Origin of the sequence: Pseudomonas sp. BF-B-30, from assembly GCF_019956305.1 — a bacterium.
GTDB lineage: Bacteria > Pseudomonadota > Gammaproteobacteria > Pseudomonadales > Pseudomonadaceae > Aquipseudomonas > Aquipseudomonas jessenii.
On sequence record NZ_JAHBDG010000008.1, the window covers coordinates 1 to 57,042 of the forward strand.

General features: G+C 60.4%; 54 protein-coding genes and 4 tRNA genes (1 of these 58 only partly in view). 25 read left to right on the top strand and 33 right to left on the bottom strand.

What is annotated here, in order from left to right; genetic code table 11:
* Positions 1-1,022, bottom strand: a 1,022-nt coding sequence (locus tag KGB29_RS04835; RefSeq protein WP_223616254.1) for a patatin-like phospholipase family protein, incomplete at its 3' end; no start/stop codon positions are given.
* A gap of 149 nt (positions 1,023-1,171) precedes the next feature.
* Positions 1,172-2,104 carry a lipid A biosynthesis lauroyl acyltransferase gene (locus KGB29_RS04840; RefSeq protein ID WP_154860709.1) on the bottom strand — a complete coding sequence of 311 codons (933 nt, stop codon included), beginning with the start codon at positions 2,102-2,104 and terminating at the stop codon, positions 1,172-1,174.
* 118 nt (positions 2,105-2,222) lie between these two features.
* Here KGB29_RS04840 and minC point away from each other — a divergent pair, with 118 nt between their 5' ends.
* The 7 genes from minC to KGB29_RS04875 all read left to right on the top strand — a co-directional run bounded on the left by minC (position 2,223) and on the right by KGB29_RS04875 (position 9,125).
* Complete coding sequence (gene minC, locus KGB29_RS04845; protein WP_090457784.1) at positions 2,223-2,960, top strand: septum site-determining protein MinC; 738 nt, start codon at positions 2,223-2,225, stop codon at positions 2,958-2,960.
* A gap of 202 nt (positions 2,961-3,162) precedes the next feature.
* Positions 3,163-3,975, top strand: coding sequence for a septum site-determining protein MinD (gene minD, locus KGB29_RS04850; protein ID WP_090453967.1), 813 nt, complete (start codon positions 3,163-3,165; stop codon positions 3,973-3,975).
* A 3-nt stretch (positions 3,976-3,978) separates the two neighbouring features.
* Complete coding sequence (minE, locus tag KGB29_RS04855) at positions 3,979-4,233, top strand: cell division topological specificity factor MinE (protein ID WP_007974947.1); 255 nt, start codon at positions 3,979-3,981, stop codon at positions 4,231-4,233.
* 181 nt (positions 4,234-4,414) lie between these two features.
* The gene (locus tag KGB29_RS04860; RefSeq protein WP_046037585.1) at positions 4,415-5,050 is read left to right on the top strand and encodes an RluA family pseudouridine synthase; all 636 of its coding nucleotides are present in this window, start codon (positions 4,415-4,417) and stop codon (positions 5,048-5,050) included.
* 199 nt (positions 5,051-5,249) lie between these two features.
* Positions 5,250-6,539, top strand: a complete 1,290-nt coding sequence (locus KGB29_RS04865) for a M18 family aminopeptidase (RefSeq protein ID WP_154860710.1) — start codon at positions 5,250-5,252, stop codon at positions 6,537-6,539.
* 36 nt (positions 6,540-6,575) lie between these two features.
* Positions 6,576-6,890: a hypothetical protein gene (locus tag KGB29_RS04870; protein WP_150814116.1), complete on the top strand. Its 315-nt coding sequence runs from the start codon at positions 6,576-6,578 to the stop codon at positions 6,888-6,890.
* A gap of 126 nt (positions 6,891-7,016) precedes the next feature.
* Positions 7,017-9,125, top strand: coding sequence for a mechanosensitive ion channel family protein (locus KGB29_RS04875; RefSeq protein WP_263294424.1), 2,109 nt, complete (start codon positions 7,017-7,019; stop codon positions 9,123-9,125).
* A 104-nt stretch (positions 9,126-9,229) separates the two neighbouring features.
* On the opposite strand, the gene KGB29_RS04880 is transcribed toward KGB29_RS04875, so the two are convergent.
* Entirely contained in the window at positions 9,230-9,775 is a 546-nt protein-coding gene (locus KGB29_RS04880; protein ID WP_154860712.1) for a hypothetical protein, read from the bottom strand.
* Between the two features lie 163 nt (positions 9,776-9,938).
* Positions 9,939-10,652 carry a UTRA domain-containing protein gene (locus KGB29_RS04885; protein WP_057715771.1) on the bottom strand — a complete coding sequence of 238 codons (714 nt, stop codon included), beginning with the start codon at positions 10,650-10,652 and terminating at the stop codon, positions 9,939-9,941.
* 361 nt (positions 10,653-11,013) lie between these two features.
* Between KGB29_RS04885 and KGB29_RS04890 the strand changes: the two genes are divergently transcribed.
* From KGB29_RS04890 to KGB29_RS04915, 6 genes are all read left to right on the top strand, one after another.
* On the top strand, positions 11,014-12,078 hold the full coding sequence (locus KGB29_RS04890; RefSeq protein WP_150814118.1) for an ABC transporter substrate-binding protein: 1,065 nt from the start codon (positions 11,014-11,016) through the stop codon (positions 12,076-12,078).
* A 153-nt stretch (positions 12,079-12,231) separates the two neighbouring features.
* On the top strand, positions 12,232-13,038 hold the full coding sequence (locus KGB29_RS04895; RefSeq protein WP_154860713.1) for an alkaline phosphatase family protein: 807 nt from the start codon (positions 12,232-12,234) through the stop codon (positions 13,036-13,038).
* A gap of 5 nt (positions 13,039-13,043) precedes the next feature.
* A complete protein-coding gene (locus KGB29_RS04900) occupies positions 13,044-13,880 on the top strand; it encodes an ABC transporter permease (protein ID WP_191625434.1) in 837 nt (278 codons plus the stop codon).
* Positions 13,867-14,667 carry an ABC transporter permease gene (locus KGB29_RS04905; RefSeq protein WP_090453956.1) on the top strand — a complete coding sequence of 267 codons (801 nt, stop codon included), beginning with the start codon at positions 13,867-13,869 and terminating at the stop codon, positions 14,665-14,667. The genes KGB29_RS04900 and KGB29_RS04905 overlap by 14 nt, the downstream gene beginning before the upstream one ends.
* Positions 14,664-15,653 (top strand): ABC transporter ATP-binding protein, encoded by a 990-nt coding sequence (locus KGB29_RS04910; RefSeq protein ID WP_057715776.1) that lies wholly within the window; start codon positions 14,664-14,666, stop codon positions 15,651-15,653. Before KGB29_RS04905 ends, KGB29_RS04910 begins: the two co-directional genes overlap by 4 nt.
* A gap of 34 nt (positions 15,654-15,687) precedes the next feature.
* Positions 15,688-16,341: an HAD family hydrolase gene (locus tag KGB29_RS04915; protein ID WP_150814121.1), complete on the top strand. Its 654-nt coding sequence runs from the start codon at positions 15,688-15,690 to the stop codon at positions 16,339-16,341.
* 114 nt (positions 16,342-16,455) lie between these two features.
* Here the strand turns inward: KGB29_RS04915 and KGB29_RS04920 are convergent, their stop codons facing one another.
* A complete protein-coding gene (locus KGB29_RS04920; protein WP_150814122.1) occupies positions 16,456-17,418 on the bottom strand; it encodes a zinc-binding dehydrogenase in 963 nt (320 codons plus the stop codon).
* Positions 17,419-17,556: 138 nt separating this feature from the next.
* Here KGB29_RS04920 and KGB29_RS04925 point away from each other — a divergent pair, with 138 nt between their 5' ends.
* Together KGB29_RS04925 and KGB29_RS04930 are read left to right on the top strand one after the other, a co-directional pair.
* Positions 17,557-19,638 (top strand): carboxy terminal-processing peptidase, encoded by a 2,082-nt coding sequence (locus KGB29_RS04925; protein ID WP_191626119.1) that lies wholly within the window; start codon positions 17,557-17,559, stop codon positions 19,636-19,638.
* Positions 19,639-19,783: 145 nt separating this feature from the next.
* On the top strand, positions 19,784-21,574 hold the full coding sequence (locus KGB29_RS04930) for a bifunctional diguanylate cyclase/phosphodiesterase (RefSeq protein WP_154909991.1): 1,791 nt from the start codon (positions 19,784-19,786) through the stop codon (positions 21,572-21,574).
* Between the two features lie 24 nt (positions 21,575-21,598).
* Here the strand turns inward: KGB29_RS04930 and KGB29_RS04935 are convergent, their stop codons facing one another.
* The 5 genes from KGB29_RS04935 to KGB29_RS04955 form a co-directional block, all read right to left on the bottom strand.
* Positions 21,599-22,006: a sel1 repeat family protein gene (locus KGB29_RS04935; protein ID WP_154909990.1), complete on the bottom strand. Its 408-nt coding sequence runs from the start codon at positions 22,004-22,006 to the stop codon at positions 21,599-21,601.
* Positions 22,007-22,378, bottom strand: a complete 372-nt coding sequence (locus tag KGB29_RS04940) for a hypothetical protein (protein WP_007898892.1) — start codon at positions 22,376-22,378, stop codon at positions 22,007-22,009.
* On the bottom strand, positions 22,375-22,716 hold the full coding sequence (locus KGB29_RS04945; RefSeq protein WP_007974980.1) for a helix-turn-helix transcriptional regulator: 342 nt from the start codon (positions 22,714-22,716) through the stop codon (positions 22,375-22,377). The genes KGB29_RS04940 and KGB29_RS04945 overlap by 4 nt, the downstream gene beginning before the upstream one ends.
* 114 nt (positions 22,717-22,830) lie before the next feature.
* Positions 22,831-23,286 carry a YkvA family protein gene (locus KGB29_RS04950; RefSeq protein WP_057715782.1) on the bottom strand — a complete coding sequence of 152 codons (456 nt, stop codon included), beginning with the start codon at positions 23,284-23,286 and terminating at the stop codon, positions 22,831-22,833.
* Positions 23,287-23,578: 292 nt separating this feature from the next.
* On the bottom strand, positions 23,579-24,295 hold the full coding sequence (locus tag KGB29_RS04955) for an FKBP-type peptidyl-prolyl cis-trans isomerase (RefSeq protein WP_057715783.1): 717 nt from the start codon (positions 24,293-24,295) through the stop codon (positions 23,579-23,581).
* A gap of 270 nt (positions 24,296-24,565) precedes the next feature.
* Here KGB29_RS04955 and KGB29_RS04960 point away from each other — a divergent pair, with 270 nt between their 5' ends.
* Together KGB29_RS04960 and KGB29_RS04965 are read left to right on the top strand one after the other, a co-directional pair.
* Positions 24,566-26,368: a di-heme-cytochrome C peroxidase gene (locus tag KGB29_RS04960; protein ID WP_154909989.1), complete on the top strand. Its 1,803-nt coding sequence runs from the start codon at positions 24,566-24,568 to the stop codon at positions 26,366-26,368.
* A 28-nt stretch (positions 26,369-26,396) separates the two neighbouring features.
* Positions 26,397-27,533 carry a catalase family protein gene (locus KGB29_RS04965; protein ID WP_154909988.1) on the top strand — a complete coding sequence of 379 codons (1,137 nt, stop codon included), beginning with the start codon at positions 26,397-26,399 and terminating at the stop codon, positions 27,531-27,533.
* Between the two features lie 190 nt (positions 27,534-27,723).
* Here KGB29_RS04965 and KGB29_RS04970 read toward each other — a convergent pair.
* From KGB29_RS04970 to KGB29_RS04985, 4 genes are all read right to left on the bottom strand, one after another.
* Positions 27,724-27,800: transfer RNA gene (locus KGB29_RS04970), tRNA-Asp, on the bottom strand.
* Positions 27,801-27,815: 15 nt separating this feature from the next.
* Positions 27,816-27,891: transfer RNA gene (locus KGB29_RS04975), tRNA-Val, on the bottom strand.
* 198 nt (positions 27,892-28,089) lie between these two features.
* Positions 28,090-28,166, bottom strand: a tRNA-Asp gene (locus tag KGB29_RS04980).
* Positions 28,167-28,185: 19 nt separating this feature from the next.
* Positions 28,186-28,261: transfer RNA gene (locus KGB29_RS04985), tRNA-Val, on the bottom strand.
* 159 nt (positions 28,262-28,420) lie between these two features.
* Between KGB29_RS04985 and rdgC the strand changes: the two genes are divergently transcribed.
* The 3 genes from rdgC to sugE all read left to right on the top strand — a co-directional run bounded on the left by rdgC (position 28,421) and on the right by sugE (position 30,887).
* Positions 28,421-29,341, top strand: coding sequence for a recombination-associated protein RdgC (rdgC, locus tag KGB29_RS04990; protein WP_007969735.1), 921 nt, complete (start codon positions 28,421-28,423; stop codon positions 29,339-29,341).
* A gap of 147 nt (positions 29,342-29,488) precedes the next feature.
* Complete coding sequence (locus KGB29_RS04995) at positions 29,489-30,454, top strand: bile acid:sodium symporter family protein (RefSeq protein ID WP_150814129.1); 966 nt, start codon at positions 29,489-29,491, stop codon at positions 30,452-30,454.
* Positions 30,455-30,572: 118 nt separating this feature from the next.
* Positions 30,573-30,887: a quaternary ammonium compound efflux SMR transporter SugE gene (gene sugE, locus KGB29_RS05000; RefSeq protein ID WP_007977599.1), complete on the top strand. Its 315-nt coding sequence runs from the start codon at positions 30,573-30,575 to the stop codon at positions 30,885-30,887.
* Between the two features lie 125 nt (positions 30,888-31,012).
* Here sugE and KGB29_RS05005 read toward each other — a convergent pair whose 3' ends face one another.
* The 3 genes from KGB29_RS05005 to KGB29_RS05015 form a co-directional block, all read right to left on the bottom strand.
* Positions 31,013-32,887 carry an MFS transporter gene (locus KGB29_RS05005; protein ID WP_150814130.1) on the bottom strand — a complete coding sequence of 625 codons (1,875 nt, stop codon included), beginning with the start codon at positions 32,885-32,887 and terminating at the stop codon, positions 31,013-31,015.
* A 110-nt stretch (positions 32,888-32,997) separates the two neighbouring features.
* On the bottom strand, positions 32,998-34,149 hold the full coding sequence (locus KGB29_RS05010) for a TDT family transporter (protein ID WP_223616255.1): 1,152 nt from the start codon (positions 34,147-34,149) through the stop codon (positions 32,998-33,000).
* 149 nt (positions 34,150-34,298) lie between these two features.
* Positions 34,299-35,489 carry an MFS transporter gene (locus KGB29_RS05015; RefSeq protein WP_154909986.1) on the bottom strand — a complete coding sequence of 397 codons (1,191 nt, stop codon included), beginning with the start codon at positions 35,487-35,489 and terminating at the stop codon, positions 34,299-34,301.
* 148 nt (positions 35,490-35,637) lie between these two features.
* Between KGB29_RS05015 and KGB29_RS05020 the strand changes: the two genes are divergently transcribed.
* A complete protein-coding gene (locus tag KGB29_RS05020) occupies positions 35,638-36,174 on the top strand; it encodes a TetR/AcrR family transcriptional regulator (RefSeq protein ID WP_150814133.1) in 537 nt (178 codons plus the stop codon).
* Positions 36,175-36,403: 229 nt separating this feature from the next.
* Positions 36,404-39,874 (top strand): PAS domain-containing hybrid sensor histidine kinase/response regulator, encoded by a 3,471-nt coding sequence (locus KGB29_RS05025; protein ID WP_150814134.1) that lies wholly within the window; start codon positions 36,404-36,406, stop codon positions 39,872-39,874.
* A 171-nt stretch (positions 39,875-40,045) separates the two neighbouring features.
* On the opposite strand, the gene rmuC is transcribed toward KGB29_RS05025, so the two are convergent.
* Both rmuC and KGB29_RS05035 read right to left on the bottom strand, forming a co-directional pair.
* Positions 40,046-41,410, bottom strand: coding sequence for a DNA recombination protein RmuC (rmuC, locus tag KGB29_RS05030; RefSeq protein WP_162252406.1), 1,365 nt, complete (start codon positions 41,408-41,410; stop codon positions 40,046-40,048).
* A gap of 175 nt (positions 41,411-41,585) precedes the next feature.
* Positions 41,586-41,909: a hypothetical protein gene (locus KGB29_RS05035; protein WP_090453933.1), complete on the bottom strand. Its 324-nt coding sequence runs from the start codon at positions 41,907-41,909 to the stop codon at positions 41,586-41,588.
* Positions 41,910-42,916: 1,007 nt separating this feature from the next.
* Between KGB29_RS05035 and KGB29_RS05040 the strand changes: the two genes are divergently transcribed.
* From KGB29_RS05040 to KGB29_RS05050, 3 genes are all read left to right on the top strand, one after another.
* Positions 42,917-43,141, top strand: coding sequence for a hypothetical protein (locus KGB29_RS05040; protein WP_008051046.1), 225 nt, complete (start codon positions 42,917-42,919; stop codon positions 43,139-43,141).
* Positions 43,142-43,419: 278 nt separating this feature from the next.
* Positions 43,420-43,902, top strand: coding sequence for a hypothetical protein (locus tag KGB29_RS05045; RefSeq protein WP_007984504.1), 483 nt, complete (start codon positions 43,420-43,422; stop codon positions 43,900-43,902).
* Positions 43,903-44,048: 146 nt separating this feature from the next.
* Positions 44,049-45,329, top strand: a complete 1,281-nt coding sequence (locus KGB29_RS05050; protein ID WP_154909984.1) for an OmpP1/FadL family transporter — start codon at positions 44,049-44,051, stop codon at positions 45,327-45,329.
* A gap of 180 nt (positions 45,330-45,509) precedes the next feature.
* On the opposite strand, the gene KGB29_RS05055 is transcribed toward KGB29_RS05050, so the two are convergent.
* The 14 genes from KGB29_RS05055 to cobO all read right to left on the bottom strand — a co-directional run.
* Positions 45,510-46,076, bottom strand: a complete 567-nt coding sequence (locus KGB29_RS05055; RefSeq protein ID WP_090453930.1) for a glutathione peroxidase — start codon at positions 46,074-46,076, stop codon at positions 45,510-45,512.
* Positions 46,077-46,131: 55 nt separating this feature from the next.
* Entirely contained in the window at positions 46,132-46,254 is a 123-nt protein-coding gene (locus tag KGB29_RS28630) for a hypothetical protein (protein ID WP_008051054.1), read from the bottom strand.
* Positions 46,251-47,459 (bottom strand): MFS transporter, encoded by a 1,209-nt coding sequence (locus KGB29_RS05060; RefSeq protein ID WP_154909983.1) that lies wholly within the window; start codon positions 47,457-47,459, stop codon positions 46,251-46,253. The genes KGB29_RS28630 and KGB29_RS05060 overlap by 4 nt, the downstream gene beginning before the upstream one ends.
* A gap of 52 nt (positions 47,460-47,511) precedes the next feature.
* The gene (locus tag KGB29_RS05065) at positions 47,512-47,916 is read right to left on the bottom strand and encodes a MarR family winged helix-turn-helix transcriptional regulator (RefSeq protein WP_154910072.1); all 405 of its coding nucleotides are present in this window, start codon (positions 47,914-47,916) and stop codon (positions 47,512-47,514) included.
* 173 nt (positions 47,917-48,089) lie between these two features.
* Positions 48,090-48,821 (bottom strand): adenosylcobinamide-GDP ribazoletransferase, encoded by a 732-nt coding sequence (locus KGB29_RS05070; RefSeq protein WP_057715799.1) that lies wholly within the window; start codon positions 48,819-48,821, stop codon positions 48,090-48,092.
* 2 nt (positions 48,822-48,823) lie between these two features.
* Positions 48,824-49,399 (bottom strand): alpha-ribazole phosphatase family protein, encoded by a 576-nt coding sequence (cobC, locus tag KGB29_RS05075; protein WP_154909982.1) that lies wholly within the window; start codon positions 49,397-49,399, stop codon positions 48,824-48,826.
* Positions 49,396-50,451, bottom strand: coding sequence for a nicotinate-nucleotide--dimethylbenzimidazole phosphoribosyltransferase (gene cobT / locus KGB29_RS05080; RefSeq protein ID WP_154909981.1), 1,056 nt, complete (start codon positions 50,449-50,451; stop codon positions 49,396-49,398). Before cobT ends, cobC begins: the two co-directional genes overlap by 4 nt.
* A complete protein-coding gene (gene cobU / locus KGB29_RS05085; RefSeq protein ID WP_154909980.1) occupies positions 50,448-50,969 on the bottom strand; it encodes a bifunctional adenosylcobinamide kinase/adenosylcobinamide-phosphate guanylyltransferase in 522 nt (173 codons plus the stop codon). Before cobU ends, cobT begins: the two co-directional genes overlap by 4 nt.
* 122 nt (positions 50,970-51,091) lie before the next feature.
* On the bottom strand, positions 51,092-52,543 hold the full coding sequence (locus tag KGB29_RS05090; protein WP_154909979.1) for a cobyric acid synthase: 1,452 nt from the start codon (positions 52,541-52,543) through the stop codon (positions 51,092-51,094).
* A complete protein-coding gene (gene cobD / locus KGB29_RS05095) occupies positions 52,543-53,532 on the bottom strand; it encodes a threonine-phosphate decarboxylase CobD (RefSeq protein WP_154909978.1) in 990 nt (329 codons plus the stop codon). The genes KGB29_RS05090 and cobD overlap by 1 nt, the downstream gene beginning before the upstream one ends.
* Positions 53,525-54,433 (bottom strand): adenosylcobinamide-phosphate synthase CbiB, encoded by a 909-nt coding sequence (gene cbiB, locus KGB29_RS05100; RefSeq protein ID WP_154909977.1) that lies wholly within the window; start codon positions 54,431-54,433, stop codon positions 53,525-53,527. The genes cobD and cbiB overlap by 8 nt, the downstream gene beginning before the upstream one ends.
* The gene (gene bluB, locus KGB29_RS05105; protein WP_090453914.1) at positions 54,430-55,080 is read right to left on the bottom strand and encodes a 5,6-dimethylbenzimidazole synthase; all 651 of its coding nucleotides are present in this window, start codon (positions 55,078-55,080) and stop codon (positions 54,430-54,432) included. The genes cbiB and bluB overlap by 4 nt, the downstream gene beginning before the upstream one ends.
* A complete protein-coding gene (locus KGB29_RS05110) occupies positions 55,077-56,459 on the bottom strand; it encodes a cobyrinate a,c-diamide synthase (RefSeq protein WP_154860736.1) in 1,383 nt (460 codons plus the stop codon). The genes bluB and KGB29_RS05110 overlap by 4 nt, the downstream gene beginning before the upstream one ends.
* Positions 56,456-57,042 carry the 3' portion of a cob(I)yrinic acid a,c-diamide adenosyltransferase gene (cobO, locus tag KGB29_RS05115; RefSeq protein WP_057715808.1) on the bottom strand. Its footprint extends 25 nt past the window's final position, so 587 of the gene's 612 nt are visible here — the last part of the coding sequence; the start codon falls outside the window, past its right edge; its stop codon occupies positions 56,456-56,458. The genes KGB29_RS05110 and cobO overlap by 4 nt, the downstream gene beginning before the upstream one ends.

Consider the following 57,042-nt stretch of genomic DNA (forward strand, 5'->3'; position numbering starts at 1 on the left):
AGAGGTGTATAAGAGACAGGAAACAGGCGCAATGCCGCCGGCAATTCCTGGCGATGACGCGCGGCAATCTCATCGATCGGCTGGCTCGGTGAAATCACCAACACGTCCACCGGCGCCACGCCCAAAGCGCGGGTGGGTGTACCGTCGGGCATCAGGTGACTGAACTGGTTCAGGCGCTGCAACAGCTCGATGTCGCTTTCCAGGCTGTCAATGAACGTACTGTTGAGCATGTGCCCGCCGATCTGCGCCAGTGACGGCTGCTGACCGGTGTAGCTACGCAACAAGGGTTGTCGCGGGTCAATCCCGCGGGGGTTGCCACTGACGCCCACCACCAGCACCCGACTGGCACCCAGATGCAACGCCGGACTGATCGGCGCCGACTGACGCACCGCGCCATCCCCGAAATACTCTTCGCCGATTTTCACCGGGGCGAACAGCAGCGGAATGGCCGAACTGGCGAGCAGGTGTTCAACGGATAAACGGGTGGGAACACCGATACGCCGATGGCGCAACCAGGCATCGATCTTGCCGCCGCCCTCATAGAAGGTGACGGCCTGGCCGGACTCATAGCCGAACGCGGTGACCGCCACCGCATGCAATTGCTTCTGTGCGATCGCTTCGGCGATGCCACCCATATGCAGCTTGTCGTTGAGCAAATCCCGCAGCGGAGAACTGTTGAGCAGCGCCACCGGAACCTGGGCACCGATGCCGAGCAAACTGTGGCTGACAAAGCGGCTGGCCTGGCGGATCACCCCGGGCCAGTCGCTGCGCAACACCAGATGACTGCGAAAGCCCTGCCAGAATGCCGTCAGGCGCTCGATGGCGTTACGAAAGTCCATCGCCCCGCTGGCGAGGCTGACGGCGTTGATCGCGCCCGCCGAGGTGCCGACGATCACCGGGAACGGATTGCGGGCCCCCGGCGGCAGCAATTCGGCAATCGCCGCCAGCACCCCGACCTGATAGGCCGCCCGAGCCCCGCCACCGGAAAGAATCAACCCTGTAACCGGTTCGCCTGGACTCATGCACAACTCTCCATGGTGCTTGATGGGATTTCGTTGTTTCAACCTGTTCCCTTGCTCGCGATGGTTGTGAAAACGCCGCGGGGGTCAGGTGTCCCGCGTTATCGTTGGCCACCATCGCGAGCGAGCTCGCTTCTACAGGGAATCGGGATTCAACCGCGTTTCGCGTACAGCTTGGGCTCGCCCGGTGGACGGCTCTTGAAGCGGCGATGGGCCCACAGGTATTGCTCGGGATGCTCGCGCAGAACGCTTTCGATCCATTGGTTGATGCGCAGGCAGTCGGCCTCCTCGGTTTCGCCGGGGAAGCCTTCGAGCGGCGCATGGATCACCAGGCGATATCCGCTGCCGTCCGCCAGACGTTCCTGGGTGAACGGCACCACCAGCGCCTTGCCCAGCCGCGCAAACTTGCTCGTGGCGGTGACGGTCGCGGCCTGAATGCCGAACAGCGGCACGAAAATGCTTTGCTTGGCGCCGTAGTCCTGATCCGGTGCGTACCAGATCGCCCGGCCCGAGCGCAGCAGTTTGAGCATGCCGCGCACGTCTTCGCGTTCCACCGCCAACGAATCGAGGTTGTGCCGCTCGCGGCCCTGGCGCTGGATGTAGTCGAACAGCGGATTCTTGTGCTCGCGGTACATGCCGTCGATGGTGTGCTGTTGACCGAGCAACGCTGCGCCGATTTCCAGCGTCGTGAAGTGCAGGGCCATCAGGATCACGCCCTTGCCCTCACGCTGAGCCTGCTGCAAATGCTCCAGCCCTTCGATATGAGCAAGATTTGCCAGGCGCTTGCGCGACCACCACCAGCTCATCGCCATCTCAAAGAACGCGATTCCGGTGGAGGCGAAGTTTTCCTTGAGCAGGCGTTTGCGTTCGGCGGCGGTTTTTTCAGGAAAACACAGTTCCAGATTGCGCTTGGCAATGCGCCGTCTGTCGCCGGCCACGCGATACATCAATGCGCCCAGTGCGCGACCGATCCACAGCAGTGCCGGGTACGGCAGCTGGACGATCAGCCACAACAGCCCCAGGCCACACCACAGTGGCCAGAAACGTGGAGATAGAAATGCTTTTCGAAAACGCGGGCGGTCCATTAATGCTTCCGGAATGACAATGGCCGCGCATTCTACATCGTTCGACCCGGCTTGCGGCCCGCGGGCGTTCTCGTTATAAGTCTCGGCACTTTTAGTGACAAGTCGTTGTATGCCGACCATGAGCCAAACCGAACCGCTAGACCAAGATCCCGTGTTCCAGTTGAAGGGCAGTATGCTGGCCATTACGGTGCTGGAACTGGCCCGTAACGACCTCGAAAGCCTTGATCGGCAACTGGCCGCCAAGGTCGCCCAGGCGCCCAACTTCTTCAGCAACGCGCCACTGGTACTGGCCCTGGACAAACTCCCGGCCAACGGAGGCGCGGTCGATCTGCCAGGGCTGATGCGCGTCTGCCGCCAGCATGGCCTGCGTACCCTGGCGATCCGCGCCAGCCGCATCGAAGACATTGCCGCCGCCATCGCGGTCGACCTGCCGGTGCTGCCACCGTCCGGTGCCCGGGAGCGTCCACTGGACCTGACCGAAGGCGAACCGAAGAAAAAACCGGAAAAACCGCCCGAGCCGACCATCAAGCCGACGAAAATCATCACCTCGCCGGTACGCGGTGGCCAGCAGATTTATGCCCAGGGCAGCGATCTGGTGGTGATCTCCTCGGTCAGCCCGGGAGCGGAACTTCTCGCCGATGGCAACATCCATGTATACGGCCCGATGCGTGGTCGCGTGTTGGCCGGCGTCAAGGGCGACACCAAGGCGCGGATTTTCTGTCAGCAAATGAGTGCTGAACTGATTTCCATCGCCGGGCATTACAAGGTTTCCGAAGATCTGCGCCGCGACCCGCTATGGGGTTCGGGTGTGCAGGTCAGCCTGTCCGGCGACGTGTTGAACATCATTCGGCTTTAACGGATACTGCCGCATTTTCCAAGCATCTCTAAAACGTAGCGAAAACGGCTCAAACGAAGTAGGAAAAAGGCCGAAAGCAGTGTTTACCGGGGGTAAACGCCGCTCAAAACCGGATTCCAGCCAAGGCTGTCCGACTGCAGTAGTTTTTCAGGAGATGTTTTTCAGGGACTGAAAAGTCCTTTTTCCTTAGGGGTGAAACACCTTGGCCAAGATTCTCGTGGTTACATCCGGCAAGGGTGGTGTGGGTAAGACCACCACCAGCGCCGCTATCGGTACCGGTCTCGCTCTGCGCGGCCACAAAACAGTGATCGTCGACTTCGACGTGGGCTTGCGCAACCTCGACCTGATCATGGGATGCGAGCGCCGCGTGGTGTATGACTTCGTCAACGTGGTCAACGGCGAAGCCAACCTGCAACAGGCCCTGATCAAAGACAAGCGCCTGGAAAACCTCTACGTGCTGGCCGCCAGCCAGACCCGCGACAAAGACGCGCTGACCGTCGAAGGCGTGGAAAAAGTCCTGATGCAACTCAAGGAAGACTTTGAGTTCGTGGTCTGCGACTCCCCGGCAGGCATCGAGAAAGGCGCCCACCTGGCCATGTACTTCGCCGATGAAGCGATCGTCGTGACCAACCCGGAAGTCTCCTCGGTACGTGACTCCGACCGCATGCTCGGCCTGCTGGCCAGCAAGTCCCGTCGCGCCGAACGCGGCGAAGACCCGATCAAGGAACACCTGCTGATTACCCGTTATCACCCGGAACGTGTGAGCAAAGGCGAAATGCTCGGCGTAGAAGACGTCAAGGACATCCTTTCGGTGACCCTGCTCGGCGTGATCCCTGAATCCCAGGCGGTGCTCAAGGCATCCAACCAGGGTGTTCCGGTGATTCTCGACGACCAGAGCGATGCCGGCCAGGCCTACAGCGATACCGTGGACCGCCTGCTGGGCAAGACCGTGGATCATCGATTCCTTGATGTACAGAAGAAGGGATTCTTCGAGCGCCTGTTTGGAGGCAACTAAGCAATGAACCTTTTTGACTTCTTTCGTGCCAACAAAAAGCAAAGCACCGCGTCGGTAGCGAAAGAGCGTCTACAGATCATCGTGGCGCACGAACGCGGCCAACGCAGTACCCCGGACTACCTGCCAGCCTTGCAGAAGGAACTGGTCGAGGTGATCCGCAAGTACGTCAATATCGGGTCCGATGACGTGCACGTCGCACTGGAAAGCCAGGGCAGCTGCTCGATTCTGGAACTCAATATCACCCTGCCAGATCGCTGAGTCGATCCGGCTGGAGCCACGGCGGCTCAGGCTTTCACGGCCCTTTGTGTAGGAGCGAGCCTGCTCGCGATGTAGTGTCAGTCGACTTCGATGTAGCTGACACACCATCGCGAGCAGGCTCGCTCCTACAAGGACAGCGAAAGCCTGGGCCGCCGTTGGCGTTTGTTACGAGGCTGTTTTAATGCCGCTGTCCAACATCCACATCATCCATCAGGATGCCGCCGTACTGGTGGTGAACAAACCGACCCTGTTGCTCTCTGTCCCTGGCCGGGCCGACGACAACAAGGACTGCCTGATTACCCGCCTGCAGGAAAACGGCTACCCGGAAGCGCGAATTGTCCATCGCCTTGACTGGGAGACTTCCGGCATCATCCTGCTGGCCCGCGACCCGGACACCCATCGCGAACTGTCCCGGCAATTTCACGACCGCGAAACCGAAAAGGCCTACACCGCCCTGTGCTGGGGTCAGCCGGAACTGGACAGTGGCAGCATCGACCTGCCCTTGCGCTACGACCCGCCGACCAAGCCGCGCCACGTGGTCGACCATGAGTTCGGCAAACACGCGCTGACCTTCTGGCGAGTGCTGGAGCGTTGCGGCGACTGGTGCCGCGTTGAGCTGACACCGATCACCGGCCGCTCCCACCAGTTGCGCGTGCACATGCTCTCGATTGGTCATCCGCTGCTGGGTGACGGGCTCTATGCCCATGAGCAGGCGCTGGCGGCCTGGCCGCGCCTGTGTCTGCACGCGAGCATGCTCAGCTTCACCCATCCGCAAAGTGGCGAACGCCTGCGCTTCGAGTGCCCGGCACCGTTCTGAAACTGTGGGAGCGGGCTTGCTCGCGAATACGGTGTGTCATTCAACGATGTATTGACTGACTCGACGCCTTCGCGAGCAAGCCCGCTCCCACAAGGGATCTCCTCCAGATTCAATTTCGATGGTCAGCCCCACAATCAGTGCGACGCCATTTACCAGGCCAATACGTTAAACTGGCGCCACTGCTGTCTGGAGCTACTTTATGCGCGAAGAGTTGAACCAAGGCCTGATCGATTTCCTCAAGGCCTCCCCTACCCCGTTCCATGCCACCGCCAGCCTTGCTCAGCGTCTGGAAGCGGCGGGCTACCAACGCCTCGACGAGCGCGAGCCGTGGAATACCGAAGCCAACGGTCGCTACTACGTCACCCGCAACGACTCTTCGATTGTCGCGATCAAGATGGGCCGCCATTCACCGCTGCACGGCGGCATTCGCCTGGTCGGCGCCCACACCGACAGCCCGTGCCTGCGCGTCAAGCCGCAACCGGAACTGCAACGCCAGGGCTTCTGGCAACTGGGCGTTGAAGTCTATGGCGGCGCGCTGCTGGCGCCGTGGTTCGACCGCGACCTGTCCCTGGCGGGCCGCGTAACCTTCCGTCGTGATGGCAAGGTCGAGAGCCAGTTGATCGACTTCAAGGCACCGGTCGCGATCATTCCGAACCTGGCGATTCACCTCAACCGCGAAGCCAACATGGGTTGGGCAATCAACGCCCAGACCGAACTGCCGCCGATCCTCGCGCAATTTGCCGGTGACGAGCGCGTGGACTTCCGCGCGGTGCTCACCGACCAGCTCGCCCGCGAACACGGCCTGAATGCCGACGTGGTGCTCGATTACGAGTTGAGTTTCTACGACACCCAAAGCGCTGCGGTCATTGGCCTGCATGGCGACTTCATCGCCGGCGCGCGCCTGGACAACCTGCTGTCGTGCTACGCCGGCCTGCAAGCGCTGTTGACGGCCGACACCGACGAAACCTGCGTGCTGGTCTGCAACGACCACGAAGAAGTCGGTTCCTGCTCGGCCTGCGGTGCCGACGGCCCGATGCTTGAGCAGACCTTGCGTCGCTTGCTGCCTGAAGGTGATGAATTCGTACGCACCATTCAGAAATCCCTGCTGGTTTCGGCTGACAACGCCCACGGCGTGCATCCGAACTACGCCGACAAGCACGATGCCAACCACGGTCCGAAACTCAACGCCGGCCCGGTGATCAAGGTCAACAGCAACCAGCGCTACGCCACCAACAGCGAAACCGCCGGGTTCTTCCGTCACCTGTGCATGGCTGAAGAAGTGCCGGTGCAAAGCTTCGTAGTGCGCAGCGACATGGGCTGTGGTTCGACCATCGGCCCGATCACCGCCAGCCACCTGGGCGTGCGCACCGTGGATATCGGCTTGCCGACGTTCGCCATGCACTCGATCCGCGAACTGTGCGGCAGCCAGGACCTGGCGCATCTGGTCAAGGTGCTGAACGCGTTCTACGCCTGCCGCGAATTGCCGTAAACCCCGCAATACCCTGTAGGAGCGAGCCTGCTCGCGATGGACGTGAACGATTACGCGTGTTTTCTGGATAAACGCGGCGCCCTGAAGTTCATCGCGAGCAAGCTCGCTCCTACAGACAACACGGTGCAAAAAAGCCGCCTAGACTTCCAGTATCCCTTCGACAAGGCCGTCTCCATGATTTCGATGTCTACCTTTCACGCCATGCTGATTCCGATTCTTGCCGGGATGCTCCTGCTGGCCGTCGGCTTCAACTTTCGCGATAAGAATGCCGGTGTGTTTGCCATGTGGATCGGCATGCTGACCATTCTCGCGACCGTTGTTCTCAAGATCCTCGCCAAACTCAACGAATAATTCCTCGCCCTTGGCTCGCATTGATTTTGACGGGCTCGTACACTCGGTCGATCCGCTCCCTGCGAGGTTGACCGCCTAGTGTTCGCTCGTCTTTTTTCCCTCCCGCGTATTGTCCTTGTCTGCCTGATGACGCTGCTGTCAGTGGCACCTGCCCAGGCGGCCGGCCTGCCGGGCCTGCTCAACAACCAGGCCAAGGCGCAGCCCGAAGCACAGGAACCGCTGGGGCAATCTCTGGACGAAGTGATCAAGTCACTGGAGAACGACCAGCAACGCTCCAAGCTGCTGGCCGACCTGAAAAAGCTCCGCGACACCACCAAACAGGCCCAGCCGATTACCGAAGAGGGCGTACTGGGCCTGATTGGCGGAACCCTGGCCAATTTCGAGAAGAAATTTTCCGGCGTCGACAGTCCGCTCACGCTCTGGTCCAGTGAATTCGATCAGGCCAGGGAAGAACTGGTGGCGCTGGCGCTGCCGGCCAATGAATGGCTGCCCATGCTGTTCGCCTTTGCCATGATCCTGATGGTCTGGAGCCTGCTGGCCGCCGCCCTGATCTGGATCAGCCACCGCGTACGGATGCGTTTCGGCCTGACCGAAGAACTGCCGCAGCATCCCAGGGCCCTGGACATGTTGCGTTTTGCGCTGCGCAAACTCGGGCCATGGCTGATCGCCCTGGTGATCACGGTCTACATGAGCTACGCCCTGCCCTCGTCCCTGGGCAAAAGCCTGGCGATGGTGCTGGCCTATGCACTGGTGGTCGGTACCTGCTTCTCGGCCATCTGCGTGATTGCCTTTTCCCTGCTCGACGGCCCACACCGCCACCGCGCCTTGTACATCCTGCGGCACCAGGCGTTTCGGCCGCTATGGCTGATCGGCAGCTTCGCCGCGTTTGGCGAAGCGCTGAGCGATCCGCAACTGGTCAACAGCCTCGGCAGCCATCTGGCCCATACCGCCGCGACTGCCGCCAACGTCCTGGCCGCGCTCTCCACGGGGCGCTTCATCCTGCGTTTCCGCCGGCCGATCGCCCACCTGATCCGCAACCAGCCGCTGTCCCGGCGCCTGACCCGCCGCGCCCTCAACGACACCCTGTCGATTCTCGGCACCTTCTGGTACGTGCCGGCGCTGGTGCTGGTGGCCATTTCCCTGTTCGCGACGTTCATTTCCGCCGGCGACACCAGCACCGCCCTGCGCCAGTCGCTGATCTGTACCGTTTTGCTGGTGTTGTGCATGGTCATCAACGGCCTGGTACGCCGTCACGCCCTCAAACCGCAGCGCGGCATCCGGCGCTACGCGGTGTATTCGGAACGGCTGAAAAACTTCTTCTACACCATCGTCCACCTGTTGGTGTGGCTGGCCTTTATCGAACTCGGCCTGCGGGTCTGGGGCATGTCGTTGATCCGCTTTACCGAAGGCGACGGCCACGAAGTCAGCGTCAAACTGTTCAGCCTCACCGGCACGCTGCTGTTTGCCTGGCTGATCTGGATTCTCAGCGATACCGCCGTGCACCACGCACTCACCCGCTCGCGCAAAGGCCTGGCCAATGCCCGCGCACAGACGATGATGCCGCTGATCCGCAATGTGTTGTTCATAGCGATTTTCATCATCGCGCTGATCGTTGCCCTGGCGAACATGGGCATGAACGTCACGCCCCTGCTGGCCGGTGCCGGTGTGATCGGTCTGGCCATCGGTTTTGGTGCGCAGTCGCTGGTAGCCGACCTGATTACCGGGTTGTTCATCATCATCGAAGACTCCCTGGCCATTGACGACTACGTGGATGTCGGAGGCCACCTCGGCACGGTCGAAGGCCTGACCATCCGTACCGTGCGCCTGCGGGACATCGACGGCATCGTCCACACCATTCCGTTCAGCGAAATCAAAAGCATCAAGAACTACTCCCGGGAATTCGGCTACGCGATCTTCCGGGTAGCGGTGCCGGCCAACATGGACATCGACAACGCAATCAAACTGATGCGCGAAGTCGGCCAGAAAATGCGCACCGACCCGCTGCAGCGGCGCAATATCTGGTCGCCGCTGGAGTTCCAGGGGGTGGAAAGTTTCGAGTCGGGCAACGCGATCCTTCGCGCCCGGTTCAAGACGGCGCCGATCAAGCAGTGGGAGGTTTCGCGGGCGTTCAACCTGTCGCTGAAACGGCATATGGATGAGGCTGGACTGGACTTGGCGATGCCGCGAATGAGTGTGCAAGTGATGACAGCGGGCGGCGGGCAGGAAAAGGAATAACGAACACGATGCAGCTCGAGCAGGAACCCGAGCTGCGTTCACTTAAAAACTCTTCAGCGGAGTGCAACTAATGTCGCTATAAACTTTACCGCTTGTGATTACGATTATTGGATATACAACACGATGGGGAGAGGCAAAGGCATAAAATCCTTATTGGCGGGGTATTGCACCCACGTATCTCGTCCCGACGGCACCAAATAAAAAACATCGCGATTTACATCTAACTCCCTGACTTTCCGACCTACCATCAAGAAATTATAAAGCTTTTCCGGATCATCAAAAGAACCTTCCCTATCGAACATCATAGCCCGCTCACTCTTGGCTGAGTACATATTAACAACCACTTCGCCCTGAGAATAATGACTATTAACCAGAAAATCATTTTCAAGATCCAAGATATGAAATTTTTCGCCATCACTCTTAATGCAAAAGAATCCTTCAGCATCCAAACCAATATATCGCCCCTCTGCTTTATCACCCACCGTGACAACATATTGATTCCCCGTAGCGTAAAAATAAAACAGGGTTGGCTCAACAAGCTCCGCCTGGATGCCGATTCTGTCTGGAGTAAGAACTGAAACGCCCAGACCAAAGATACTCATTGTCGCACGAAATGATTCAACCAGATTTTTTTGACCATCACTAAACATACTAATATCCTTATATATAAATAATTCAAAGCTGCAATTTGATAGCAACTTAAAACAACCTTATACAACGAAATACAAAGCACGCAAGATAAATGATAAACCTATGTTTTCAATATGTTTAGCCAACACAAAACCATTTCAACCATAACCATTGCAATCAAACTTAGACAACATCAACTCCAACATGAATCGCATCATGCCGCCAAAACTCCAGGTCGCAGTCGATCAAGCGTTCATGCTGGTCATAGTTGACCCGGGCAATCTGCAAGCCCGGGCTACCCACCGACACCTTCAACGCCGCTGCCGCATCCACCGACAACGCCGTAGGTACAATCTCGAAGCGCACCCGCCCGTAGTGCAAGTCGTAATGCCGCGCATACAACTCGGTGATCGACTGATTCAGATCGAACTCAAGAATCCCCGGAAAATACTGTGGGTTCAGATAGTGCTCCACATACAACACCAGTCGCCCGTCAATCCGCCGTGAACGGCAGATCTGAATCACGCTAGACAGCGCCGGCAATTGCAGCCAGGCACACACCGCCGCCGACGCCGGCTGCAATCGCGCTGAAATCACCTCGGTCGACGGCACCCGCCCCTGGGCGCTGACCATCGCGTGAAAGTGGCTACGCTGCATGAGGTTGTAGGCCAGGCGTGGCGGCGAGACGAACCAGCCGCGACGCTCCTCGCGATAAATCTGCCCCTGCGACTCCAACTGCAACAACGCTTCACGCAAAGTGATCCGTGTGGTGCCAAACAATTCGCTGAGCTTGCGTTCGGCCGGCAATTTGCTGCCGGGGGTCAACAGTCCATGGTCGATCTGCTCCTGAAGCACCTGGCCGATGGCTGTTACCGCTTTTGTTGCCTCTTCACGCATCAACGTTTCCTTTCTGGACTAGACCAGCACCATTTCAGGGCAGAACCGCAGTGTAAACCGGCTCATTCAATAGTCTGCAAGCGTAGGCAGCGCAGATGAACCAGATGTGACAAAGCCGCCCAACGGTCGCCATTCCCTGCCTTCAACAACTTGCAATTCATCGGCCAAGTCCCTTGTCTTCCGGGGCCTTGACCATGGTCTACGCTTAGCAGGCCAGTCGCGATACCGATGAACAAAAAGTCATTCCGGGCGACGAACGACATCAAAGTGTCATCCAGCCTCCTTAAATTGGCTCAGGTATTGCTGACCTAGACCAACAAACCGTAATCGCAGCGTTGAACACGACCCAAGGAGCTTCGGAATGAAAAAGCTTTTCCTGGCATCACTGTTAGGCTCGACCATCGCAATGTGCACCGCCGCCATGGCGGCCGATGATCTGAAAACCCTGGAAGCCGCTGCGAAAGCGGAAGGCGCCGTCAACAGCGTTGGCATGCCCAATGACTGGGCCAACTGGGCCGGCACCTGGAAAGACCTGAGCGACAAGTACGGCCTCAAGCACATAGACACCGACATGAGCTCGGCCCAGGAGATCGCCAAGTTCGCCGCGGAAAAAGACAACGCCAGCGCCGACATCGGCGACGTCGGTGCGGCGTTCGGACCGATCGCGGTCAAGCAAGGCGTGGTCCAGCCTTACAAGCCTTCGACCTGGGATCAGATTCCGGCCTGGGCCAAGGACAAAGACGGCAACTGGGCACTGGCCTACACCGGCACCATCGCTTTCATCGTCAACAAGAAGTTGCTGCATGGCTCCGAGGCGCCAACCAAGTGGGCTGACCTCAAGGACGGCAAATACAAGGTCTCCATCGGCGACGTGAGCACCGCGGCCCAGGCAGCCAACGGCGTATTGGCCGCGGCACTGGCCAACGGTGGCGACGAGAAAAACCTCAAGCCTGCCCTGGATCTGTTCGCCGACATCGCCAAGCAAGGTCGCCTTTCGATGTCCAACCCGACGATTGCCACCATGGAAAAAGGCGAAATCGAAGTCGGCGTGGTCTGGGACTTCAACGGCCTGAGCTACAAGGCCAAGATGGCCAACCCGGATGACTACGTGGTGCTGATCCCGTCCGACGGCTCGGTGATCTCCGGCTACACCACCATCATCAACAAGTACGCGAAAAACCCGAATGCAGCCAAGCTGACCCGCGAATACATCTTCAGTGACGCCGGCCAGATCAACCTGGCCAAGGGCAACGCCCGTCCGATCCGTGCCGAACACCTGACCCTGCCAGCCGAGGTGCAGGCCAAGCTGCTGCCTAACGAGCAGTACAAGAAGGTCACGCCGATCAAGGACGCGGACGCCTGGGAGAAGACTTCCAAGGCCCTGCCTCAGAAGTGGAATGAAGAAGTCATCGTTGAAATGAAATGATGCGGTAGATCCCTGTGGGAGCGAGCTTGCTCGCGATAGCGACCTGACATTCAGCATTGATGTTGAATGGAAGTCCCTCATCGCGAGCAAGCTCGCTCCCACAAGGGATTGGTTGCGTACTTGAATCATCTGTTTTGCGGAGTTTTTGCCCCTATGAAGCACAACGTCATCCTTGTCGTGCTCGACGGCCTCAACTACGAGGTTGCCCGCCACGCCATGGGGCACCTGCAGGCCTACGTCAGCGCAGGACGCGCGGCACTCTACAAACTGCAGTGCGAGTTGCCGGCCCTGTCCCGCCCCCTGTACGAATGCATCCTGACCGGCGTCGCGCCGATCGACAGCGGCATCGTCCACAACAACGTCTCGCGCCTGTCCAACCAGCGCAGCATCTATCACTACGCCACTGACGCAGGTCTTGTCACCGCGGCGGCGGCCTATCACTGGGTCAGCGAGCTGTACAACCGTTCGCCCTTCGTCGCAGCCCGGGATCGTCACACCGATGACCCGCAACTGCCGATCCAGCATGGGCATTTTTACTGGAACGATCACTACCCGGATTCGCACCTGTTCGCCGACGCCGAAAACCTGCGCCTGCGCCATGCACCGAATTTTCTGCTGATCCACCCGATGAACATCGACGACGCCGGGCACAAGCACGGCCTCGACACCCCGCAGTACCGCAACAGTGCCCGCTCGGCCGACATCATCCTGGCCGACTACCTGCAAGGCTGGCTCGATGCCGGTTACCAAGTGCTGGTCACCGCCGACCACGGCATGAACAACGACCGCTCCCACAACGGGCTGCTTGCCGAAGAGCGCGAAGTACCGCTGTTCGTCCTCGGCGACGCTTTCAGTTTCGATTCGGGCGCTGTGCCCGAACAGACTGACATTTGCGGCACCGTCTGCGAACTGCTGGGCGTGCCTCACGACAAGCCGGTGTGCCGGGAGCTTCTGAAGTGAATTCCATGACTCGCGGTAAATGGCTCGCAGCCCTGTGCCTGGTGCCATTTGCGCTGTTCTTCATCGTGTTCGAAATCGCACCGCTGACCTGGGTGATGATCAACAGCCTGCAATCGGAAGAGTTCGGCTGGGGCCTGGCCAACTTCACCAAGATCTTCAATTCGAAGTTCTACTTGCAGGCGATCCAGTACAGTCTCGAGATCAGTTTCTGGTCCAGCGTGTTCGGGATCGTCATCGCGGTACTCGGCGCCTATTCCCTGCGCCGGGTGGACTCGAAACTGCGCAATTTCGTCAACGCCTTCGCCAACATGACCAGTAACTTCGCCGGCGTGCCCCTGGCCTTCGCGTTCATCATTCTGCTCGGCTTCAACGGCAGCTTCACCATCATGCTCAAGCAGGCCGGAATAATTCAGGACTTCAACCTGTACTCGAAAACCGGGCTGATCATTCTCTACACCTACTTCCAGATTCCCCTCGGCGTGCTGCTGCTGTATCCGGCCTTCGATGCACTGCGCGAAGACTGGCGTGAGTCCGCTGCGCTGCTCGGCGCCGACGGTTGGCAGTACTGGCGGCACATCGGCTTGCCTGTTTTGACGCCGGCACTGCTGGGCACCTTCGTGATCCTGCTGGCAAACGCCCTCGGTGCCTACGCCACGGTGTACGCCCTGACCACCGGCAACTTCAACGTGCTGCCGATCCGCATCGCGGCGATGGTGTCCGGTGACATTTCCCTGGACCCGAACCTGGCCAGCGCCCTGGCCGTGGTGCTTGTGGCCTTGATGACCCTGGTGACCATCGTGCATCAGTTGCTGTTGAAGAGGAGCTACCATGTCTCGCGCTGAACTGGGGCCCGCCGGTGTCTACCACCGAGTCGTGGTGTATCTGCTGTTTGCCATCCTGCTGTTGCCGCTGCTCGGCACGCTGATCTATTCGATCTCCAGCAGTTGGTCGGCGACCATTCTGCCCAGTGGCTTCACCCTCAAGTGGTACATCCAGCTGTGGAGCGATCCGCGCTTCCTGAATGCGTTCGGGCAGTCGCTGCTGGTCTGCGTCGGTTCGCTGATTCTTTCGGTAGTGCTGATTCTGCCGTTGCTGTTCGTGGTGCATTACCACTTCCCGAAACTCGACGCACTGATGAACATCCTGATCCTGCTGCCCTTCGCCGTGCCGCCGGTGGTGTCGTCGGTGGGGCTGTTGCAGCTTTATGGTTCCGGACCATTCGCCATGGTCGGCACGCCGTGGATCCTGATCGGTTGCTACTTCACCGTGGCGCTGCCGTTCATGTACCGGGCGATCACCAACAACCTGCAAGCGATCAACCTGCGCGACCTGATGGATGCCGCCCAGTTGCTCGGCGCCAGCACCTTTCAAGCCGCCTTCCTGGTGGTGCTGCCGAACTTGCGCAAGGGCCTGATGGTGGCGTTGCTGCTGTCGTTCTCGTTCCTGTTCGGTGAGTTCGTGTTTGCCAACATCCTTGTCGGTACCCGCTACGAAACCCTGCAGGTCTACCTCAACAACATGCGCAACAGCAGCGGTCATTTCACCAGTGCGCTGGTGATTTCCTACTTCTTCTTTGTGCTGGTTCTGACCTGGATTGCCAATATCTTGAACAGGGACAAAAGCGAATGAGCTATGTCAGCGTCCAACATCTTCAGAAAAGCTTCGCCGGCACCACGGTGTTCAGCGACATCAATTGCGAAATCCAGAAAGGTGAATTCGTCACCCTGCTCGGTCCGTCCGGTTGCGGCAAATCCACCCTGCTGCGCTGCATCGCCGGCCTGACTTCGGTGGATGGCGGCAAAATCCTGCTCGATGGTGCCGATATCGTGCCGGTGAGCCCGCAGAAACGCGGGATCGGCATGGTGTTCCAAAGCTATGCGCTGTTCCCCAACATGACCGTGGAGCAAAACGTCGCCTTCGGCCTGCGCATGCAAAAGGTCAATGCCGATGACAGCCGCAAACGCGTCGCAGAAGTGCTCAAACTGGTGGAGCTCAATGACTTTGCCGCGCGTTACCCGCACCAACTGTCGGGCGGTCAGTGCCAGCGCGTGGCCCTAGCCCGCTCCCTGGTGACCCGGCCACGCCTGTTGTTGCTGGATGAACCGTTGTCGGCCCTGGACGCGCGGATTCGCAAACACCTGCGCGAACAGATCCGTCAGATCCAGCGCGAACTGGGCTTGACCACGATTTTCGTCACACACGATCAGGAAGAAGCCCTGACCATGTCTGACCGGATTTTCCTGATGAATCAGGGAAAGATCGTACAAAGTGGCGACGCCGAAACCCTCTACACTGCGCCAGTCGATGTGTTCGCCGCCGGGTTCATCGGCAACTACAACCTGCTGGACGCCGACAGCGCCTCGAAGCTGTTGCAGCGACCGATCAACAAGCGCATTGCCATTCGCCCGGAAGCCATCGAACTGAGCCTTGACGGTGAACTGGACGCGCAAGTGCGCAGCCACAGCCTGCTGGGCAACGTGATTCGCTACCGGGTCGAAGCCCGGGGCGTAGAATTGGTGGTGGATGTGCTGAACCGCTCGGCGGCCGACCTGCATCCCGATGGTCAGCGCCTGGCGCTTTCCATCGATCCGACGGCCCTGTGTGAGGTAGCCTGATGCCTTTGCTGACGCTGAAGAGAGAACTGCACTGATGGCCCTGGCAATTTTTGATCTGGACGAAACCCTGATCCACGGCGACTGCGCCTCACTGTGGAGCGAGCAAATGGTCCGCCTCGGCTGGGTCGATGGCGAGTCGTTCCTGCGTCGCGACAAGGAATTGATGGATGCCTACGGCAGGGGCCATCTGGCCATGGAGGACTACATGGCCTTCAGCCTGGAACCGTTGATTGGTCGTACGCCTGAAGAAGTCGCGCACCTGGTTGGTCCGTGGGTAGAGGACTTCATCGAGCCGATCATTTTCAGCGATGCCACCAAAGCCATCGCCGCGCACCGCAAGGCCGGCGACCGGATCCTGGTGATCTCGGCCTCGGGCACCCACCTGGTCGGTCCCATCGCCGAGCGCCTGGGCATCGACGAGATTCTGGGCATCGAACTGGAAGTGGCCCATGGCGTCTACACCGGCCACACCGTTGGCACCCTGACCTACCGCGAAGGCAAGATCACCCGCTTGCTGGAGTGGCTGGATGCAGAGGAGGAAAACCTCGAAGGCGCGAGCTTCTATTCCGACTCCCGCAATGACCTGCCGCTGTTGCTGAAGGTGGATTTCCCTCACGTGGTCAACCCGGATCCGGTGTTGCGCGAGCAGGCTGAAAAAGCCGGCTGGCCGATCCATATCTGGAAGTAACCCGGATCCCCTGTGGGAGCGAGCTTGCTCGCGATAGCAGTGTGTCAGTCAACGTTAATGCCGACAGACAGAGCGCCATCGCGAGCAAGCTCGCTCCCACAGTTTTTTGTGTTGTCAGGTGAGGCTTTCGTCAATCACCAGCACCACTTTCCCCGCCACGGTATTACTCGCCAACTCGGCAAACGCCGCCTCGGCATCCTTGATCGGGAATGTCCCGGCCAGTTGCGGGCTCAAGCGCCCCTCGGCAAACAACGGCCACACATGCTGGCCCAAATCACTGAACAGATCGGCCTTGAACTGATCGTCGCGACTGCGCAAAGTCGAACCCAGCAACTGCACACGCTTGGCCAGCACCTGGGCCAGATCCAGCTTGGCCTCGCGGCCGCCCATCAGACCGATCAACACCCAGCGGCCATCCTGCGTCAGCAGCTTGAGGTTCAAGGCCGCGTAATTGCCGCCCACCGGATCGAGAATCACATCGAACGGCCCCAGATCCCGCAGGCTCTCCAGATCGCCATTACGCACCACGCCGCCCTGGGCGCCCAGCGCTTCGCAATACGCCAATCGCTCTGCGGAGCCGACACTGACCCAACACGGATTGCCGAACGCCTTGCACAGCTGAATGGCAGCTGAACCGATTCCACTTGCCCCGGCATGCAGAAGAACTTTCTGACCCGGTTTGAGCGCAGCCAGTTGAAACAAATTCAGCCAGACTGTTGCATAAACTTCGGGCAATGCAGCCGCTTCGAACAGTGACATTCCATCGGGAACCGGCAGCACATGCCGCCCGTCGACAACCACCTCTTCGGCCATCCCGCCCCCGGCCAGCAAGGCGCAAACCCGATCGCCAACCTGCCAGGAGGACCCGGCGCCCACCTCGCTGATGACCCCCGAGCACTCTAGACCGAGCACTTGACTGGCCCCTGGCGGGGGCGGGTAAAGGCCGGCCTTCTGCAACAAATCGGCACGATTGAGGCCCGCTGCCGCCACTCGTATACGAACTTGTCCTACATCGCATGCAGGACTCGGCTCATCAACCCATACCACTTGACCGTCAACGCCTTGCAATGCTTTCACAGTGCCTCCATAGTGAGTCTGGACTGAGCCCGAAGCTATAGCGTCGGGTTTTTTGCATTATGCGACCGGCTCCCAAAGAACCGGCGACTTCAAAGACGGCCTAATATGCGTTATCAATTGTCCCCGCGTCGAATCAGCATGAAGCATCTGTTCCCCAGCACTGCCCTCGCTTTATTCATCGGTATCGGCTTGCTGCCGATGTCGAGCAATACATTCGCAGCCAATAGCTGGGACAAGCTTCAACCCGATCGTGACGAAGTGATCGCCAGTCTGAACGTCGTGGAGTTGCTCAAGCGCCACCACTACAGCAAGCCGCCGCTCGATGACGCACGCTCGGTAATCATCTACGACAGCTACCTCAAGCTGCTGGATCCGTCGCGCAGCTACTTCATGGCCAGCGACATTGCCGAATTCGACAAGTGGAAGACGCAGTTCGACGATTTCCTCAAGAGCGGCGACCTGAACGCCGGGTTCACCATCTACAAGCGCTACCTGGACCGCGTCAAAGCGCGTCTGGACTTCGCTATTGCCGAGCTGAACAAAGGCGTCGACAAGATCGACTTCACCACCAGGGAAACCTTGCTGATCGACCGCAAGGACGCCCCTTGGCTCAAATCCACCGCAGAACTCGACGACCTGTGGCGCAAACGCGTCAAGGACGAAGTCCTGCGTCAGAAGATCGCCGGCAAGGATTCCAAGCAGATCCAGGAAACCCTGACCAAGCGCTACAAGAACCAGTTGGCGCGCCTGGACCAGACCCGCGCGGAAGACATCTTCCAGGCGTACATCAACACCTTCGCCATGTCCTACGACCCGCACACCAACTATCTGTCGCCGGATAACGCGGAGAACTTCGACATCAACATGAGCCTGTCCCTCGAGGGCATCGGTGCCGTGTTGCAAAGCGATAACGACCAGGTGAAAGTCGTGCGCCTGGTGCCGGCAGGTCCGGCGGACAAGACCAAACAGGTTGCACCGGCCGACAAGATCATCGGCGTTGCCCAGGGCAACAAGGAAATGGTCGACGTCGTGGGCTGGCGCCTGGACGAAGTGGTCAAGCTGATCCGTGGTCCGAAGGGCACCGTGGTGCGCCTGGAAGTTATCCCGGCCAGCAATGCTCCGAACGACCAGACCACCAAGATCGTGCCGATCACCCGTGAAGCGGTGAAACTCGAAGATCAGGCCGTGAAGAAGTCGGTCTTGAATCTGAAGCAGGACGGCAAGGACTACAAGCTCGGTGTCATCGAGATCCCGGCGTTCTATCTGGACTTCAAGGCCTTCCGTGCCGGCGATCCGGATTACAAGAGCACCACCCGCGACGTCAAGAAACTGCTGACCGAATTGCAGAAAGAGAAAGTCGACGGCGTGGTCATCGACCTGCGCAACAACGGCGGCGGCTCCTTGCAAGAGGCCACCGAGCTGACCAGCCTGTTCATCGACAAAGGCCCGACCGTGCTCGTGCGTAACGCCGATGGCCGGGTCGATGTCCTGGAGGATGAAAATCCGGGCGCGTTCTACAAAGGCCCGATGGCGTTGCTCGTCAACCGCCTGTCCGCCTCGGCTTCGGAGATTTTTGCCGGCGCCATGCAGGACTACCACCGCGCGCTGATCATCGGCGGCCAGACCTTCGGCAAAGGCACCGTGCAGACCATTCAGCCGCTCAACCATGGCGAACTGAAACTGACCCTGGCCAAGTTCTACCGGGTTTCCGGGCAGAGCACCCAGCATCAGGGCGTCTTGCCGGACATCGATTACCCGTCGATCATCGACACCAAGGAAATCGGTGAAAGCGCCCTGCCGGAAGCCATGCCGTGGGACACCATCAAGGCGGCGATCAAGCCTGCGGTCGACCCGTTCAAGCCGTACATTTCGCAGCTCCAGTCCGAGCATGACGTGCGTACGGCCAAAGATGCGGAGTTCGTGTTCATCCGCGACAAGCTGGCCCTGGCGCAGAAACTGATGGCCGAGAAAACCGTCAGCCTCAATGAAGTCGAGCGTCGTGCCCAGCACGCCGACATCGAAGCCAAACAGCTGGCCATGGAAAACATCCGTCGCAAGGCCAAGGGCGAAGAGCCGCTCAAAGAGCTGAAGAAAGAAGACGAGGACGCCATCGCGGCCGAGGATGACAAGACCAAACCGGAAGACGACGCCTACCTCAGCGAAACAGGGCGGATTCTGCTGGACTACCTGAAACTCAACACGGCAGTGGCCAAGCACTGAGTTTGTACAAACAACTGATGGCAATTTAATGCTGACGCCCCGGTAGCGTCATCAAACAGTCATCATTCTGTCGTGAAATAAAGGACCGGGCGTGCTCTTTTTACCAAGGGCACGCCCGGTCCTTTTTTTATTGCCAGAGATCGCCATGACCACAACCGAACAGCTGAGTGCCTTGAGCTCGATCCTGAGTCAAAGCGGTTTACACAGCCTGTTCCAACCGATCATCAGCCTCTCTGAACGACGCATCCTCGGTTACGAAGCCCTCAGTCGTGGCCCCTCCAACAGCCCTCTGCACTCCCCTGTCGCCCTGTTCGCCGTCGCCCGTCAGGCCGGACGCCTGAGCGAACTGGAAATTGCCTGCCGCAAAAGCGCTTGCCGACGCTTCAATGAGCAACAACTGCCTGGCCTGCTGTTCCTTAACGTGTCCCCGGAGTCCCTGCTCGAAGCGGCCCATCAACCGGGGCGCACCCTGCAATTGCTGCAGGATTTCGGCATTGCGCCAAGCCAGGTGGTCATCGAGCTCACGGAACAGACGCCGACGGATGATTTCCAGCTGCTGCAAACCGCCCTGCATCACTATCGGGCGATGGGGTTTTCGATTGCGCTGGATGATCTGGGTGCGGGCTATTCGAGTTTGCGCTTGTGGTCCGAGCTACGGCCAGATTACGTGAAAATCGACCGGCATTTCATTGATGGCATTCATCAGGATGCGCTCAAGCGCGAGTTCGTCGGCTCGATCCTGCAAATCGCCAAGGCCTCGCGGGCGCAAGTCATCGCCGAAGGTATCGAGCTCCCCGAAGAACTCATGGTGCTGACCGAAATGGGCGTGGACCTGGTGCAGGGCTATCTGCTCTGCCGCCCCCAGGAACACCCGCCACGGGATGCCCGGACATTGATGCCCCGACAGGACAGCACCGCCGTTGCACTGAGCGAAGACGGCAGCGACCTCAGCGCCCTGATCAACGAGCTGCCCGCGGTGAACCGCGACACGCCGACCGCCACGGTGCTCGAAGCCTTTCGCCGCCAGGCCAACCTGAACTCGCTGGCAGTCCTGGATGAACAGGGTCAACCCTGCGGCATTGTCCATCGTCATTCGCTCTCCGACGCCCTGCTCAAGCCCTTTGCCACCGACCTGTTCGCCCGCAAGCCCATCAGCCGCCTGATGAACGATGACTTCCTCGCCGTCGAGCTGAGTCAGTCTCTGCAACAAGTCAGCCGCCTGATCACCAGCCGTGCCCGCCAGCGCATCGAAGAAGACTTCATCATTACCCTCAACGGCGGTTACCTGGGGTTGGGCCGGGTGATCGACGTGCTCAAGCTGATCACGGAACTGAAGATCCAGCAGGCCCGCTACGCCAACCCGTTGACCTTGCTTCCGGGCAACGTGCCGATTCAGCAATGCCTGACGCGACTGCTGCAACAGCGAAGGGAATCGGTGATCTGCTACGTGGACATTGATAGCTTCAAACCTTTCAACGACATCTACGGCTATGGTCGCGGCGACGAAGTCCTGCTGTGCCTGGCGCAATGCCTGAACGATCGCGTCGACCCGTCCCGCGACTTCGTCGGCCACATCGGCGGCGATGATTTCCTGCTGGTGCTAGGCCCGGAAGACTGGCGCAAACGTTTGAACCAGTTGCTCGACGACTTCCAGAGCCAGTGCCGGCGCTTCTACCGCAGCGAGCACCTGGAAGCCGGCTGCTTCATCGCACCCAATCGCCAGGGGCAGCGCCAGGAGTTTGCGTTGTTGTCGCTGTCGATCGGCGTGGTGCATTTGCATCCACAGGCCTGTGGACAACTCGATGCGAGCCAGTTGGCCGATATGGCATCACAGGCCAAGCACCATGCGAAGAATGTGCAGGGCTATAGCGTGCATGTGATTGATAGCCGGGTGGTTTCGACTGTTGAAGAGCTGCTCGTTTCCGGGCATCGATAAGGGCGCTTTCCGGTTTCACTCGGATCAACGAGGCGCCGAGGAAGACTTCAGCTCTTCGAGCTTGATCGGCGCCAATGGATGCCCGGCCTTCGCCGCCATCTCCCAGAATCGCGCCGCTTCGACCGGATCGGGAGCCTTGCTCGCCGTCCCGGCCAGTGTGATCACGCCCACCTGATACGCCGCCTTGCCATCGCCCGCCAACGCCGCCAGACGCAACAAACGCACGCCCTCCTCACGAGCACCGAGGCCGACACCTCGAAACGCCAGGATGTGCCCATAGAAGCTCTGGGCGCCGACATTGCCCACGTTGGCCATGCGTGCGAACTGGCCTTCGAGCCAGCGCCAGCCACGTGGCTGACGGACAAACCATGACCAGTGAAACAATCGGCGCGCGAGCCAGTAACCGGCCCGCGCCTTGAGTTGTAAAAACACTCAGGCCTCGGCCGATTCCGGGTATTCGTACTCGAACACCCGCACCACTTCCGAAGCATGCCAGGACGCGGCGGCAACGCCGTCAGACGGCCCGGAAAAACGCCCGAGACGCTCGACACATTCAAAGAATCCAGTGCGCGGCAAGCGGCTGGCGCCCTGACTGATCACCAGTGAACTGCGCAATGGCTGCTCCGCCCTGGCGTCCAAGGCCGCCAGATGCTCAAGGGCCGCCGTCAGGGTCTGCATGGCCGGGGTCGGCAGCTGCAAACGCTCCAGCAATGCCCGATACGTCAACAGATGGCGCTGGCGACGCGCCTGATCCAGTTCGCCGAGCAATCCGTCCCAATGTTGACGACTGATGCGTACGCTCACGATTCATCCCTCCACCCTGGCACCGTCAATTCCCAGGCCAGGCTACGGCGAATCGCGGCGTCGGGCAGACGCTCGCCACTTTCGATCATGGCCAGGTAAGACGGGCTGATGCCTACCGTGCGGGCCAACGCCTCGATGGCGATGCCCTTCCCCTCGCGCAAACTGCGTAGTTGATCCAGACCCGGAAGTATCGCGTCTGGTGTCGCCGCCTGAGGCTTCGTGGCTTGAGGCGACGCTTGCTCTTTGATGCCCGCTGCTTTCAATAACGCCTGATACTGAGCCCATGGCAGAACCGCATATTCGGGCTCGCCTTCGCGTGTAATTATCTGAATATCCATCACTACCCCGTAGGACAACAACACTTAGCGAGTCGGCACTTTTCCCTAGAAGTGTAATCCTAACAGCGGCCAAGGTCGCGGGGGGCATCAATCTATGAACTCATCAAAATCGAATCAGTGTTTTTTCGGGCCTTGAAGTTGAAGTTGCTCGGGGGTATCAGGCAGACGCTCAACCACCGCGAGCTTCTCCGGCACCTGCCGTTTGCGCCAGGCGCGGAAGGCATTGAGCTCGTCGTCGAGCACTTTCATCAGCCATGCCAGTACCGCGATGTCATCGAGCATGCCAAATACTGGAATGAAATCCAGGATCGCATCCACCGGACTGAGGAAATACATCAGGCCCGCGACAACCGAAACCAACGCCTTGGGGCTGATGGCGCGATACTCACCACGCCAATAGGCCAGGCAGAGTGCCTGCAACAGCTTCAAGTCGTCCTTGATCTTGCCCAATCGATTACCCTGGCTTGCGCCTTTACTGGCGACCGCGAACAACAGGGTTGGCAATCGACCGCGTGCCAGCAGACGTCCGGCCAGTGGCAGGAAACGAGCGAAACTCCAGGGCGTTTTCATCATTCCTCCCGTTGAAATGTTATCCACACAAATTGTGGATAACCTTGTGAACAGAGCTGCTTTTCATCGCTGTAAGCCCCGTTTTACAAGGCTCGCGTTCAGATCGGGCGTTTTTTACTCATCAAAAAAAACCCATAATTTCATTGACTTGGCGGCCTTGTGCGTCTACCGCCAACACTACTATGCCTAAGACTCCAGCCTAGAGCGTCTGTTCGTTTTGTTTACCCGTGCCGAACGCCAGATGCAACAACGCCCCGCATGAGCGAGGCGTTGTTATCGAAGCAGGCGCTGGTTACTTGGCAGCGGCGTCTTCTTTTCCCGGATCCTTGATGGCCAGCAGTTCCAGGTCGAATACCAGCACCGAGTTGGCTGGAATCGCCGGGCTTGGGCTTTGAGCGCCGTAAGCCAGGTCAGCAGGGATGTACAGCTTGTACTTCTCGCCAACGTGCATCAGTTGCAGGCCTTCGACCCAACCCGGGATCACACCGCTGACCGGCAGATCAATCGGGCTACCGCGCTCGACGGAGCTGTCGAATACGGTGCCATTGGTCAGCTTGCCGGTGTAGTGAACGGTCACTACGTCAGTCGGCTTTGGCTGAGGACCATCGGCTTTCTGCACGACTTCGTACTGCAAGCCCGAAGCGGTGGTGGTCACGCCAGCTTTCTTGGCGTTGTCTTCGAGGAATTTCTTGCCGGCAGCCGCCGACTCTTCGCTCATCTTGGCCATGCGCTCTTCGGCACGCTTTTGCAGTGCGGCGAACGCCTCGACCAGTTCTTCGTCTTTGAGCTTCTGCTCTTTCTTGCCGACGGCGTCTTCGATGCCCTGGGCTACAGCCTTGGAATCCAGGTCATCCATGCCTTCCTGAGCCAGGCTCTTGCCCATGTTCAGGCCAATGCCGTAGGAAGCTTTTTGCGCCGGAGTTTTCAGCTCTACGCTGGTCTGCGAATCACAACCCGCGAGTACCAGGCCAACCAGGGCTACCGCCGCCGCCAACCGATGCTGTTTCATGCTATTTCCTTGTTCATGCGCCTAAAGGGCAATCGAGTAAAGCCGCGAGCTTATCAGGCCGCCACGACCAATGGCTACCGGCATGAGAGCCGGAAACAATTGATAAGTTCAGGTGTTTAAACGCATTTCACAATTCGTGTCGATGAAGCTTCTTTCATCTTGTTCCGACGCAGGCTGATTCCTGAACCTACAATATCTGGCGTAATGGCCTCTTGCCCCACCCTGAGTGCTCGGGCATAACGGCATGATCATTCGACAAGGAAGTTTATTTTGCGCCTCTTCTTTCGTTTGCTGATTCTCATCGCACTACTGCTCGGGCTGGTCATCGCCGTGGTTCTCTATTACGTCGCCAACCCGAAATTGCCGGCCTGGTCGCCCGCACAACAGGTGCATTACCTGGAGCAATGGAGCGCCGCCGATCGAGATACTTATTACTTCACACCCCAGGGTACTCAGGTCAAAGGCTTGCGCTATGACTGGTTCACTGCCCTCGAACTGCCCTTCTCGCAACAACGCTTCGCCACCCCCGAATACCTCGCCCGCTTCGGTTTCCTGGTGGCCCCCGGCCAGGCACCAACACCGAACAACCCCGGCAACCTCCCGGCGGGCTTTACCCGGCACCAGAACGCGGGTAGCCCGGATGTGTTTCTGGATATCACCTGCGCGGCCTGCCACACCGGTGAACTGCGCTACAAGGGTCAAGCCCTGCGTATCGACGGCGGCTCGGCGCAACATGTGCTGCCGTCCAGTGTTCCTACGCTCAAAGGCGGCAGTTTCGGACAGGCCCTGGTGGCCAGCCTCGCCTCCACTTACTACAACCCGTGGAAATTCGAGCGCTTCGCACGCAACGTGCTTGGCCAGGACTACGAGACGCGCCACCAACAGTTGCGCAAAGATTTCAAATCTTCACTGGATACATTCCTCAAAGTGGCCTGGAACGACACCCATCGCGGGCTCTATCCGACCGAGGAAGGCCCGGGGCGCACAGACGCCTTCGGGCGCATCGCCAACGCCAGCTTCGGTGATGCGATTTCCCCCGACAACTACCGTGTGGCCAATGCCCCGGTCGATTATCCACAGCTGTGGGACATGTGGACGTTCGAATGGGTGCAGTGGAACGGCTCGGCGAAACAACCCATGGCCCGCAACATCGGCGAGGCGTTGGGCGTCGGCGCCACGCTGAACTTCTTCGACAAGAACGGCCAGCCGCTGATGGGCGATGCCCGCTATCCGTCCAGTGTCCGCGTGCGCGATCTGCACCTGATCGAAGAAACCCTGCAACGACTCTCGCCTCCGGCCTGGCCGGAAGATCTGTTGGGCGCGGTCGACAAGCCTCTGGCAGCCCAGGGGCGAACCTTGTTCGCCGAAAACTGCGCGGGTTGCCATGTACCGCGCACCAGCCAGGGCGACGGACGATACGTCCAGCACCTGAAAATGCTCCCGGTGGATTACATCGGCACTGACCCCGGCGCGGCCAACAACATCGCCGACCACCGCTTCGACCTGACAGCGCTGCAATGGAAGCAGGCCGAACTGGAAAAACTCGATGTCGAGCCAAAACCCGACGAGCCTCTGGACCTGAGCAAGATGTCCGTGGCCAAGGGACTGGCCTATGTCACCGCCTATGTCCAGGACCGTGCGTATCAAGACGCCAATGTCACCCCTGTCGAGCGCCCTGAAATGGACGGTTTCGGTCTGCCAATCGGAGTGCGCGAATTGCGTTCGTACAAGGCCAGGCCATTGGCGGGTGTATGGGCGACACCGCCGTTTCTGCACAACGGTTCGGTACCGAGTATTTATCAACTGCTGTCGCCTCAGGATGAGCGTGCGACCACGTTCTATAAAGGCACTTTCGAATACGACCCGGGACACCTGGGTTACCGCACCGAAGCCTTTGCCAATGGCTTCCTGTTCGACACGCGTATCACCGGCAACCACAACGGTGGCCATGAATTCCGTGCCGGCAAACTTGGCAATGGCGTGATCGGCCGCGGGTTGCAGCCGCAAGAACGCTGGGCATTGCTGGAGTATCTGAAAGTGCTGGGCGGCCCGCTGGAGGCGCAATTGCCATGACCACTGCCTCAGTCAGGAGAACGTTCCCATGCTGATAACGCTCTGGCTGCGCCTGGGCGCCTTCCTCGCCAGGCTGTTGCTGTGGTCACTGGTCCTCGGCGTGCTGGGCTGGGCCCTGGCCAGCGCCTGGTTTGCCTGGCAGCATCGCGGGCCGGTCTCGGCGCAGGAGTTGATTGCGGACGACGAAGCGGCGATGACCCAGGACATCATCCAGACCGCCGTGCGCATCGTCGATCAGCACCGTGAAAGCACCCGCTACCTGCGCGACGCCCATGCCAAGGCCCATGGCTGTGTGAAGGCCGAGGTTCAGGTGCTGCCGGAACTGCCAGGTGAACTGCGCCAGGGTGTGTTCAGCGAGCCGGGCAAAACCTGGCAAGCGACAATGCGCCTGTCCAACGGCAATGCCTACCCGCAGCTCGACAGCATCCGCGACGCCCGGGGCATGGCGATCAAACTGTTCGATGTGCCGGGCAAGCAACTGTTGAGCGACCGGCAGGGCCGAGGCGAACAGGACTTTGTGATGTTCAACCACCCGAACTTCTTTGTCAGTAATGTCGCCGAATACCGTCAGAACGTCGCCGCCCAGGCCAACGGTAAAAAGATGATGGCCTTCTTCCCCGGCCGGGACCCACGCACCTGGCAGGTTCGCCACCTGTTCATTGCCCTGTCGACACTGGCCCCTGCCCCGTCGAGCCCGACCCAGACGACGTACTTTTCGGTTTCACCCTACAAATTCGGTGAAGCCAATGCGAAGTTCCGGGTCATGCCCGATCCCGATAGCTGCCCGACCTACAACCTGCCGGAACAGAATCGCAAGCTGCCGAACTTTCTGCGCAATGCGCTGAACCAACAGCTGTCGACCGACCGGGTGCCTGCGTGTTTCGCTTTGCAAATCCAGCGACAGGACGCCAACAGGTACATGCCGATTGAAGACACCAGCATTGAGTGGCGCGAGAGCGATGCGCCCTTCGAGACGGTGGCGCGGATCAAGGTTCCGGCGCAGGACTTCGATACACCGGCGCTGAACCTGCAATGCGACAACCAGTCGTTCAATCCCTGGTTCGGCGTCGAGGCGCACCGACCGATTGGCGGGATCAATCGCCTGCGCAAGGCCGTGTATGAAGCCGTCAGCGACTACCGGCACAGCCGTAACGCCGGACTGTAGGAGCGAGCTTGCTCGCGAAAAAACCATGGGCGCCGCTGGCTATCTGAACCTACGCGTTATCGTTAACGACCATCGCGAGCCAGCTCGCTCCCACGGGGAGCGAGGAAAGCCAAATCCCAGACAGCAAAAAGCCCGCACAAGGCGGGCTTTCTGTGGTGACCTGGCGTTCAGTGTTCCAGATTACCGAATATGGCGCAGCGGACGGGACTCGAACCCGCGACCCCCGGCGTGACAGGCCGGTATTCTAACCGACTGAACTACCGCTGCGCGTAGCGTTGAAAGTGGTGGGTGATGACGGGATCGAACCGCCGACATTCTGCTTGTAAGGCAGACGCTCTCCCAGCTGAGCTAATCACCCTTTACCTTCGTTGCGGGGCACATTATGCCACAGGTTTTTATAAAGTGTTGATTTATTTGAAGTTTTTTCAAAAAAATCTAAAAACCGGTGAAACGATGCAACCTGCAGGAACAACATACAAACTTGGAACAGAAAAAAACCCGCGTTAGCGGGTTTTTCCGTGGTGACCTGGCGTTCAGTGTTCCAGGTTACCGAATATGGCGCAGCGGACGGGACTCGAACCCGCGACCCCCGGCGTGACAGGCCGGTATTCTAACCGACTGAACTACCGCTGCGCGTAACACTGAAAACGAATGGTGGGTGATGACGGGATCGAACCGCCGACATTCTGCTTGTAAGGCAGACGCTCTCCCAGCTGAGCTAATCACCCTTCGCTTCGGTGTGGCGCGCATTCTACGGAGCGACCCAACCTCTGGCAAGCACTTTTTAAAATAATTTTCTCAGCCCTTCCAAAGGCTTAGAGAAAGGTTGGCCTATGGCACGGCGAAGACAATAATGCCCCCCTTTGTATAAAGGAGAGACTCACCCCATGTGGTTCAAAAACCTGCTTATCTATCGCCTGACCCAAGATCTGCCTGTTGATGCCGAGGCGTTGGAAACTGCACTGGCCACCAAACTGGCGCGCCCATGTGCAAGCCAGGAGTTGACCACCTACGGTTTCGTCGCGCCATTCGGCAAAGGCGAAGATGCACCACTGGTACACGTCAGCGGTGACTTCCTGCTGGTGTCCGCACGCAAGGAAGAACGTATTTTGCCGGGCAGCGTCGTGCGTGACGCCGTCAAGGAAAAGGTCGAAGAGATCGAAGCCGAGCAAATGCGCAAGGTCTATAAGAAGGAGCGCGACCAGATCAAGGATGAAATCATCCAGGCCTTCCTGCCCCGCGCCTTTATCCGCCGCTCGTCGACCTTCGCCGCCATCGCGCCGAAACAGGGCCTGATCCTGGTCAACTCGGCCAGCCCGAAACGCGCCGAAGACTTGCTGTCGACCCTGCGTGAAGTGATCGGCACCCTGCCGGTGCGTCCACTGACAGTGAAGATGTCCCCGACCGCGACCATGACCGAGTGGGTCACCACCCAGAAAGCCGCGGACGACTTCTTTGTGCTGGACGAGTGCGAACTGCGCGACACTCACGAAGACGGCGGCATCGTGCGTTGCAAGCGCCAGGACCTGACCAGCGAAGAAATCCAGCTGCACCTGAGCACCGGCAAAGTGGTCACTCAACTGTCCCTGGCCTGGCAGGACAAACTGTCCTTCGTCCTCGACGACAAAATGGTGGTCAAGCGCCTGAAGTTCGAAGACCTGCTGCAAGACCAGGCGGAACAGGACGGCGGCGACGAAGCCCTGGGCCAACTGGACGCCAGCTTCACCCTGATGATGCTGACCTTCGGCGATTTCCTGCCGGCGTTGGTTGAAGCGCTGGGTGGCGAAGAGACTCCGCAGGGGATCTAAACGCTTGTGATCTCAAACTGTGGGAGCGGGCTTGCTCGCGAAAGCGGAGTGTCAGTCAGTATCTATGTCGACTGACACTCCGCTTTCGCGAGCAAGCCCGCTCCCACATTTGGTTTTGTGGTGCTACTTAATAAAAAGGATCAGGCCATGCGCGCACTGGCTGCATTAAGTCGTTTTGTCGGCAACACCTTCGCTTACTGGGTACTGATTTTCGCTGTCGTGGCGTTTCTGCAGCCGGCATGGTTCATCGGCCTCAAAGGCGCCATCGTGCCCTTGCTGGGGCTGGTGATGTTCGGCATGGGCCTGACCCTCAAACTCGAAGACTTCGCCGAAGTCGCTCGCCATCCCTGGCGCGTGGCCCTGGGCGTGGTTGCCCATTTCGTGATCATGCCGGGCGTGGCGTGGTTGCTCTGCCAGGTGTTCCACTTGCCGCCGGAAATCGCCGTCGGCGTGATTCTGGTCGGCTGCTGCCCAAGCGGTACCTCGTCGAACGTGATGACCTGGCTGGCCCGTGGCGACCTGGCGCTGTCGGTGGCCATCGCCGCCGTCACCACCCTTCTCGCCCCGCTGCTGACCCCAGCCCTGATCTGGCTGCTGGCCTCGGCCTGGTTGCCGGTGTCGTTCATGGAGTTGTTCTGGTCGATCCTGCAAGTGGTGCTGTTACCGATCGTGCTGGGCGTGGTTGCCCAACGGGTGCTCGGCGACAAGGTTCGCCATGCCGTGGACGTGTTGCCGCTGGTGTCGGTGGTCAGCATCGTGATCATCGTCACCGCAGTCGTCGCCGCCAGCCAGGCGAAGATCGCAGAGTCCGGTCTGTTGATCATGGCCGTGGTCATGCTGCACAACAGCTTCGGCTACCTGCTGGGCTATTTCACCGGGCGCCTGTTCAAGCTGCCTCTGGCCCAGCGCAAGTCCCTGGCCCTGGAAGTCGGCATGCAGAACTCCGGATTGGGTGCCGCATTGGCGAGTGCACACTTCTCGCCACTGGCGGCGGTGCCGAGCGCCTTGTTCAGCGTGTGGCACAACATTTCCGGGGCATTGCTTTCGACGTATTTCCGCCGCATGAGCGAGAAACAGGATCGGGAAATGGCGGCGCAACAGGCCAGTAACTGAGTTGAAAACTTGATCCCCGGGTTAATGCTGGGCACTATACTGCGCAACGCGAGGACGACCTCGCGGCTCGATCGAGTCATTAATCAGGGGACGACCCCGTCAGACGATGGAGGTCTTCATGTCCTGGATCATTCTGTTTTTCGCCGGCCTGTTCGAAGTGGGCTGGGCCGTCGGCCTCAAGTACACCGACGGCTTCACCCGCCCGCTCCCCACTGTGCTGACCGTTGCGGCCATGGCTATCAGCCTTGGCTTGCTCGGCCTTGCAATGAAGGAATTGCCGCTGGGTACGGCCTATGCGATCTGGACCGGTGTCGGCGCCGTGGGCACGGTGATCGCCGGGATCATTCTGTTTGGCGAGTCCATGGCGCTGGTGCGGTTGGCGAGTGTGGCGTTGATCATTTCCGGGCTCGTTGGCCTGAAGGTCAGCGCCTAGGCCACTATTGCCTTCGCGAGCAAGCCCGCTCCCACATGGGATCTTCAGTGAACACAAAGTTTGTGTACGACTGAGATCAAATGTGGGAGCGGGCTTGCTCGCGGAGAGGCCGGTAGAATCACCGATTATCTTACGGCCCCACGCAAATCCCCCACCAACGCCTGCAACTTGACCGGCTCTGCCACCTCAACCGCCACCGCCGGCCCTGCCACCAATGTCACCCGCGACCACAACCGGCGAAACAGCCCTTTACCCGGATCGCGGCTGAAGAAACTCCCCCACAACCCCTGCAAAGCCAACGGAATCACCGGCACCGGGGTCTCTTCGAGAATCCGCGTCAAGCCGCCCTTGAACTCGTTGATCTCGCCATCGGCGGTCAATTTACCCTCGGGGAAAATGCACACCAGCTCACCGTCCTTCAGATACCGGGCAATGCGCGTGAAGGCTTGTTCATATATCTGGATGTCTTCCTGGCGCCCGGCAATCGGAATCGTCCCCGCGGTACGGAAGATGAAGTTCAGCACCGGCAGGTTGTAGATCTTGTAGTACATGACAAAGCGAATCGGCCGACGTACTGCGCCGCCAATCAGCAAGGCGTCGACGAATGACACGTGATTGCACACCAGCAACGCCGCGCCTTCATCGGGAATCAAATCCAGATTGCGATGTTCCACGCGGTACATGGAATGGCTGAGCAGCCAGATCATGAAACGCATGGTGAACTCGGGGACGATCTTGAAGATGTAGGCGTTGACGCCGATGTTCAGCAACGACACCACCAGGAACAGCTGCGGGATCGACAGCTTGGCCACACTCAGCAAGACGATCGAGACAATCGCCGACACCACCATGAACAATGCGTTGAGGATGTTGTTGGCGGCAATCACCCGCGCCCTCTCGTTCTCCGCGGTACGCGACTGGATCAGCGCGTAAAGCGGCACGATATAGAAACCGCCGAAGACACCCAGGCCGAGGATGTCGAGCAACACCAGCCAGGCGTGGCCAAAACCGAGGATCTCGATCCAGCCATGGCCGGCGGCGCTTTCCGGTATTGAGCCGGAATGCCACCACAGCAGCAGGCCGAAAACGGTCAGGCCGAACGATCCGAACGGCACCAGACCAATCTCGACTTTGCGCCCGGAGAGTTTCTCGCACAGCATCGAACCCAATGCGATGCCGACCGAGAACACCGTCAGAATCAGCGTCACAACGGTTTCATCGCCGTGCATCCATTCCTTGGCATAGGCCGGGATCTGCGTCAGGTAAATCGCCCCGACAAACCAGAACCACGAGTTGCCGACAATCGAGCGTGACACCGCCGGTGTTTGCCCCAGGCCCAGCTTCAACGTGGCCCAGGACTGGCTGAAAATGTTCCAGTTCAGGCGCATTTGCGGCGTGGCCGCTGCCGCCCGGGGAATGCTGCGGCTGGCCAGGTAGCCGAGCACCGCAATGCCGATGATCGCCGCGGACACCACCGGCGCGTAATGCGCCGAAGACATCATGACCCCGGCGCCAATGGTACCGGCCAGGATCGCCAGGAAGGTGCCCATTTCCACCAGGCCGTTGCCGCCTACCAGTTCATCTTCCCGCAGGGCTTGCGGCAGGATCGAGTACTTCACCGGCCCGAACAGCGCCGAATGGGTGCCCATGGCGAACAGCGCCAGCAGCATCAACGACAGGTGATCGAACATGAAGCCGACGGCGCCGACCGCCATGATGGCGATTTCCCCAAGCTTGATCAGGCGGATCAACGCGTCCTTGGCGAACTTTTCCCCGAATTGCCCGGCCAGGGCCGAAAACAGGAAAAACGGCAGGATAAACAGCAGCGCACACAGATTGACCCAGACAGAGCGGTCACCTTCGATGGTCAGCTTGTACAGAATGGCCAGGATCAACGACTGCTTGAACACGTTGTCGTTGAACGCCCCGAGGGACTGGGTGATGAAGAACGGCAGGAAGCGCCGGGTGCGCAGCAAGGTGAACTGTGAGGGGTGACTCATCTTCCATGTGTCCCTGGATTGTGGCTGGAGATCGGGTAAAGAATGGCCTGGATACTGTAATTGGAGTATCGAACGTCGCTCCAGGCCACACCTTACCTAATCTTTGCCGGTTATTTCTTCAATCCGGCAATGCACGGCGAGACAAACAGCTCGCCACGCCAGGCGCCCAGCACCGTGCGCTTGCCGACGATCAGCCACATCACCGCCAGCAACGCCACCAGCACGCAGCCAAACACACTGAAGAACATCAGGTTCAAGGTACTGGCCAGTTTCAACGTCGCTAGAGAATAGACGCCCAGCGGGAAAGTGAAGCCCCACCAGCCAAGATTGAAGGGAATGCCGGCACGCAGGTAGCGCACAGTGATCAGCAACGCCATCAGCATCCACCACAGGCCGAAGCCCCACAGGGTGATGCCGGCCATCAGACCCAGTCCAGCGGCAATTTCACCGATTCCCGGCATGCCGTTGGCCGCGAAAATCAGCGGTGCATCGCCGCCCAGTACCAGCATGCCCAGCGCACCGGTGCCGATCGGGCCAAGGGCCAGCCAGCTCGAGGCGGCCATGTTTTCGTGGGGCAGTTTATGCAGAGCCATGCGCAGCAACAGAATGGTCAGGATGCTGAAGGCCACCGGCAGGGAAAACGCCCAGAGCACATAGCTGGTCACCAGCATCACCAGTTGCGAATGAGCGTCTGCCAAATGCGGCGCCAACAGCCCCCCGCTGGCGGCCGCCACTTCTGCCGCGACCACCGGCAACAACCAGACCGCTGTCATCTGGTCAATGCTGTGCTCCTGACGGGTGAACATCATGTAGGGAATCAGCACGCCACAGGCCAGCGACATCGCCACATCCAGCCACCACAGCACCTCGGCGAGGTGAATCACACCGTCGCCCCAGCGCGGCAGGCCAAACACCAGGAAGCCGTTGATGATGGTCGCCAGCCCCATGGGGATGGTGCCGAAAAACATCGAAACCGTGGAATGGCCGAAAATCCGCCGTGCCTCGTCGAAAAACAGCACCCAACGCGCCGTGTATACCGCCGTAAACAGCAGGAACAGAGCGATATTGAACAGCCAGAGGGCTTCGGCAAAGGCGTGTAAGGCAGGTGTGGCGACCGGCAACTGCGCCAGTGCCAACGCCAGCACCCCGGTGCCCATGGTGGCCGCGAACCAGTTGGGGGTGAACTGGCGGATCACCTCGCGGGGATGCTGCAAATGACTGAAAGGTTTGATTCCGGGCTTGATGCTATTGGCGCATGTCATGGCGAACTCCTGTCCTCTCGTGAGGTAGAGCCCATGTTAGATCCGAATAGAATATCTATATAACGGGTAATATCTCTATATCTTATCGATATCACTTATATAGCGTCAGACACTCCCTTCCGATTCGATCACCAATATCCGAGCCGTTCCTACCGGTTGGCCTCGCAGACCTTGGCCGAACGTGATCGCAGTAGACTCGCCATTGCGCTGAGAGCCAGCACAATCAGCATCGCACCATAACCATCGGTCGTTGCCACCAGACCAAACGTCCGCTCCAGGTTCCCGGCCAGTAGCGCCGGGAGGCAGAACGCCAGATAACTCAGCGCATAATATGCCGACATCAACCCGGCGCGCTCATGGGGCAAGGCCTGCGGCACCAGACTGCGCACCGCCCCGAGGAAACCGGCGCCGAAACCGCAACCGGCGACCAGAGTACCGAGGAAAAACAGCGACAGACTGGCGCTGTGCACGCCCAGTAGAATCAGGGCGACTCCCGCCGGCAGCGAACAGGCGCCCAGTTGCAACGCCTTGGTCACAGCCTGATTGCGCATTGTATAAATCATCAGGGCGCCAGTCACCGTCAAGGCGGCGACGGTCGCCCCGCCAATCAGATTCGAGGTCGAGCCAGTCGCCGTGCGCACCAGCGAAGGTGCCAGCGACGCGTAAAAACCGCCGAGCGCCCAGACCGCCGTGTTGAGCGGCAACACCCGCCACAAAGTGGAACGTGCCTGAGCCGGCACATGCAGGGTCGGTCGCAATGAGGCCCACACACCAGGCTGGCGCGAGACGCTTTCCCGCAATCGCCAGACATACACGGCCTGCATCGCGAACAGGGCCAGCAGCAGCCAGAAGGTCAAATGCAGCGGCGCGGGGGCAAACTCGGCCAACACACCACAACCCAGCGCCCCCAGAGCCATCCCGAGTAAAGGCGCGACGCTGTTGACCAGCGGCCCCTGCTCGCGGTCGGTGTCGAGCAGCGTTGCACTCAGAACCGCGGTTGCCATGCCGGTGGCGAACCCCTGCAGCACCCGGGCACTGATCAGCCAGGAGACGCTGTCGGCATGGATAAACAGCAACATCGCCAGGATGTTCAGCATCACCGCCGTAAAGATCACCGGTTTGCGCCCCAGGTAATCCGACAACGAGCCGACCGTCAGCAAGGCCGCCAACAGGCTGAGGGCGTACACGCCGAAAATCAGGGTCAAGGTCGCTGCCGAAAACTGCATCTGCTCCTGATACAGGTGATACAGCGGCGTCGGCGCAGTGGAGGCCGCCAGGAAGCTGAGCAAGGTAACGGCCAGAAACCACAGGCTGGCACGATTTGAATGAGAACCGGGCATCGACACACTCCGCAAAAGCTAATTTTTTGCTTTTGCGGAGTGTGCTACTGGATCCCTCTTAAAGCAAATTCTTTGTGTTAAGGTCCGATGCATGGCTTTCAGGACCGGGTGCCAGCCGCAAGACCCGGTGCAATACAGGAAACACAGGATGACAGTTCCCACATTACGCCCCGGCGGCCGCAGCGCCCGGGTGCAAGAGTCGATTCATTCGGCCGTGCGTCAACTCCTTGAGGAGCAGGATCGCGCCAGCGTGACGGTGCCGCAAATTGCAGCGCGCGCGGGCGTCACGCCGTCCACCATCTATCGACGCTGGGGCGATGTGTCGGCGCTGCTGGCAGACGTCGCCCTCGCCCGCATGCAGCCCGACAACGAGCCGGCCAACACCGGCAGCCTTCACGGCGACGTGCGGGCCTGGGCGGAGCAGTACCTGGACGAGATGAGCTCCGAACCCGGCCGCAACATGCTGTGCGACGTGCAGGCGGCACTTAAGCCGAGTTATTGCGCGACCATCATTGGCGGGCAATTGCAGACGATTCTGGATCGCTATCCGGATGAGCCCAGGCCCAGTGTCGATCGGTTGATCAATCTGATCGCCGCGCCGACGGTGTTTCGCATCCTGTTTGCCGAGGCGCCATTGGAGCTTGAAGAACTGCATCGTTTGATCGAAATCGCGTTGATTCCGTAATACCGCCCTTCGCGAGCAAGCCCGCTCCCACATTCGAGCGGTTTCCTTCAGGAAAAACGCGATCAACTGTGGGAGCGGGCTTGCTCGCGAAGGGGCCAGTCCAGACACTGAGAATCAACCTGCGACACCCCGCCACGCCACGACCTTGGTCGACACTGACTAACGCTGGCGGTCGTGCGAGACTGTCTGTCCGGGCGGGAGGTCCGGATGTCTTTTGTCTGGAGTCCCCATGTCGCTGTCCACCGGGCTGATTGCCGTCGTCGCCCTGGCCTATATGGCCATCCTGTTCGCCATCGCCTTCTATGGCGACCGTCGCAGCGCGCCCTTGCCGCCGCGTGTGCGAGCGTGGGTGTATAGCCTGTCGCTGGCGGTCTACTGCACCAGCTGGACCTTTTTCGGCGCCGTGGGCCAGGCCGCCGAACAGCTCTGGTCGTTCCTGCCGATCTACCTCGGGCCGATCCTGTTGCTGGTCGGCGCGCCGTGGGTCCTGCAAAAAATGGTGATGATCAGCAAACAGGAGAACATCACCTCGATCGCCGACTTCATCGCCGCACGCTATGGCAAATCCCAGTCGCTGGCGGTGGTGGTGGCGCTGATTTGCCTGGTCGGTGTGTTGCCCTACATTGCGCTGCAGCTCAAAGGCATCGTGCTCGGCGTGAACCTGCTGATCGGCGCCGGTGCCGACGCCATGGGCACCCGCGCCCAGGACACCGCTCTGATTGTGTCGCTGGTGCTGGCGCTGTTCACCATCGTCTTCGGTACCCGCAACCTCGACGCCACGGAGCACCACCGCGGCATGGTGCTGGCCATCGCCTTCGAATCTTTGGTGAAGCTGTTCGCGTTTCTCGCCGTCGGCGCCTTCGTGACCTACGGCCTGTACGACGGTTTCGACGACCTGTTCGACCAGGCCATGCTTGCGCCGCGCCTTGAACAGTACTGGAAGGAAACCATCAACTGGCCGTCGATGGTGGTGCAGACCGGTGTGGCGATGATGGCGATCATTTGCCTGCCACGGCAGTTCCACGTGACCGTTGTCGAGAACATCGATCCCCAGGATCTGCGCCTGGCCAAGTGGGTATTCCCGGCCTACCTCGCCCTCGCCGCCTTGTTTGTCGTGCCGATCGCCCTGGCCGGCCAGATGATGCTGCCCAGTTCGGTGTTGCCGGACTCGTTCGTCATCAGCCTGCCCTTGGCCCAGGCGCATCCGGCGTTGGCCCTGCTGGCGTTTATCGGTGGTGCATCGGCCGCCACCGGCATGGTGATCGTGGCCAGCGTGGCGCTGTCGACCATGGTGTCCAACGACATGCTGCTGCCTTGGCTGCTGCGTCGCAACAACGCCGAGCGCCCGTTCGAAGTGTTCCGCCAGTGGATGCTGTCGGTGCGACGCGTCAGCATCGTGGTCATTCTGCTGCTGGCCTATGTCAGTTATCGCCTGCTGGGCTCGACCGCCAGCCTGGCGACAATCGGCCAGATCGCCTTCGCTGCCGTGACCCAGCTGGCCCCCGCCATGCTCGGTGCCCTGTACTGGAAACAGGCAAACCGCCGCGGCGTTTTCGCTGGCCTCGCCGCAGGCACCTTCCTGTGGTTCTACACCTTGATCCTGCCGATTGCCGCCCTCAGCCTCGGCCTGTCCTTGAACACGTTCCCGGGGCTGGCCTGGTTGCACAGCAATCCACTGAACCTGCCGATCACCCCGCTGACCCAGGGCGTGGTGCTGTCGCTGGCAGGCAACTTCACATTGTTCGCCTGGGTCTCGGTGCTGTCCCGCACCCGGGTTTCCGAGCACTGGCAGGCAGGCCGCTTCATCGGCCAGGAAATCAGCGCCCGCCCCAGCGCACGCTCGATGCTGGCAGTGCAGATCAATGACCTGCTGCAGCTGGCGGCGCGCTTCGTCGGCGAAGAACGCGCCCGTCAAAGCTTCATCCGTTTTGCCTATCGCCAGGGCAAGGGCTTCAACCCGAACCAGAACGCCGACAGTGAATGGATCTCCCACACCGAACGCTTGCTGGCCGGTGTGCTGGGTGCCTCTTCGACCCGCGCGGTGGTAAAAGCCGCCATTGAAGGTCGGGAGATGCAACTGGAGGACGTCGTGCGCATCGCCGATGAAGCCTCAGAGGTGCTGCAATTCAACCGCGCCTTGCTGCAAGGCGCCATCGAGAACATCACCCAGGGCATCAGCGTGGTCGACCAGTCGTTGAAACTGGTGGCCTGGAACCGTCGCTATCTTGAACTGTTCAATTACCCGGACGGCCTGATCAGTATCGGCCGCCCCATTGCCGACATCATTCGCTACAACGCCGAACGCGGATTGTGCGGCCCCGGCGAAGCCGAAGTGCATGTTGCCCGCCGCCTGCACTGGATGCGTCAGGGCCGCGCGCATACTTCCGAGCGGATGTTCCCCAATGGCCGGGTGATCGAACTGATCGGCAACCCGATGCCCGGCGGCGGCTTCGTCATGAGTTTCACCGACATCACCGCGTTCCGCGAAGCCGAACAGGCGCTGACCGAAGCCAACGAAGGCCTGGAGCAACGGGTCACCGAACGGACCCACGAATTGTCGCAGCTCAACGTTGCCCTGACCGAAGCCAAAGGCACCGCCGAGGCGGCCAACCAGTCCAAGACCCGTTTCCTCGCGGCCGTCAGCCATGACTTGATGCAACCGTTGAACGCGGCGCGGCTGTTCTCCGCCGCCCTCTCCCATCAGGAAGATGGTTTGTCCGGCGAAGCGCAGAAACTGGTCGAACACCTGGACAGCTCGCTGCGCTCGGCCGAGGACTTGATCAGCGACTTGCTGGACATTTCCCGCCTGGAAAACGGCAAGATCAACCCGAATCGCCAGCCATTCGCCCTCAACGATCTGTTCGATACCCTCGGTACAGAGTTCAAGGTGCTGGCGCGAGAGCAAAAACTGGAGTTCCGGGTTCGCGCAAGCACGTTACGGGTCGACAGCGACATCAAGTTGCTGCGACGGATTTTGCAGAACTTCCTGACCAACGCTTTCCGCTACGGCAAAGGGCCGGTATTACTGGGGGTTCGCCGGCACAAGGATCAACTGTGCCTGGAAGTCTGGGACCGCGGGCCAGGTATTCCGGAAGATAAACTGCAGGTGATTTTCGAAGAGTTCAAGCGCCTCGACAGCCACCAGACACGGGCCGAAAAAGGCCTCGGCCTGGGGCTGGCGATTGCCGACGGGCTATGTCGCGTGCTCGGTCATACCTTGCGCGTACGCTCCTGGCCGGGACGCGGTAGCGTGTTCAGCGTCAGTGTGCCGCTGGCACGGGCACAAACCGCAGCGCCGGTCAAGGTCGCCGAGCTCAATGGCAAATTGCTCAATGGCGCGCAGGTGCTGTGTATCGACAATGAAGACAGCATCCTGATCGGCATGAACAGCCTGCTCAGCCGCTGGGGTTGCCAGGTCTGGACCGCGCGCAATCGCGAGGAATGCGCCGCGTTGCTGGGCGAAGGCATGCGCCCGCAATTGGCGCTGGTGGACTACCACCTCGATCATGGCGAGACCGGAACCGATTTGATGGCCTGGTTGCGCACGCAAATGGGCGAGCCGGTCCCTGGCGTGGTGATCAGCGCCGATGGCCGGCCGGAGACGGTCGACCTGGTGCATGCCGCGGGGCTGGATTACTTGGCCAAACCGGTGAAACCGGCGGCGTTGCGGGCGTTGTTGAGCAGGTACATACCGTTGTAACGAGGTTCAACACAGCCTCCTGTGGCGAGGGGGCTCGCCCCCGTTGGGCTGCGTAGCGGCCCCAAACCATTCAATGAGCCTCTTCAGATAAAACGCGTTACCGGACTGACGACTGCTGCGCAGCCGAACGGGGGCAAGCCCCCTCGCCACAAGGTCCACGCTCGCCCGGGGCTACTCCGGTAACTCGACCAGCCCATCCACATCGGTCATCGCCCGCTCCAGCAAGTCCGCCGGCAGACTCTTGCTTGCCCGCGCGCCCAGCAGCTTGAGTTGTTCACTGCGACTGACCAGGTTGCCGCGCCCCTCTGTCAGCTTGTTGCGTGCCGAACTGTAGGCCTTGTCCAGTTGCTGCAAGCGATTGCCGACCTCGTCCAGATCCTGGATGAACAGCACGAACTTGTCGTACAGCCACCCGGCCCGCTCGGCGATTTCCCGGGCATTCTGGCTCTGGCGCTCCTGCTTCCAAAGGCTGTCGATGACGCGCAGGGTCGCCAGCAACGTGGTGGGGCTGACGATCACGATATTGCGGTCGAATGCCTCCTGAAACAGCGTCGGCTCAGCCTGCAACGCGGCAGAAAACGCCGCCTCGATCGGCACGAAGAGCAACACGAAATCCAGGCTGTGCAAGCCATCGAGGCGCTTGTAATCCTTGCCGGCCAGGCCTTTGACGTGATTGCGCAACGACAGGACGTGCTGCTTGATGGCGATCTGGCCGATGGCCTCGTCTTCAGCCGCGACGTATTGCTGATAGGCCGTCAGGCTGACCTTGGAGTCGACCACCACCTGCTTGTCGCCCGGCAGATAAATGATCACGTCCGGCTGGAAGCGCTCGCCGTCCGGCCCCTTGAGATTGACCTGAGTCTGGTACTCGCGGCCCTTCTCCAGCCCCGCATGCTCGAGCACGCGCTCAAGAATCAGCTCGCCCCAATTGCCCTGGGTCTTCTGCCCTTTCAAGGCGCGGGTCAGGTTGGTGGCTTCATCGCTCAAACGCAAATTCAGCTGTTGCAAGCGCTCCAGCTCCTTGGCCAGGGAGAAACGCTCTCGGGCCTCGTTCTGATAGCTTTCCTCGACACGTTTTTCGAAGGACTGGATGCGTTCCTTGAGTGGATCGAGCAACTGCCCCAGGCGCTGCTGGCTGGTTTCGGCAAAACGCTGCTCGCGCTCATCGAAAATTTTTCCCGCCAGCTCGGCAAACTGCGCGCGCAACTCGTCTCGCGAACCTTGCAGGTCGTTGAGGCGTTGCTGATGGCTGTCCTGTTGCTCGCGCAATTCGGCATTGAGCGACGCGGCCTGGGCATCCAGACGGCGCAATTCGGCTTCTTTGCCGGCGCGTTCGATATTCCACGCATGGGCGGCGTCCCGGGCGTCGTCGCGCTCGATCTGCAGCAGTTCGACTTCACGACGCAGCGCAGCCAGATCGGCCTGTTTGGCGGCGTTGGCCTGGGTCAGATCAGCCGCTTCATCGCGGCTGGATTCGAGTTGTGCATTCAATCCGTCCTGCGCCAGTTGCGCCATGGCCAGGCGTTCTTGCAGCAGCGCGACATCGGCTTGCGTGGTGCTGGCCCGACGCTGAAGTTGCCAGGCCAATACCAGCAACGGCAACGCAGCCGCTGCCAGCCCCAGCAATACGCTGGTCAAGTCCATTGCCATAGCCACTCCTGCCATTCGGATAAAGCCTGAAGGTTAACCAAGGCGTCCGGTCTTGGACAGCTCAGTCTTCGATCAGCCCCAGTTCCTGTTGAGCGCGGTGATCGCCTGCCCGAGCGGCCTGACGCAGCAGGTCCTGACCGATCCGGCGGTCCCGGGCATTCCCGCATTCGCGGCACATCAACTGGCCAAGGCGACTTTGCGCAGCCACCACGCCTTCACGGGCCGGTTGCTTGAGCAAACGTCCGGCGATGTGTTTGACGTTACGGTTTTCGCCCAGATGCGGACTGTCCAACAGCCACTCCGCCACGCGCATGGAAAAGCGCTTGGTAGGGGCAACAGGGGGCGGTGTGGAGGAAGAGGAAACAGGGGCTGAGCGAAACTTCATAAAGCACTGTGGGGCAGATCAGAAGGCGCGCAACTTTACTCTCTTTTTCTTACAGGTAAAGCTGAAAATATCCCGGCACGCCCGTCCTAGAGCAAGCGCTCGGGACAATCCACAGAAGCTGTGGATAACTCAGTGGACAACCGCCCTTGAACTCGCTCAAAGCCCTGTGGAATGGGGCTCGCAGTCAAACTGACGATTTTTTCACCAGTAAAAAAAAGCGATGTTTTTCATTGACTTAAATTTTGGTTACAGGCAGCCATTACGCTTGAACGTGAGATGACAGCGGGGTGACAGACCACGCAACTAATGTGCACAAGTGCCTTTGCGATGGTTATATCCATGCACTTTTTCGGCGCATTTTTTTGTCATGCCTGGGGATAAGCCCTGGCAAACCCGGTGCCCAGACGGCTGCGCTGCTACAGACGTCGATGACCGATGGTCGGATTTTGTCCCGAAACAGGGCGCATGAATCCCAGGCTTTGCAGCTTTTTGCGCGCCACCACAAGACAAAACAGCCCCATCAGGCACCGGCCAGGAAACTTTTTTCGCTACCACACTTCCATTGGCCAGTTCAATCCGTTAGTATCCGCGGCGTTAGTACCAAGCTGAAAGTCAATTCTGGTCGAACAAATCCCCCCGGTCAGCCTTCCCGACGGAAGCCTCCACCGAACAAGCGGGATCGACCACCTCGATGGTTTCCAGGTAAATCTTGCGCCAACACAACCTTTGAATCGAAAGCAAAGGATGTTGCTCCGCCTGCCTACTCTGCTCGAACCAACCTGCAAATTGATCAGGATCTTCACCCCGGGCCCAGAACCTTTGCCCTCGATGTGTTGCCTGCCCTCCTAAGTACCTACCTGCCAGCCCAAGCGCGCCAACTTATCAGCGCTTCAAACTGGCTGCTTTGTTCCAGTCGGGTTCTTCGTTCGATCAATGGTGATCGACGTTACTGGAACGTTTTAACGTTGCACGGTTCTTATCCGTGTCATTTGTAGGAACACCCAATAATGTCTACTCAAATCCAGACTCAGGATGCCATTCGCACCCTAACCAACGCTTTTGCACCAATGAACTGCCTGATCATGGCCGCTCGCAAAGGCTGCTTCAGCTTCACCCTGGTCAACGAACACGGCATCGCTCGTCACAGCGAACGCCTGTACCCCGATCAATACTCCAGCGCCGAGCCGCTGCAGGCCGTGATCGAGCGTACCCGTCAGGCACTGGTTGCCTGAAACGCCAGAAAGGCTGAAAAACCCAAAAGCCCTGCCCGAAAAGCGGGGCTTTTTATTGCCCGATATTTCCCTTTCCTCGAATCACGACTAAGCACGATCCGATATAACGGTTATAACTGATCGCTGGAAATATTTTAAAAACAGGCCTTTACAGCGTGAATATGACACTACACTTCAACTCAAGCGGCTTGACCCGCTTGCGGCGAGCCTGAGTCGATTCACTGCTGCCAAGCCCCCCCCTTCAGGTATCGCCGTCCATTTCAGGTTTCGAGGGTTTTATGGGTATCGCTGCCAGCGAACTGTGCCGTTATGTGATTCGTCCGACCTTGATCTACCTCGGACGCCATAGCGCTACGGCCGAATCCCTGCTGTTGGGCATTGCCGCCAGCCAGTCCGCCCTTGGTTCCGCCCTGCATGACCGCCGTGGGCACGGCCTCTACCGTATCGCCGAGCCCCGTCACCAGGCCCTTTGGGACCATTACCTGGCCCTTGATCCGGAACGTGCGAGCCTGGTCCGCGGCCTGGCCAGTCAGCATGCGTTCCTGAGTGGCCCGCACCTCGAGTTGACCGTCAACCTGCGTTACGCCACTGCCATCGCCTGGCTGCTGGTGGAAGAACAGAACACCCCCCTCCCCGCCCCTGATGATTTGCTGGGTATGGCCAGAATCTGGCGCCAGACATTTCAGCCCCAGGGACGTCTGCGTGATTTCACCTGCGCCTGGCAAACCTGTGTTTCACCGTTGAATCAGGTAGCCTGCTGACACACCTGGATCCAAAGATCGCGCAACACGCCGCGATTTTGGTCGGATTGTCCTACAAAACCGCTCTAAATCAAGGCATACAGCCTATGGCGCCGGGACGAAAATGTTGGTAATTTTCGCCCCGGTGATCACCAGGAGTTCTAATAATGAAAAAAGTAATGCTCAAAACCACCATTAGTCTCGCCGTTGCCATGGCATCCACCCAGATCTTTGCAAGTGGCTTTGCCCTCAACGAACAAAGCATCAGCGGGATGGGGTCAGGTTTTGCCGGGCGATCTTCCTCTGCCGACGACGCATCCACCATTTTTGGCAACCCTGCCGGCATGTCGCGCCTCAAGCGCGAACAAGTCACCGGCGGTGTTGCGATGATCGACGCACACACTGACATCAGCCACGCAAGCTCCTCCCCGAACAATCGTGGCAGCAATGACGGCGACATGGTTCCGTTCATCGCCGTGCCCATGGGTTACTACGTCAAGCCAATCGACGACCATTGGGCCTTCGGTATTGGCATATACGCCCCGTTCGGCCTGGTAACCGACTACGAAAACGGCTTTGAGGGTCGTTACTTCGGCAGCAAGAGCGAAGTCAAGATCGTCACCGTGCAACCGACTGTCAGCTACGCCTTCAACGACAAGGTTTCCATCGGTTTCGGCCCGACCATCAACCGCATCGACGGCAGCCTGGAATCGAACATAACGGCCTTGCCGACCTTAACGAATTTGCCCGATGGTCATGTCAAGATCAAGGGTGACGACACCGCCCTGGGCTACAACATCGGCGTGCTGGTCCAAGCCACCGACAGCACCCGTGTCGGCCTGACCTACCACTCGAAAGTGAAGTACAAGCTCGAGGGTGACACCAAGGTCAACTACAACCTGCTGGGCCTGGTCGGCCAGAACCCGAGCCAGAAATACGACGCTTCGCTGGATGTGACCACGCCTGAATCGGTGGACTTTTCGGTCACTCACCAGCTCGACGACAAGTGGACTCTTTACGCAGGCAGCACCTGGACCCGCTGGAGCCGCCTGAAAGAAATCACCGTTGAAAACACAGGTGTTCCGGCGGTTCTGAACGGCCAGTTCGGCACCATCACCGAAGAACAGAACTGGCACGACACCTGGGCTCACGCCATCGGCGCGTCCTACCAGTTGAACAAGCAATGGGTACTGCGTACCGGCCTGTCCGTTGACCAGGCACCGACCAACAACGTCGACCGTTCCCCACGCATCCCGACTGGCGATCGCACGATTTTCAGCGTGGGCGCCGGCTGGAGCCCGACCGACGACCTGACCATCGACCTGGCGTACTCGTACCTGCGCGAGGAATCGGTGAAGGTCAACGGCGACGACCATGGCCAGACCTACAACGCCAAGTATGACAACTACGCGAACGGCTTCGGTCTCGGTGCGACCTACCGCTTCTGATGATTCCCGGCGAGCCTGAACCGCTCGCCATCGGAATCAAAAAAGCCCCGCTCTCCTCACGGAGGCGGGGCTTTTCATTTGTAGGAGCGAGCCTGCTGGCGATGAACGCGAACGATGACGCGTACTTTCAGGATTTACGAGACGCCTTGAGGTTTTCGCGAGCAAGCTCGCTCCTACAGGTCAGGGGGTCGAAACAAGTGGTGGCGAAGCCAGGGCCTTTTCCACCGCCGCAATGAACTCGGGATCGTCCGGCTTGGTCAGGCTGGAGAAATTGGCGACCACCTTGCCTTGGCGGTCCACCACATACTTGTAGAAATTCCACTTCGGCGCGCTGCTTTGACTGGCGAGGACTTTGAACAAGTGCGTCGCATCGTCGCCGCGAACCCTTTGCGGCTCGGTCATGGTGAAGGTCACACCATAGTTGACGTAGCAGACCTTGGCAGTCTCGGCACCATCCTTCGACTCCTGCTTGAAGTCATTGGACGGAACGCCAATTACCTCCAGCCCTTGATCCTTGAAGCGCTGGTTCAGCGCCTCAAGGCCTTTGAACTGCGGAGCAAAGCCACAGAAGCTTGCGGTATTGACCACCACCAACGGTTTACCGGCGAAGCGCTGGCACAAATCGATGGATTCCTTGGCGCGCAGCTTTTGCAGTGATCCTTGCAACAGCTCCGGGCACTCGGCCGCGTAGGCCAGCCCGGTAAACGCCACCAGCAACGCGGGAACTGCAATCCAGCGCATCAGCATGTCGGTGCACCCTTGATAATTCGTCAAAAGCGACGTTACTCGCCCTCGCCGCTCGCTAGCAAGCACCCATGCCCAACTGCATCAGCGCCAGCCCGCCCTGATGCCAGCCCCACCACGACAACGCCAGCAATAAGGCGCAGACGGCGGCTACAGCGATCCGTGGCCAAAGGTTGTTCATATCGCACTCATTTGTGATTGCAGACGCTCTACCGGCCGCTCACGCACCGGCCAGTTGAGGGCAGCGGCCAACAGACTCAAGAGAATCGCCACTTGCCAGATCAAGTCATAACTCCCGGTTCGGTCATACACCACGCCACCCAACCAGCCGCCCAGGAACGAACCGAGTTGGTGAAACAGGAAAACAATCCCGCCGAGCATGGACAGGTTTCGCACACCAAACAAGGTCGCCACCGTACCGTTGGTCAATGGCACCGTCGACAACCACAGGAAACCCATGGCCATGCCGAAAAGATAAGCCGTGGTGGTGGTCACCGGTGCCCACAGGAACAACGCAATGACCACCGCCCGCAGCAAGTACAACCCGGTGAGCAAACGCGGCTTGGACATGCGCCCGCCGAGCCATCCCGCGGTATAGGTGCCGAAGATGTTGAACAGGCCGATCAGTGCCAGCACCGTGGTGCCGACCGTCGCCGGAAGGTGTTGATCCACCAGATAGGCCGGCAGGTGCACACCGATGAACACCACCTGGAATCCGCACACGAAAAAGCCGAACGCCAGCAACCAGAAGCCGGAATGGGAGCAGGCTTCGCGCAGCGCTTCGCCAAGGGTCTGTTCGTGGCCCAGGACGGGCAGCGGCTTGTCCTTGAGCATGCCAACCAGCGGCACGATCAACGCCACCAGCAAGCCCAGCGCCAACAGCGCCACGGACCAGCCAAGCCATCCGATCAAACCGAGCGTGCCGGGCAACATCGCGAACTGGCCGAACGAACCGGCCGCACTCGCGATCCCCATGCCCATGCTGCGTTTTTCCGGTGGCACCGCGCGGCCGACCACCCCCAGGATCACCGAGAACGACGTACCCGACAGTCCGATGCCGATCAGCAGGCCGGCGCTCAGGGACAGGGTCATCGCCGAGTCGGAGAGCCCCATGCAAATCAGCCCGGCCGCGTACAGGACGCCACCGATCAGCACCACTTTCGCTGCGCCGAAGCGGTCGGCCAGGGCACCGGTGAATGGCTGGGCGAGGCCCCAGATCAGGTTTTGCAGGGCGATGGCGAAGGCAAAGACTTCACGGCCCCAACCGAACTCGGCGCTCATCGGCGCCAGAAACAGCCCGAAGCCATGGCGAACCCCCAGAGACAACGCAAGGATCAGCGCACTCCCCAACAGAACCCAGCCGCAAGTACGCCACATCGATGTCATTGTTATTCTCCAATAGCGGGTATATACCCGCTTAAGATCGAAAAAACCGGCATCATGCCAGTTCGTCCAGCAGCTTCAATAAGGCTTCACGCTTCTCGGCGCCCAGGCGATCGATCAAGCGTTGCTGTGCGGCTTCCCAGGCCGGCAAGGCCGCCTTGAGACGCTCTGCCCCGGCCTCGGTCAGCAGGACGATGCGATTGCGCATGTCCTCGCCCTCGACCAGCGTCACCAGGCCATCACCCTCCAGCACCCGCAAATTGCGCCCCAGGGTGCTGCGGTCCAGGCCCATGGCCTCGGCCAGGGTCGAGATGCTCGGCTGATCCAGACGCTGCAGATTGCACAGCAAAGAATACTGCGCAACGTTGATCCCGAAGCCGTCGAGAGCGCCGTCGTAGTGCCTGCTGACGCCACGGGCGGCGCGACGCAGGTTGATGCATAAACATTGGGAATCGAGCATGGTGCGTGTATATACCCGCGAGTCGGTTAAATCAAGTGGCATGGGGTTTGTTCAGTGATTGGGCGGTGTCCTGTAGATCGCCATCGCGAGCAAGCTCGCTCCCACAGTTGATCGCATTCCAATGTGGGAGCGGGCTTGCCCGCGAAGAGGCCGGAACATTCAACACAACCCGATCAGGCCAACGCCAAGCCTACCAGCACTGCAACTTCCAGCAACTCCAGCATCGCGCCCGCCGTGTCCCCTGTCGTGCCCCCCAGGCGCCGCAACATCACCTGGCGCAGCCAGACAAACCCCAGCGCCGCCAACACCACCGCCAGCGCTCCACTGACGCCGGCGATCAACACACAAGCCAATGCGCTGACCGCCAACACCTGCTTGCCCGGCGAACGCGGGAGATGATCGGCCAATGCCTGGCCCAGGCCACCGGCACGCACATAGGGCGTACTCAGGAACAAGCCGAGCAATGCGCTGCGACCGATCAACGGCACGATGATCAAGGCCAGCGAATGCGGCTGCTCGATCAACGCCAGCAGTGCGGTGAATTTAAGCAACAACACCAGCACCAGCGTCACCACGGCGATCGGCCCGCTGCGCGGGTCTTTCATGATGGTCAGCGTGCGCTCACGGTCGCCAAAACCACCGAGCCAGGCATCGGCGCTGTCCGCCAGGCCATCGAGATGCAAGCCGCCGCTGAGCAGCACCCAAAGGCTCAGCAACAACGCCGCGTGCAGCAACGTCGGCGTGCCCAGCAGCAGCCAGTTAACCGCCCACAGAATCGCGCCAAAGAGTAATCCCACCAGCGGATAAAACAGCAACGACCGCCCCAGTTCCCGGGGCTCAGGCATTCCGGGCAGGCGAATCGGCAGGCTGCTGAGAAATTGCAGGGCGATCCAGAATGGCAGCATGGTCAGAGCACTTCCTTCAACGAGCCCGCAGGCTCCACCGTCAGCGAAAACAGCGCGCCATGCCCGACCTCAACGTTGAGCAGTTGCTCCCGTGGCAGCCCGCGCGCCTGTGCCAGCAACAGACGCATCACACCGCCATGGCTGATCAGCAGAATGCGCTCACCGGCACAGGTCGCGTGCAAACGCTCCAGCGCTGCCAGCACCCGTGCCGAAAAGTCTGCAACCGGCTCACCCTGAGGCGGCGTGAACGAATAGGGATCGGCCCAGAACAAACCCAGGGCCTGCGCGTCGGTTTCCATCAACGCCGCCGCGCTCTGCCCTTCCCAGGCGCCGAAATGCAACTCTTGCAGGTCTTTGTCCAGCTGCACCGGAACACCCAGTTGCACAGCGAGTTCCTCGGCAAAAAGCGCACAACGCTGCAACGGCGAACTGACCAGCCGGTCCCACGGACCTTGCCCGATCACGGCGGCGCGCATCTGCGCCCAGCCCGTGTCGGTCAACGCATCATCGATGCTGCCGCGCAAGCCGCCGCCAAGTTCGGTTTCACCGTGACGCAACAGATCCACGCGCAAGGTCATGCCGGACGATCTGCCACGGCGGCTTCGGCAAAGGTCGCCATCTGCCCGTGCAGGTCGCAAGCCAGGCGCAGCAGCGGCACAGCCAACGCCGCACCACTGCCTTCGCCAAGCCGCAGGCCGAGATCGAGCAAGGGTTGTGCATCCAGGGTTTCCAGCACATGACGATGCCCCGGCTCGGCGCCGCGATGGCCGAACAACAGCCACTGACGACACTCTGGATTCAAGCGCACCGCAACCAGCGCCGCGACGCTGCAAATGAAGCCGTCCACCAGCACCGCGACACCTTCCTGGGCACACGCAAGATAGGCACCGACCAGCGCGGCGATCTCAAAACCGCCGAGGTTGAACAGGGTCTGCAAGGCATCGCCACGCTGCGCGCCATGCAATGCCAGGGCGCGCTCGATGACCTGGGCCTTGTGGCTGACACCTTCGGCATTGAGCCCGGTGCCAGGACCGGTCAGATGCACCACCGGACAATCGAGTAGCGCACACGCCAATGCACTGGCAGCGGTGGTGTTACCGATGCCCATTTCGCCACCGATAAACAACTGCGCACCGGCGGCAATTGCCCGCTGCACGCTGTCACGACCGGCCTGCAAGGCGAGTTGCCCCTGGGCCTGGGTCATGGCCGGCCCCTGTACAAAATTCGCCGTGCCCGGGCCGACATTCAGATGACGCACGCCCGGCAGGTGTAGCGACGGCGTCACCGTGCCAAGATCCACCACCTCAAGGGAAGCGCCCAGTTGCCGCGCCAGCACGCTGATCGCCGCGCCACCGCTGACGAAGTTGAGCAGCATCTGCCCGGTGACTTCCTGGGGAAACGCCGACACGCCCTCGGCGACGACGCCATGGTCGCCAGCAAAAATCGCGATCCACACCTGCTCCAGACTCGGCTTGACCCGCCCCTGCAATCCCACCAGCTGCACCGCCACCGCTTCCAGCTGACCGAGGGAGCCGGCCGGCTTGGTCAGTTGCTGTTGCCGCGCCTTGGCCTGTTCGACCGCTTGGGTATCGACCGGCTTGCACGGGTTCAGCCACCAGGATTGAGTCATAACGCAGTTCCTTTCAGAGTCAGGGGCAGGCCGGCGACGGTCAGGACGACACGCTGACAACGCTCAGCCAGAGCTTGATGCAGCCAACCGGCTTCATCGACATAGCGGCGAGTCAATTCGCCCAGCGGCACGACACCCATTCCGGTCTCGTTGCTGACAAAAATGATTTCACCCGGCAGCGACGCCAGGCAGTCCAGCAAGGCATCACGCTCGGCGTGCAAGCGCTCGGTATCGTCGAGCATCAGCAGATTGGTCAGCCACAGGGTCAGGCAATCCACCAGCAGGCAGCGGTCGACACCGGCGGACTCACGCAGCACCCGGGCCAGTTCCACCGGTTCTTCGATCAAGGCCCATTCGGCAGGACGACGGGCGCGGTGATGGGCCACCCGCTCGCTCATTTCTCCGTCCAATGGCTGGCTGGTGGCGATGTAGGTCACGGTCAGGGCGCTTTCGATGGCGAGTTTTTCAGCCAGGCGACTCTTGCCGGAACGGGCGCCGCCGAGGATCAGTTGGAGCATGGTTACATCCTTTCAAATGGGCGGTGTGGCCACTTCAGTCTTCGCGAGCAAGCCCGCTCCCACATTAGAACGCGGTCAACTGTGGGAGCGGGCTTGCTCGCGAAGAGGCCAGAGCTTTCACCTCAAAATCCACAGAGCTGACGCAGCAGAGAAGTATCCAGATTCTTCTCCACCAGATCCGCCAGCCGCTCGATATCACGCTCGCGCAAGGCGTGGTAATCCACGGCCTGCACATCCTGCAACCCGGCCCAGCGCAGCAGTGCACTGCACGCCGCCGGCGATTCGAACAGCCCGTGCAGGTAGGTGCCGAAAATCTGCCCGTCGGCACTTTGCGCACCATCACCGCGGCCGTCATCCAGATGCACGGCGGCATGTTCCAGGGCCGGTCCGGTGGTCACGCCGGCATGAATTTCATAACCCGCCACCGGCGCATCTTCCAGCGCCAGGCGACCACGCACATTGCGCAACTGCTTCTCTTGTTCGAGCTGGGTCTGGAACGCCAGCAGCCCCAAACCGGCACTGGAACCCGGCGCACCTTCGAGGCCCAGCGGGTCATGTACCTGCTCACCGAGCATCTGCAGGCCGCCACAGATCCCCAGCAGTTTCCCGCCGTAACGCAGATGCCGGGCGATGGCGGTGTCCCAGCCGTTGGCCCGCAGGTACGCGAGGTCGCTGCGCACACTTTTCGAGCCGGGAAGGATGATCAGGTCGGCGGGCGGAATCGCCTGGCCGGGGCCGATGAATTGCAGGTCCACTTGCGGATGCAGGCGCAGCGGATCGAAATCGGTGTGATTGCTGATGCGCGGCAGCACCGGCACCACCACCTTGAGCACCTGTTCGGCTTTATCGGTCTGGCGTTGATCGATGCCGTCCTCGGCCTCCAGGTGCAGATCCATCACGTAGGGCAGCACGCCGATCACCGGTTTGCCGGTGCGCTCTTCAAGCCAGTCGAGACCGGGTTGCAGCAACGCGATATCGCCACGGAAACGATTGATGATGAAGCCTTTGACCCGCGCCTGCTCACTCGGCGACAGCAGCTCGAGGGTGCCTACCAGATGGGCAAAAACCCCGCCGCGATTGATATCGGCGATCAGCAGCACCGGGCAATCCACCGCTTCGGCGAAGCCCATGTTGGCGATGTCCCCGGCCCGCAGATTGATTTCCGCCGGCGAGCCCGCACCCTCGACCATCACCAGCGGATACGCCGCGCTCAAGCGCTCGTGGGAGGCCAGCACCGCTTGCATGGCGATGGTTTTGTAGTCGTGATAGGCGACCGCATTCATGGTCATGACAGCGCGGCCATGGATGATCACCTGGGCACCGGTGTCACTGTTGGGCTTGAGCAACACCGGGTTCATGTCGGTGTGCGGTTCAAGGTGCGCGGCCTGGGCCTGTACCGCCTGGGCACGGCCGATCTCGCCACCGTCGGCGGTCACCGCACTGTTGAGGGCCATGTTCTGTGGCTTGAACGGCACCACCCTGACGCCCTGACGCGCGACCCAGCGGCACAACGCGGTTACCAGCGTGCTTTTACCGGCATCCGATGTGGTGCCTTGCACCATCAGCGTGGTCATTAGTTTTCCTTGGCGAAATCGTCGAACGCCAGCGCCAGTCGTACCCAGGCGATTTCGTCACCGGGCAAGCCGAATCGCAGGCTGCTGTTGTGCGTGAACAACCGCAGGAGAATGCCGCGCCGGGCCATGAATTCATGCAGCTCTTCGGCGCGCTCGGTGATCAGCCACTGGAACAGCGCACAACCGCCCTGGGGCTCGAAGCCGTGCTGTTCCAGCAACGACGCAAGGCGCTCGCTGGCCTCTTCGGTGCGCACCCGTTGCCGCGTTTGTCCCTCGGTATCGCGCAGACAGGCTTGGCCCACTACCCGGGTTGCCCCACTCACGGCCCACGGCCCCACTTGTTCTGCCAGCAACTTGAGCAACTTGCGCTCGGCCAGCACAAACCCCAGGCGCACACCGGCCAGGCCGAAAAACTTGCCGAAGGAACGCAAGACGATCAATCCGACTTGATGGGCAAACGGCGCCAGACTCAGTTGCGGCGTGTTATCCATGAACGCTTCGTCCACCACCAGCCAGCCACCGCGCTGCGCCAGTCGCGTGTGCCAGTCGAGCAGCCGACTGGGGGTGAGGCTCAGGCCCGTGGGGTTATTCGGATTGACCACCACCAGCACGTCGAAACTGTCGATAAAGAAGTCGACTTCCTGCTCCAGCACTTCACGCACGATGTAGCCGTTGCGACGCCACGCTTCGGCGTGCTCGGCATAACACGGCGACAGTACGCCGACCTTGCCCGCCCGACGCAATCGCGGCAGCAGTTGAATCGCCATTTGCGAGCCGGCCACCGGCAATGCCTGCAAGGTGCCGTAGTAATCACAGGCGGCCTGCTCCAGACCATCGTCCGCCTCCGGCAAACGGGCCCAGGCCCGCAGCGGAATATCCGGCACCGGAAACGGCCAGGGCGCAAGGCCGGTGGACAGGTCCAGCCAGTCGGCTTCATCTATGCCGTATTCGAGCGCCGCCTTGCGCAGTCGCCCACCGTGCTCAAGCATAAAATTCGGCCCCCAGGCAGAGAATCAGCAGCCATAACCATACCCCGCGCTGGACCAATTGCCAGCCCCGGTCAATCGAGTCGGCATCCGCCGGCACACCTTCGCCCAACTGCGGACGCTGATGCAGTTCGCCGTGATAAATCGCCGCCCCACCCAATTCGACACCAAGGGCACCCGCCCCTGCCGCCATCACCGGGCCGGCGTTCGGGCTATCCCAGGTCGGGGCCTGGGTGCGCCAGCATTTCAATGCCAGCCGGGTTTTGCCCAGCAGCGCGTATGTCAGTGCCACCAGGCGCGCAGGAATGTAATTGAGCACATCGTCGACCTTCGCCGCCGCCCAGCCGAACCGTTCGAAGCGCTCATTGCGATAACCCCACATCGCATCCAGCGTATTGCTCAGTCGGTAGAGCACCACGCCCGGCGCGCCCGCCACGGCAAACCAGAACAACGCCGCGAACACCGCATCGCTGCCGTTTTCCAGCACCGACTCGGTAGCGGCACGGGCGACTTCGGTTTCATCCAGTTCGCTGGTCTGGCGACTGACCAGATAGCCCACCCGCGTGCGCGCCGCTTCCAGGTCATTACTGCGCAGGGCCTTGGCCACAGGCGTGACGTGCTCACCGAGGCTGCGCATGCCGAGGGCGCAATAGAGCGCGAGAATCTCGACGATCCAGCCGACATAAGGCGCCCAGGAGAATGCCGTGGCCAGCAGCGTCAGTGGCAACACGGCAATCACCCACGCGGTGACGCCATGGCTGCGCCAGCCGCGACCGCCGCCGTTGAAACGTTGCTCGATGCGCTCGGCAAAACGGCCGAACGCCACCAGCGGATGCCAGCGTTTGGGTTCACCCAGCAGCGCATCCAGCGCAACCGCGGCGACACTCAACAACGCCACACTCATTGACTCACTCCCCAATAATTTTCATACAGCAATTCATGTAGCGGACGCGCCTGCGCCCAGCCTTCGAGCACCAGCATCGGTGCCGGATAGAACTCTTTGACCGGCCCCAGGCACAGCACGGCCAACGGCTTGGCACCCGGCGGCAACCTCAACAGGTCCGCCAGTGCCTGTGGTTCGAACAGCGACACCCACCCCATGCCCAGCCCTTCGGCACGGGACGCCAGCCACAGGTTCTGGATCGCGCAGGACAACGAAGCCATGTCCATTTCCGGCAGCGTGCGGCGGCCGAAGATATGCTGCTCGCGGTCGTCCATCAGTGCGGCGACCAGCACCTCGGCGCAATCGTTGATGCCTTCCACCTTGAGCTTCATGAACTCATCGCTGCGCTCGCCAAGGGCTTCGGCGGTGCGAATGCGTTCTTCTTCTACCAGGGCCTGGATTTGCCCGCGCAAGGCGCGATCGCTGATGCGAATGAAGCGCCAGGGCTGCATCAGGCCGACACTGGGTGCCTGATGCGCGGCTTCGAGCAGGCGACGGAGCAATTCGGGCTCGACGGTGCCGCCGCTGAAGTGGCGCATGTCGCGGCGCTCGGCGATGGCGCGGTACACCGCCGCGCGCTCGGCTTCGGAGAATGCGTTGTCGCTCATGGCCGCTTCGCGAGCAAGCCCGCTCCCACATTTGAAACGCAATCCCCTGTGGGAGCAGGCTTGCTCGCGAAGGCGGCTTCAAGGTCAGGCGCAAACAGCGCGGCAATCGCCGAGGGGTTCGACGGAAAATAAAAGTGCACGTAAGAGGCAGTCATCCGCCCCTCACGGTAGACCGCCTCCGCTCCACGCCCGCCGTTAGGGCTCAAGCCACGGGCAATCGGCGCCAGTTCAGTGGTGGTCAGCGAATGGTGGTAGGTGTGCCCGCGCAGCGAGCCTTCCGGCAGTTCCACCGCTTGCAAAGCCAGCGCTGCCAGGCGCTTTTGCATGACTGCATCACCGGCCAGCAAACCAACCAGTTCGGCGCGAGTGCCTTCGACATCGGTCAGGGAGTCGAGCAGATACAGCATGCCGCCACACTCGGCGAGCAACGGTTTGCCTGCCCGGTGGTGGGCGCGGATCGCATCGAGCATCGCAGTGTTTTGCGCCAGCGCAACATGATGCAGTTCCGGGTAGCCGCCCGGCAGATACAGGCTGTCCGCCTGCGGCAACGCACGGTCGCGGATCGGCGAGAAGAATGACAACTCGGCGCCCATCGCCCGCAGCAGATCCAGGCTCGCGCCGTAGGTGAACGCAAAGGCTTCATCGCGGGCGACGGCAATGCGTACACCGGCCAGCAGTGGTTCGGCCACGATGACATCAGGGGCGGCGAATTCGACTGCCGGTGGCAGCGCGACCTCGCAACTGCTGGCCAGGGCATCGGCTGCCGCGTCGAGGCGCAGGTCGAGATCGTTCAACTCACTGGCCTGCACCAGCCCCAGGTGCCGACTCGGCAGTTCGATCCCGGTTTCCCGGGACAGCGCGCCGTACCAGCGCAAACCCTCAGTCAGGCTACCTTCGAGCAGTTGCGCATGGCGCAGCGTGCCGACACGATTGGCCAGCACGCCGGCAAACGGCAAGTCCGGCTGATAACGCGCCAGCCCCAGGGCCAATGCGCCAAAGGTCTGGGCCATGGCGGTGCCATCGATCACCCCCAGCACCGGCACACCGAAATGCCGCGCCAGATCGGCGCTCGACGGCGTACCGTCGAACAACCCCATGACGCCTTCGATCAGGATCAGGTCGGCTTCAGCGGCGGCTTCCCACAGCAACCGGCGACTCTCCTGCTCACCGACCATCCACATGTCCAGCTGATACACCGGCGCACCGCTGGCGCGCTCGAGGATCATCGGATCGAGAAAGTCGGGCCCGCACTTGAACACTCGGACCTTGCGCCCCTGATTGCGATGCAATCGGGCCAGTGCCGCGGTGACGGTGGTCTTGCCCTGGCCAGAGGCCGGCGCGGCAATCAGTACCGCCGGACAGTGCCGAGGCTGACTCACAATTCGACGCCTTTCTGCGCTTTGATCCCGGCTTGAAAGGCGTGCTTGATCACGCCCATTTCGGTGACGGTGTCAGCCATCTCGATCATCTCCGGCTTGGCGGCACGACCGGTGACCACCACGTGTTGCATCGGCGGTCGGGCCTGCAAGTCGCTGAGCACCTGATCGAGATCGAGGTAGCCGTGCTTGAGGGCGATGTTCAGCTCATCGAGCACCACCAGACCGATGGATGGATCGCGCAGCAGTTGCTGCGACACCGCCCAGGCGGCTTCGGCGGCGGCGATGTCGCGCTGGCGGTCCTGGGTTTCCCAGGTAAAGCCTTCGCCCATCACATGAAAACGCACCTGCTCGGGAAAGCGCCGGAAGAACAACTCCTCCCCCGTACTGTTGCGGCCCTTGATGAACTGCACCACGCCGCATTGCATGCCGTGCCCCATGGCGCGGGCAAGCATGCCGAAGGCCGAACTGCTCTTGCCCTTGCCGTTGCCGGTCAGCACCAGCAGCAGGCCACACTCGTTCGGGGAATTGGCGATGCGCTCGTCGATCACGGCTTTTTTGCGCTGCATGCGCGCCAGGTGGCGTT

Bases quoted from the DNA above. Each gene is read 5' to 3' on its own strand.
- KGB29_RS04840 (WP_154860709.1), bottom strand. From the start codon at position 2,104: ATGGACCGCCCGCGTTTTCGAAAAGCATTTCTATCTCCACGTTTCTGG.
- minC (WP_090457784.1), top strand. From the start codon at position 2,223: ATGAGCCAAACCGAACCGCTAGACCAAGATCCCGTGTTCCAGTTGAAG.
- minE (WP_007974947.1), top strand. From the start codon at position 3,979: ATGAACCTTTTTGACTTCTTTCGTGCCAACAAAAAGCAAAGCACCGCG.
- KGB29_RS04860 (WP_046037585.1), top strand. From the start codon at position 4,415: ATGCCGCTGTCCAACATCCACATCATCCATCAGGATGCCGCCGTACTG.
- KGB29_RS04865 (WP_154860710.1), top strand. From the start codon at position 5,250: ATGCGCGAAGAGTTGAACCAAGGCCTGATCGATTTCCTCAAGGCCTCC.
- KGB29_RS04870 (WP_150814116.1), top strand. From the start codon at position 6,576: ATGGACGTGAACGATTACGCGTGTTTTCTGGATAAACGCGGCGCCCTG.
- KGB29_RS04875 (WP_263294424.1), top strand. From the start codon at position 7,017: ATGACGCTGCTGTCAGTGGCACCTGCCCAGGCGGCCGGCCTGCCGGGC.
- KGB29_RS04880 (WP_154860712.1), bottom strand. From the start codon at position 9,775: ATGTTTAGTGATGGTCAAAAAAATCTGGTTGAATCATTTCGTGCGACA.
- KGB29_RS04885 (WP_057715771.1), bottom strand. From the start codon at position 10,652: ATGCGTGAAGAGGCAACAAAAGCGGTAACAGCCATCGGCCAGGTGCTT.
- KGB29_RS04890 (WP_150814118.1), top strand. From the start codon at position 11,014: ATGAAAAAGCTTTTCCTGGCATCACTGTTAGGCTCGACCATCGCAATG.
- KGB29_RS04895 (WP_154860713.1), top strand. From the start codon at position 12,232: ATGAAGCACAACGTCATCCTTGTCGTGCTCGACGGCCTCAACTACGAG.
- KGB29_RS04900 (WP_191625434.1), top strand. From the start codon at position 13,044: ATGACTCGCGGTAAATGGCTCGCAGCCCTGTGCCTGGTGCCATTTGCG.
- KGB29_RS04905 (WP_090453956.1), top strand. From the start codon at position 13,867: ATGTCTCGCGCTGAACTGGGGCCCGCCGGTGTCTACCACCGAGTCGTG.
- KGB29_RS04910 (WP_057715776.1), top strand. From the start codon at position 14,664: ATGAGCTATGTCAGCGTCCAACATCTTCAGAAAAGCTTCGCCGGCACC.
- KGB29_RS04915 (WP_150814121.1), top strand. From the start codon at position 15,688: ATGGCCCTGGCAATTTTTGATCTGGACGAAACCCTGATCCACGGCGAC.
- KGB29_RS04925 (WP_191626119.1), top strand. From the start codon at position 17,557: ATGAAGCATCTGTTCCCCAGCACTGCCCTCGCTTTATTCATCGGTATC.
- KGB29_RS04930 (WP_154909991.1), top strand. From the start codon at position 19,784: ATGACCACAACCGAACAGCTGAGTGCCTTGAGCTCGATCCTGAGTCAA.
- KGB29_RS04945 (WP_007974980.1), bottom strand. From the start codon at position 22,716: ATGGATATTCAGATAATTACACGCGAAGGCGAGCCCGAATATGCGGTT.
- KGB29_RS04950 (WP_057715782.1), bottom strand. From the start codon at position 23,286: ATGAAAACGCCCTGGAGTTTCGCTCGTTTCCTGCCACTGGCCGGACGT.
- KGB29_RS04955 (WP_057715783.1), bottom strand. From the start codon at position 24,295: ATGAAACAGCATCGGTTGGCGGCGGCGGTAGCCCTGGTTGGCCTGGTA.
- KGB29_RS04965 (WP_154909988.1), top strand. From the start codon at position 26,397: ATGCTGATAACGCTCTGGCTGCGCCTGGGCGCCTTCCTCGCCAGGCTG.
- rdgC (WP_007969735.1), top strand. From the start codon at position 28,421: ATGTGGTTCAAAAACCTGCTTATCTATCGCCTGACCCAAGATCTGCCT.
- KGB29_RS04995 (WP_150814129.1), top strand. From the start codon at position 29,489: ATGCGCGCACTGGCTGCATTAAGTCGTTTTGTCGGCAACACCTTCGCT.
- sugE (WP_007977599.1), top strand. From the start codon at position 30,573: ATGTCCTGGATCATTCTGTTTTTCGCCGGCCTGTTCGAAGTGGGCTGG.
- KGB29_RS05005 (WP_150814130.1), bottom strand. From the start codon at position 32,887: ATGAGTCACCCCTCACAGTTCACCTTGCTGCGCACCCGGCGCTTCCTG.
- KGB29_RS05010 (WP_223616255.1), bottom strand. From the start codon at position 34,149: ATGACATGCGCCAATAGCATCAAGCCCGGAATCAAACCTTTCAGTCAT.
- KGB29_RS05015 (WP_154909986.1), bottom strand. From the start codon at position 35,489: ATGCCCGGTTCTCATTCAAATCGTGCCAGCCTGTGGTTTCTGGCCGTT.
- KGB29_RS05020 (WP_150814133.1), top strand. From the start codon at position 35,638: ATGACAGTTCCCACATTACGCCCCGGCGGCCGCAGCGCCCGGGTGCAA.
- KGB29_RS05025 (WP_150814134.1), top strand. From the start codon at position 36,404: ATGTCGCTGTCCACCGGGCTGATTGCCGTCGTCGCCCTGGCCTATATG.
- KGB29_RS05035 (WP_090453933.1), bottom strand. From the start codon at position 41,909: ATGAAGTTTCGCTCAGCCCCTGTTTCCTCTTCCTCCACACCGCCCCCT.
- KGB29_RS05040 (WP_008051046.1), top strand. From the start codon at position 42,917: ATGTCTACTCAAATCCAGACTCAGGATGCCATTCGCACCCTAACCAAC.
- KGB29_RS05045 (WP_007984504.1), top strand. From the start codon at position 43,420: ATGGGTATCGCTGCCAGCGAACTGTGCCGTTATGTGATTCGTCCGACC.
- KGB29_RS05050 (WP_154909984.1), top strand. From the start codon at position 44,049: ATGAAAAAAGTAATGCTCAAAACCACCATTAGTCTCGCCGTTGCCATG.
- KGB29_RS05055 (WP_090453930.1), bottom strand. From the start codon at position 46,076: ATGCTGATGCGCTGGATTGCAGTTCCCGCGTTGCTGGTGGCGTTTACC.
- KGB29_RS28630 (WP_008051054.1), bottom strand. From the start codon at position 46,254: ATGAACAACCTTTGGCCACGGATCGCTGTAGCCGCCGTCTGCGCCTTA.
- KGB29_RS05060 (WP_154909983.1), bottom strand. From the start codon at position 47,459: ATGACATCGATGTGGCGTACTTGCGGCTGGGTTCTGTTGGGGAGTGCG.
- KGB29_RS05065 (WP_154910072.1), bottom strand. From the start codon at position 47,916: ATGCTCGATTCCCAATGTTTATGCATCAACCTGCGTCGCGCCGCCCGT.
- KGB29_RS05070 (WP_057715799.1), bottom strand. From the start codon at position 48,821: ATGCTGCCATTCTGGATCGCCCTGCAATTTCTCAGCAGCCTGCCGATT.
- cobC (WP_154909982.1), bottom strand. From the start codon at position 49,399: ATGACCTTGCGCGTGGATCTGTTGCGTCACGGTGAAACCGAACTTGGC.
- cobT (WP_154909981.1), bottom strand. From the start codon at position 50,451: ATGACTCAATCCTGGTGGCTGAACCCGTGCAAGCCGGTCGATACCCAA.
- cobU (WP_154909980.1), bottom strand. From the start codon at position 50,969: ATGCTCCAACTGATCCTCGGCGGCGCCCGTTCCGGCAAGAGTCGCCTG.
- KGB29_RS05090 (WP_154909979.1), bottom strand. From the start codon at position 52,543: ATGACCACGCTGATGGTGCAAGGCACCACATCGGATGCCGGTAAAAGC.
- cobD (WP_154909978.1), bottom strand. From the start codon at position 53,532: ATGCTTGAGCACGGTGGGCGACTGCGCAAGGCGGCGCTCGAATACGGC.
- cbiB (WP_154909977.1), bottom strand. From the start codon at position 54,433: ATGAGTGTGGCGTTGTTGAGTGTCGCCGCGGTTGCGCTGGATGCGCTG.
- bluB (WP_090453914.1), bottom strand. From the start codon at position 55,080: ATGAGCGACAACGCATTCTCCGAAGCCGAGCGCGCGGCGGTGTACCGC.